This is a genomic window from Stenotrophomonas sp. 05L414_2 (genome assembly GCF_056397905.1).
This window is the reverse complement of sequence record NZ_JBFTOJ010000011.1, coordinates 1-40451: the sequence shown is the minus strand read 5'-3', so window position 1 is coordinate 40451 and position 40451 is coordinate 1. Positions and strand designations below refer to the sequence as shown.

General features: G+C 66.5%; 38 protein-coding genes and 2 pseudogenes. 32 read left to right on the top strand and 8 right to left on the bottom strand.

Translation table 11 applies throughout. From position 1 onward, the window contains the following. Positions 1-289, top strand: a 289-nt coding sequence (locus AC1DJN_RS03005; RefSeq protein ID WP_478038819.1) for a helix-turn-helix domain-containing protein, incomplete at its 5' end; no start/stop codon positions are given. 120 nt (positions 290-409) lie between these two features. Here the strand turns inward: AC1DJN_RS03005 and AC1DJN_RS03000 are convergent. Beyond that, positions 410-553 (bottom strand): annotated as a pseudogene (locus AC1DJN_RS03000) (nuclear transport factor 2 family protein); the annotation flags it as partial. Between the two features lie 38 nt (positions 554-591). Beyond that, entirely contained in the window at positions 592-1023 is a 432-nt protein-coding gene (locus AC1DJN_RS02995; protein ID WP_442251374.1) for a YbbD-related protein, read from the bottom strand. Between the two features lie 336 nt (positions 1024-1359). On the opposite strand from AC1DJN_RS02995, the gene AC1DJN_RS02990 reads away from it, so the two are divergent. The 5 genes and pseudogenes from AC1DJN_RS02990 to AC1DJN_RS02970 all read left to right on the top strand — a co-directional run bounded on the left by AC1DJN_RS02990 (position 1360) and on the right by AC1DJN_RS02970 (position 7886). Further along, positions 1360-6072: an RHS repeat-associated core domain-containing protein gene (locus AC1DJN_RS02990; protein ID WP_032974532.1), complete on the top strand. Its 4713-nt coding sequence runs from the start codon at positions 1360-1362 to the stop codon at positions 6070-6072. Then, complete coding sequence (locus AC1DJN_RS02985) at positions 6069-6296, top strand: hypothetical protein (protein WP_032974533.1); 228 nt, start codon at positions 6069-6071, stop codon at positions 6294-6296. Before AC1DJN_RS02990 ends, AC1DJN_RS02985 begins: the two co-directional genes overlap by 4 nt. 253 nt (positions 6297-6549) lie before the next feature. Continuing rightward, a pseudogene (locus AC1DJN_RS02980) lies at positions 6550-6977 on the top strand (RHS repeat protein); the annotation flags it as partial. After that, positions 6964-7266: a hypothetical protein gene (locus tag AC1DJN_RS02975; protein WP_152543251.1), complete on the top strand. Its 303-nt coding sequence runs from the start codon at positions 6964-6966 to the stop codon at positions 7264-7266. The pseudogene AC1DJN_RS02980 and the gene AC1DJN_RS02975, both read left to right, overlap by 14 nt. 308 nt (positions 7267-7574) lie before the next feature. After that, entirely contained in the window at positions 7575-7886 is a 312-nt protein-coding gene (locus AC1DJN_RS02970) for a hypothetical protein (protein WP_032974534.1), read from the top strand. Positions 7887-8019: 133 nt separating this feature from the next. Here AC1DJN_RS02970 and AC1DJN_RS02965 read toward each other — a convergent pair whose 3' ends face one another. Then, complete coding sequence (locus tag AC1DJN_RS02965; protein WP_032974535.1) at positions 8020-8391, bottom strand: hypothetical protein; 372 nt, start codon at positions 8389-8391, stop codon at positions 8020-8022. 575 nt (positions 8392-8966) lie between these two features. Between AC1DJN_RS02965 and moaA the strand changes: the two genes are divergently transcribed. From moaA to AC1DJN_RS02910, 11 genes are all read left to right on the top strand, one after another. Beyond that, positions 8967-9947: a GTP 3',8-cyclase MoaA gene (gene moaA, locus AC1DJN_RS02960; RefSeq protein ID WP_478038817.1), complete on the top strand. Its 981-nt coding sequence runs from the start codon at positions 8967-8969 to the stop codon at positions 9945-9947. An 8-nt stretch (positions 9948-9955) separates the two neighbouring features. Continuing rightward, positions 9956-10954, top strand: coding sequence for a bifunctional molybdenum cofactor biosynthesis protein MoaC/MoaB (gene moaCB, locus AC1DJN_RS02955; protein WP_478038821.1), 999 nt, complete (start codon positions 9956-9958; stop codon positions 10952-10954). After that, a complete protein-coding gene (locus AC1DJN_RS02950) occupies positions 10951-12201 on the top strand; it encodes a molybdopterin molybdotransferase MoeA (protein ID WP_032974539.1) in 1251 nt (416 codons plus the stop codon). The genes moaCB and AC1DJN_RS02950 overlap by 4 nt, the downstream gene beginning before the upstream one ends. A 2-nt stretch (positions 12202-12203) precedes the next feature. Then, a complete protein-coding gene (locus tag AC1DJN_RS02945; protein WP_025874341.1) occupies positions 12204-12464 on the top strand; it encodes a MoaD/ThiS family protein in 261 nt (86 codons plus the stop codon). A gap of 3 nt (positions 12465-12467) precedes the next feature. Beyond that, complete coding sequence (locus tag AC1DJN_RS02940) at positions 12468-12947, top strand: molybdenum cofactor biosynthesis protein MoaE (protein ID WP_032974540.1); 480 nt, start codon at positions 12468-12470, stop codon at positions 12945-12947. 261 nt (positions 12948-13208) lie between these two features. Continuing rightward, entirely contained in the window at positions 13209-13757 is a 549-nt protein-coding gene (gene mobA, locus AC1DJN_RS02935; protein ID WP_032974541.1) for a molybdenum cofactor guanylyltransferase, read from the top strand. After that, positions 13754-14119, top strand: coding sequence for a hypothetical protein (locus AC1DJN_RS02930; protein ID WP_032974542.1), 366 nt, complete (start codon positions 13754-13756; stop codon positions 14117-14119). Before mobA ends, AC1DJN_RS02930 begins: the two co-directional genes overlap by 4 nt. 69 nt (positions 14120-14188) lie before the next feature. Continuing rightward, positions 14189-14965: a helix-turn-helix domain-containing protein gene (locus AC1DJN_RS02925; protein WP_032974543.1), complete on the top strand. Its 777-nt coding sequence runs from the start codon at positions 14189-14191 to the stop codon at positions 14963-14965. Positions 14966-14984: 19 nt separating this feature from the next. Then, positions 14985-15728 carry a molybdate ABC transporter substrate-binding protein gene (gene modA / locus AC1DJN_RS02920; protein ID WP_478038815.1) on the top strand — a complete coding sequence of 248 codons (744 nt, stop codon included), beginning with the start codon at positions 14985-14987 and terminating at the stop codon, positions 15726-15728. 3 nt (positions 15729-15731) lie between these two features. Then, positions 15732-16415, top strand: coding sequence for a molybdate ABC transporter permease subunit (gene modB, locus AC1DJN_RS02915; RefSeq protein ID WP_025874355.1), 684 nt, complete (start codon positions 15732-15734; stop codon positions 16413-16415). Next, complete coding sequence (locus AC1DJN_RS02910) at positions 16405-17073, top strand: sulfate/molybdate ABC transporter ATP-binding protein (RefSeq protein ID WP_478038813.1); 669 nt, start codon at positions 16405-16407, stop codon at positions 17071-17073. Before modB ends, AC1DJN_RS02910 begins: the two co-directional genes overlap by 11 nt. Positions 17074-17163: 90 nt before the next feature. Here AC1DJN_RS02910 and AC1DJN_RS02905 read toward each other — a convergent pair whose 3' ends face one another. From AC1DJN_RS02905 to AC1DJN_RS02885, 5 genes are all read right to left on the bottom strand, one after another. Beyond that, positions 17164-18699 carry a diflavin oxidoreductase gene (locus AC1DJN_RS02905; protein WP_442251376.1) on the bottom strand — a complete coding sequence of 512 codons (1536 nt, stop codon included), beginning with the start codon at positions 18697-18699 and terminating at the stop codon, positions 17164-17166. Further along, positions 18696-19124, bottom strand: a complete 429-nt coding sequence (locus AC1DJN_RS02900) for a PAS domain-containing protein (protein ID WP_005409905.1) — start codon at positions 19122-19124, stop codon at positions 18696-18698. Before AC1DJN_RS02900 ends, AC1DJN_RS02905 begins: the two co-directional genes overlap by 4 nt. A gap of 140 nt (positions 19125-19264) precedes the next feature. Further along, positions 19265-20092 (bottom strand): hypothetical protein, encoded by an 828-nt coding sequence (locus AC1DJN_RS02895; RefSeq protein ID WP_032974549.1) that lies wholly within the window; start codon positions 20090-20092, stop codon positions 19265-19267. A gap of 117 nt (positions 20093-20209) precedes the next feature. Further along, positions 20210-20524 carry an AzlD family protein gene (locus tag AC1DJN_RS02890; RefSeq protein WP_032951659.1) on the bottom strand — a complete coding sequence of 105 codons (315 nt, stop codon included), beginning with the start codon at positions 20522-20524 and terminating at the stop codon, positions 20210-20212. Continuing rightward, entirely contained in the window at positions 20521-21255 is a 735-nt protein-coding gene (locus AC1DJN_RS02885; protein WP_478038811.1) for an AzlC family ABC transporter permease, read from the bottom strand. The genes AC1DJN_RS02890 and AC1DJN_RS02885 overlap by 4 nt, the downstream gene beginning before the upstream one ends. Positions 21256-21379: 124 nt before the next feature. Here AC1DJN_RS02885 and AC1DJN_RS02880 point away from each other — a divergent pair, with 124 nt between their 5' ends. The 15 genes from AC1DJN_RS02880 to AC1DJN_RS02810 form a co-directional block, all read left to right on the top strand. Beyond that, positions 21380-21844 (top strand): Lrp/AsnC family transcriptional regulator, encoded by a 465-nt coding sequence (locus AC1DJN_RS02880; RefSeq protein WP_025874361.1) that lies wholly within the window; start codon positions 21380-21382, stop codon positions 21842-21844. A gap of 148 nt (positions 21845-21992) precedes the next feature. Continuing rightward, positions 21993-22673, top strand: a complete 681-nt coding sequence (locus AC1DJN_RS02875; RefSeq protein ID WP_032974850.1) for an STN domain-containing protein — start codon at positions 21993-21995, stop codon at positions 22671-22673. A 16-nt stretch (positions 22674-22689) separates the two neighbouring features. Continuing rightward, positions 22690-23220 carry an RNA polymerase sigma factor gene (locus AC1DJN_RS02870; RefSeq protein ID WP_478038809.1) on the top strand — a complete coding sequence of 177 codons (531 nt, stop codon included), beginning with the start codon at positions 22690-22692 and terminating at the stop codon, positions 23218-23220. Positions 23221-23289: 69 nt separating this feature from the next. Beyond that, complete coding sequence (locus AC1DJN_RS02865; RefSeq protein ID WP_478038806.1) at positions 23290-24270, top strand: FecR family protein; 981 nt, start codon at positions 23290-23292, stop codon at positions 24268-24270. 53 nt (positions 24271-24323) lie between these two features. Next, complete coding sequence (locus tag AC1DJN_RS02860; protein WP_032974553.1) at positions 24324-24875, top strand: hypothetical protein; 552 nt, start codon at positions 24324-24326, stop codon at positions 24873-24875. Between the two features lie 119 nt (positions 24876-24994). After that, complete coding sequence (locus tag AC1DJN_RS02855; protein WP_478038804.1) at positions 24995-25579, top strand: hypothetical protein; 585 nt, start codon at positions 24995-24997, stop codon at positions 25577-25579. 57 nt (positions 25580-25636) lie between these two features. After that, complete coding sequence (gspG, locus tag AC1DJN_RS02850; RefSeq protein WP_442251378.1) at positions 25637-26074, top strand: type II secretion system major pseudopilin GspG; 438 nt, start codon at positions 25637-25639, stop codon at positions 26072-26074. A gap of 54 nt (positions 26075-26128) precedes the next feature. Then, positions 26129-26989 carry a type II secretion system minor pseudopilin GspK gene (gene gspK, locus AC1DJN_RS02845; RefSeq protein WP_152543261.1) on the top strand — a complete coding sequence of 287 codons (861 nt, stop codon included), beginning with the start codon at positions 26129-26131 and terminating at the stop codon, positions 26987-26989. Next, positions 26986-28152, top strand: a complete 1167-nt coding sequence (gene gspL / locus AC1DJN_RS02840) for a type II secretion system protein GspL (protein WP_032974560.1) — start codon at positions 26986-26988, stop codon at positions 28150-28152. The genes gspK and gspL overlap by 4 nt, the downstream gene beginning before the upstream one ends. Continuing rightward, positions 28149-28676 carry a type II secretion system protein GspM gene (gspM, locus tag AC1DJN_RS02835; protein ID WP_032974561.1) on the top strand — a complete coding sequence of 176 codons (528 nt, stop codon included), beginning with the start codon at positions 28149-28151 and terminating at the stop codon, positions 28674-28676. The genes gspL and gspM overlap by 4 nt, the downstream gene beginning before the upstream one ends. After that, positions 28673-31048, top strand: coding sequence for a type II secretion system secretin GspD (gspD, locus tag AC1DJN_RS02830; RefSeq protein WP_478038801.1), 2376 nt, complete (start codon positions 28673-28675; stop codon positions 31046-31048). Before gspM ends, gspD begins: the two co-directional genes overlap by 4 nt. Next, complete coding sequence (gene gspE / locus AC1DJN_RS02825) at positions 31045-32487, top strand: type II secretion system ATPase GspE (RefSeq protein ID WP_478038799.1); 1443 nt, start codon at positions 31045-31047, stop codon at positions 32485-32487. The genes gspD and gspE overlap by 4 nt, the downstream gene beginning before the upstream one ends. A gap of 7 nt (positions 32488-32494) precedes the next feature. Then, the gene (gene gspF, locus AC1DJN_RS02820) at positions 32495-33694 is read left to right on the top strand and encodes a type II secretion system inner membrane protein GspF (protein ID WP_442251380.1); all 1200 of its coding nucleotides are present in this window, start codon (positions 32495-32497) and stop codon (positions 33692-33694) included. A gap of 255 nt (positions 33695-33949) precedes the next feature. Continuing rightward, positions 33950-35143, top strand: a complete 1194-nt coding sequence (locus tag AC1DJN_RS02815; protein WP_025874374.1) for a substrate-binding domain-containing protein — start codon at positions 33950-33952, stop codon at positions 35141-35143. 196 nt (positions 35144-35339) lie between these two features. Continuing rightward, on the top strand, positions 35340-40451 hold a 5112-nt coding region (locus AC1DJN_RS02810; protein WP_478038797.1), incomplete at its 3' end, for a two-partner secretion domain-containing protein.

Genomic DNA, 40451 nt, shown 5'->3' with positions numbered 1-40451 from the left:
CACCATCAGCGAGTGGGCCAAACGCCTGGCGTTGGGTGAGCGCACGTTGACGCGGCTGATTGATCGGGAAACCGGACTGTCGTTCGGGCGCTGGCGGCAGCAGCTGCATCTGCTGGTTGCCATTCGCGAGCTTGCAGGCGGCGCGGCGGTGCAGCGGGTTTCTGAAACCCTGGGCTATGAATCGGTGACGGCGTTCATCACGATGTTCAAGAAGGCGCTGGGGCAATCGCCCACGCGGTATTTTGCGGCGCGGTTGCGGGATCAGGATTCAGCTGCGCGTGGTGGTTGATGGTGACTGGCTGACGTTGATTTGCTGAAAGGGCGCATCAGCTCTCTGCGGAACTGCGTTTGTCACGTATCGAATAGATCACCGAAAAGATCTTCCAGCCCCGCTCGGTGCGGACCAGCCCTTGTTGATCAGCGAGGTGCGGAAGGACTCGATCACCTGTTCGATCGCTTCCACATCGGCAGGCGTGCGTTGCTCTGCGTAGACCGGAAGGCTGGGCAACAGGCAAAGGGCGAGGGTGGTGAGGACCGTTCCTGGAGTGTGCATCTGTAGTGTCGGGTTGCAGGGGAGGGCGGGCATGCGCATCAGCGAGCGTACGTGCGCCAGAAGAGCACATGATCGCCGGTTCCGCTTGTTGCGACGAAGATCGACTTGCCGAATTCGGGCTCGCAACGAAAGAAGATATAGGAGCGCTTCAGAGCGGTCTCACTCGGCCACCAGCTTCGATTGAACAGCGCCGGCTGGGTAGCGCTGTGGTTGAGGGGCCGGCAACCGGGCGGCAACAGCAACTGCTTGCTGCGTGGTTTGCTGAAGGCAAGCGCGCTCACGTTTGAATCGAGGTCGTGCACCTCACGCAGGTCGGTCGCCTCCTCGGGCACCCACGCGGGAATCCAGCCCTTGGCAATCATCTCGGCGTCGACGGCTTCCTGCTTCGTGGCGTAGGAGCTGTCCATCACCAGATCCAGATCGCAGGAGATGAGTATCAAGCAGAGCGCGAAGAGGAGGAACAGCCTCATGCGGTCTGAAAATGGAGGTAATGTCGGCGTCATAGACGATCCTGCAGCGCATCCTTGCATCACTGGCTTGACGGTGCACGCTAGCACCAATGAAGACTGGAAGCAGTTTGGGGGAGTACTCTGATCACCAGGGAGGGGCGTTGCCGATATCGATAATCGTGACCGACATCCCACGGCTTGACTTGATTATGTAATGGGCTTGCGCGATAACTGCCCCGTGCGGCGTTGCCGCATTCCGGAACAGGGACGATCCGAAGCAGGGCGCGATAGGGCGGTGAACCGCCCGTGCGCCTTCGTCCCTCCCGGCGCGGTATTCGCCCAGGAAGGAGAACACGGATGTTCGAACGGACAATGAAGCTGGTGTGTGTGGCGCTGACGATGGCCGCGCTTGGCTGCGCGGCCCCCCTTGCCGCGCAGGCGCAGGAGAGCAAGACAACCTGGCGCATCTCCCAGCCAAGCGGGAATTCGACCCAGTACAAGACTCAGCAGGAGGCAGTGCAGGCGATCAAGAGCCTGCCCGCGCCGAGTCCGTTCCCGCCTGAGCTCCAGTTCGGTTGGCAGTCCGTCAATTCGATCAAGTCGAAGGTCGTGGACCTGGAGGGAAATACCTCAATCACGTACTGGATGGGCAAGTCCCAGCCCTCCGACCCTGATTGGTCGTATCTGAGTACCGCTATATTCCCGACAGAAGAGGCGATGGTTGCTTCCTATCTCGCCGATATCAAGGCGTTCAATCCTGTATGCCCGGGTGCAGCCGTTACGCCTACAAGCGAGTGGTATGCGCTCAGCCCGGACATGGAAGGAACCATCGAGACACGTGATTTTGAAGTGATATACATGACCGGCGACAACACAGCCGAGTCGCCGTGCACGCCCTACCCAAGCGATGCCCATATGACGCGGACCCGGCGTCTGAACTGCCCGGTCCCCCTCACCCAGTGGTCCAACAAGCACGAAGCCTGCGTCAGCGAAGAGTTCGTAGCAACCATCACCTCCAAGACGACGCAGTGCGACAAGGATGGCGGGAACGGCAATTGCCCGACCTCGGGTAACAGCGCCATGAGTGGCATGAGCCCGAACCCCTCCAGCACTCCGGCATCGCAGGAGCCTCCGTGCACTGGCACCGTAGGCAACCCCTGCGACGTGAAGACCGGTGAGAAGTACGAGATCGCGCAGGACTTCGATCTGGGCTGGGTTGCACTGACGCGCTACTACCATTCGGGAATATCCACCTCGTCCGGAGGCTTCGGCTACGGTTGGACACACTCGCTAGGTGCCCAGCTCGCACTGGATGGGGCGGGCGGCGCAGGCATCGTTGAAGCCACCGGTTTCCAGCGCGCCTTCAAGAAGATCGGCCAGGTCTACGAGGCCGCCGACAGCAGTGGCGATCGCCTGGTCCAGAATGGAAACTGGACGCTGTACGCGTCCGACGCCATTTCGACATTCGACGATGCGGGCCGGCTCGCCGTGAAGCGCTTTGTGGACGGCACGTCGCTCACCTTCATCTATGACGATAGCCAGCGCCTCGCTGCCGTCGTGCACAGCAGCGGCCGTACGCTTGAATTCGTCTATCAGTCCAACGACTACGAAGCATTGATCAGCTCCGTTCTGGTCGCGGGCGTACCGCAGGCGAGCTATACCTATACCGCGCACGGGCAGGTCGCTACCGTCACGTACGCGGGCGGCGGGGTGCGCACCTATCACTACGAGAATCTGGATTTCCCCCAGCACCTGACCGGCATTACCGCCGAGGATGGGCGCCGCTACAGCACCTTCACCTATGACACCATCGGTCGCGTCATTTCGAGCCAGCACGCGGGTGGCGCTGATGGCGTAACCCTTGCCTACAGCCCCAATGGCGGTGCGGTGGTCACTGATGCATTGGGCCATCAGACCGATTACACGCTGACAGCCGGTGGCGACAGCGCACCTCCCCGCAAGGTGTCGGGCACGACCGATGCCCAGGGTTCGGTCAGCCGCACCTACTATGACGGCGCGGTCGATTTCCGCCGGCGTCTGGATACCTATACGGACCGGCGCGGCGTCCAGACCAAGCACACATATAGCGAAGGCGTCGACGCGGTGACGGGCCGACCGGTCAACACCCATACCATCACCGATGCGGTGGGCCTGCCTGAACAGCGTGTTGTGCAGGCCGTGCGCGACAGTGTGACCAACGCGGTGCTGGCGACGACCATCGGTCAGCGTGAGACGCGTACCGCCTACAACCCGCGCCGACAACCGGTGAGCGTGACCCTGAAGGATCTGGCATCCGGGCAGACGCGTACGACCACATATACCTATTGCGAGGCTGCGGATGTGGCCGCGGCGGGCAGTTGCCCCGTGGAGGGGCTGCTGAAGAGCGTGGATGGCGCGCGCACCGACGTGGCCGACGTCAGCACCTATGCCTACTACGCCGCAGACGACGCAGGGTGCGCGACCAATGGGGCCTGCACCTATCGCAAGGGCGACCTGCGCAGCGTCACCAATGCACTTGGTCAGACGGTGGAGACGTTGGCCTACGACGCCTACGGGCGACCRTTGTCGGTGAAGGATGCCAATGGCGTGGTCACCGACTACGCCTACCATGCCCGGGGCTGGCCCACCTCGGTGACCGTACGCGGAGCCACTACCGCCGATGATCGATCCACCCACATCAGCTACTGGCCCACCGGCCAGGTGCAGCAGATCACCGAGCCCGATGGCAACAGCGTGACCTACGTGTATGACGCTGCACAACGACTGACCGACATCGAGGACAACGCCGGCAACACCGTCCACTACACGCTGGACAATGCCGGCAATCGCCTGAAGGAGGACACTCTGGATGCAGGCGGCACCCTGCGCCGCACCCTGGCACGCACCTTCAACACGATTGGCCAGCTTACGGCGCTGAAAGACGCCGGCAACCACGCCACTGGCTTCACCTACGATGCAAACGGCAACCCGCAGACGGTAACCGACGCCCTGCAGCGCGTCTCCAGCCAGCAGTACGATCCCCTGAACCGGCTGGCGCGGACCCTGCAGGACGTGGGAGGAGTTGCTGCGGAAATCCGCAGCCAGTACAACGCGCTGGACCAGGTCACCCAGGTGACTGACCCGAAGGGCCTGCACACTACCTATGCCTATAACGGTTTCGGTGATCTGACTGGACAGGTCAGTCCGGACAGTGGCGCCAGCAGCTTCACCGTTGATGTGGCTGGCAACCGCAAGACCGCCACCGATGCGCGGGGCCTCACCGCTACCTACAGCTACGACGCGCTCAACCGCCTGATCGGCATCGCCTATCCGGACCCCAATCTGGACGTGGGCTACAGCTATGACGTGGCACCGGCTGCCTGCGCCGCCGACGAGCGCTTTGCCAAGGGGCGCCTGGGGCAGGTGTTGCACGCGAATGGCAGCACCCAGTACTGCCATGACCGCTTCGGCCAGGTCACCCGCAAGGTGCAGACCGTCAACGGCGTCGTCAGCACGCTGCGTTATGCCTACAGCAAGTCCGGCCGCCTGACCGCGTTGACCTACCCGGACGGCAGCGTGGCCGACTACGTGCGAGATACCCAGGGGCGCGTCAGTGAGATCGGCCTGACCCGCCCTGGGCAGTCGCGGCAGATCGTGGTGAACAACGTGACCTACGCGGCCTTCGGCCCGGCGTCAGGGTGGACCTACGGCAACGGGCGTCAATTGCAGCGGCCACTGGACCTGGATTACCGCCAGCAGGCCGTGCATGACCCGGCAACAGGCGGGCTATCGCTGAGCTATGGCTATGATCCGGTCGGTTCGATCATCGAGCTGAAGAATGGAGCAGGGTCCGAAGTGCTGGCCAAGTACGCCTATGACGCGCTCGGCCGCCTGACCCAGACCCAGGACGGTACGACCGGCACGCCGATTGAAACCTACGGCTACGACGCAACCGGCAACCGCATCTCGCTGACCACTTCGGCAGGAACCGCCAATTACACCTATCCGGCCACCAGCCACCGGCTGACTGCGGTGGATGGCGAGGTGCGGAATCACGACGCATCGGGCAACACCACCAGCATTGGCAGCAAGGCTTTCACCTACAACGATGCCAACCGCATGAACGCAGTGAAGCAGGGCAACGCCACATTGGAGAGCTACGCCTACAACCATCGCGGTGAGCGCGTGCTGCGTACCCCGGCCGGTGGTGCGGCTCAGATTACCCTGTATGACGAGGCAGGGCAGTGGGTGGGCAACTACTCGGCCACGGGGCAGGCGCAGCAGCAGGCGATCTGGCTGGACAACTATCCGGTGGCGTTGATCAATGTGCCGAGCGCCGGCGTACCGGAGCTGGCCTACGTCCAGCCGGATCATCTGGGTACGCCGCGCGTGGTGATCGACCCGGTACGGAACGTCTCGATCTGGGAGTGGAGCAACAAGAGCGAAGTGTTCGGCAACCAGATTACGAGTGCCGACCCGGATGGCGACGGTGTGGCGTTCGAGCTGGCGCTGCGCTTCCCGGGCCAGCAGGCGACGGATGCGAGTGGGTTGTTCTACAACTACCAACGGGAGTACGACCCGGCAGTGGGGCGGTATTCGCAGAGTGATCCGATTGGGTTACGAGGCGGAATCAGCACCTACGGATACGCTGGCGGAAACTCACTTAGCTTGATAGACCCGTTGGGATTAAGGAACGTGCACAAGACAGCCGTCGCAATTGGGAATGCCATCAACGCTGGGCGCTTGCTTGCTTCAGGTACGCTGAGGATCGCTGGAGGACTTGGCATGGAGGGTGCAGTAGTGACCGCCGCACCGGGCTCCGCAAGTATTGGGTTGGGCGTCTGGAACATCACTAGTGGCCAGAAGGCGTGGGCTCGCGCCGAGCAGCAGTGGGCGGAGGCAGCCTGTGAAGACAGTAGCAATTATTCAAGGGGCGACGTCCTGAAGACATACTCGGGTTTGTTGCCTTGGGGAACTGAGTCAGATGACCCTGGTGAGCCTTTTTGGATTGATATTATGGAGAAGCACGTTAAGGAGGCTGTCCATAAGCCAAGTGAATTCTTGCAGGAAGTAGGAACCATAGGACTATGAAAACTGGATTGCTGCTCCGCTATGTTGCTTTGATGATCCTGATCCTCCTGGGCTGGTGGTTTTATAGGCACATAAGCCCCGCGCTGATGACGTTGATTGGGCTAATCATCATGGGCGGAAGCACCATTTGGGTCATTTTGGCTCTCACAAGAAAGCCAAGTGAAGTGGCCCGAACAACCAAATCTTGGTGGCGCTTGATCTGGGATGGCTTCTGGGGACTTTGAGCTATCAGGGCTGGTATCGGCGTAGGCGGCGGGTTCTCATTCGATCCTATGGGTGGAAGCCCCGATCAGAAAGCTGCCGACTCATGTGAGTCTGCCAACGGAGTAGGAGTCTACGCAGAGGCATCGGGAACTCTCGGTATCATCGGCGCAGGCGTTGGAGCCAATTACGGTGCGACGCAGTCGTTCGACTCGAAGGGCCGTGTTCAGCACTCTGAATATAAGTGCGTGTCCCCTGCGGAGTGTCAGCCGCTAGCAGTTCGACCCGCTGAACAGGCTGGCTCAGACCCTGCAGGACGTGGGCGGCGTGAAGGCGGAAATTCACAGCCAGTACGACCAGTACGGCGCATGGGACCAGATCATCTAGGTCACCGTCCCGAAGGGGTTGCGCGCCACCTGAACTTCCAGCGGTTTCGGTGATCTGACTGGCCGGGTCAGCCCGGGCAGTGGTGCGAACAGCTTTGCCGTCGACGCCGTCGGGAATAGCAAGATCGCCACCGACCCGCGCAGTGTTACTAATCGCTACGATGCGCTTACCCGCTTGGTCCGAATCGCCTAGCCATGCCCTAATCTTAGTGTGGGCTACAGCTATGACGCGAGGGTCGCCTCGGCCAAGTGTGTCACGCCAAAGGAAACCCCCAGCACTGCCACGACCGCATTGGAGCCGTTGATGTCGAAATCAAAGCGAGCTTGGCGCCCCCTCGTCTTCTTTCCGGGCTTGGTATTCTGCAGTCTGGCTGCCTTCATGGGCGTCTTGGTTCTGAAGTTTGGAATCAACAATAGCGGCACGCTGTGCGGTCGACTTTGTGGTTTTGGATTTGCGATTCAGCAGTACTTTGGCCAATTGGCCTATGAGAGGTCCGTCGCGGCGATGTGCTTCGTCGCGGCGGCAGTAGCGTTGGATATCGCGATCCGACAAGGGCTGCGCGAAAGTCCATCAGCCCAGTCAGGAAAGAAACGGCGTCAACGATGAAGGCTTTTCGGTTCCACGGACGCCGGCGTAGTGCTGCAAGCCATCGTGCATCAAGGAGTACGAGCAGCGCTGCTCAACGTGCGGCCGGCTCAGCTGTCGATCCCGGAAATGACCAAGCCCCCCAAGGCTGACAGGTTGGGCGTTCCCAGCTGCGGGGCGGCGTGCAGCGGTTCATGCCAGAAGCGGAAGGGAGCAGACCGGCGTTTGCCAAGGCGAGGCACATTAGCTTCCGCGTACCAAGGAAGGCCTGATGAAGGCCCAGCGAGCACGGGTTGCATGAGGGCGGAGAATTCCGAACGGAAGCGGTGATGACTTGGATGTTGGTTGTTTTCTATGCGGCGCTCTCGGTGCTCGCGTATGTCGCAATGGTCGGCAGAACTCCTACCAGACGGCTGTTCTCCGCGATTGGAATCGCTGTTGTTCAAATAGCTTCGCTTGTGTGGATTCAGATCACTGCAAGAGCGCTAGGCTCGCAGTCCAATCATGGTTCTTATTCTGTGGGAGTTGGTGAGCTCTACCTCGCCATACGCCCCATCCTCTTGTTCAACCTGGCGGTATGCATCGTCCTTGTTCTGATCTTTCTGGTTGCTCTATCCGGAAAGAGAGCAACAGGCGAGTGAGCGTGGGGCAATGCTGTTGTTGAGACGGAGTAACACGCGAGACAAAGGGGGGGGGGGGGCTGCAGTACCGGTGGGCTTTTTCCCGTTCGCTGGTGAACCTGGAGGCGCAAGGTGCATTCCAAGCGAGTCCCGTTCACCCCTCCACCTGCAACCGCCCCACAGCCTGCGCACTCAACGCCAGGCACGCCAGCATCAGCCCCTCCATCACCCGGTCGCCCACGTAGTCCTCGGGCTCGCCGTTCTGCCGGGTTCGCTCCGCCGCCAGCAGTACCTCCTGCACCACCCGCAAGCCGGCCAATGCGCAATCGGCATCGGCCAGCGCCATGCAGCGCCCGGGCAGCTGGTGTCGCTCTGGCCAGGGCTGCCCGTCGGCGGCGGCGCCTTTGCCGATGCGTCTCAGGTTGGCACTCAAGGTGTTCGCATCCGGGTGCACGGCCTCTGCCAGGTCATCGGCGTTGGCCGGGTCGCTGTAGGCGTGCAGATGGGGCAGGTCAGATCCGTTCATGGCATGGCTCCGTGCAAGGCAATCGGTAGCCGCCACACAGAGGTGGCGGACGGTACGTGGTTCGAATCCGGGTTGACCTCAAGCCGGCGGGCGCGAACGCCCCCACGCACCGCCCGCCATAGCCGGCAGACGGATTGCCAGCCGGCGCCACGGAATGTGGACGCCGACTGGCAAGCGCAATCACTCAAGGTCAACACGGGATTCGAAACCCGGCCACCCGTTTTCGGTGGCACGCCATCTGAGCCCGCGTCGCTGTGCAATGCCAATCAGAAGAGTTGCAAATAGCTCACGATTGGAGACGCTTTCGGCATTGAACCACGCTGTTAAGTACCGGCACTGCTGGCTGCCGCGATGACCCACCGCGACCAGGCAATCTGCGACAGGTGTCGTGGTTGGGTGAAGAAGCGGGACGTAGCGGCCGGTTCGAAAACGACAGGGTTGAAGGCTGTACCCTTCAGCGCCACCGCAGTCGAGCTCCGGGTTGACGCTTTCAGCGCCCCGGCGCACTCTGAGGGCTCGGGTCGACAACYTGTTCAGGCGCCCAGCGGCATGGTGGGCTCAGGAGTGAAACAGCCATGAGCCAACTCACCGACGGGTTCGGACGCCGCTTCCCGTATCTGCGCCTGTCATTGACCGAGGCCTGCAACTTCCGTTGCAGTTATTGCCTGCCCGATGGCTACCAGGCCGACGGCCGTCCGCGCTTCCTGGCGGTGGACGAGATCGCGCGCCTGGTGCGCGCCTTTGCCATGCTGGGGATGAGCAAGATCCGCCTTACCGGGGGTGAGCCCAGCCTGCGCAAGGACCTGGACGAGATCATCGCTGCGGTGGCGGCCGTGCCGGGCATCCGCAAGGTGGCCRTCACCACCAATGGCACGCTGCTGCCGCGGCGCCTTCCCGGCTGGCACCGGGCCGGCCTGACCGCGCTGAACGTAAGCATGGACAGCCTGCAGCGCGAGCGCTTCAGGACCATCACCGGCCACGACCGCCTGCCGGAAATCCAGCAGGGGCTGGCGATGGCACAGGCATTGGGCCTGCCGGCCATCAAGCTCAACGCGGTGCTGCTGCGCGGCCTGAACGACGATGAGTTGCCGCAGTGGATGAACTTCCTGCGCGACCGTCCTTTCAGCGTGCGCTTCATCGAACTGATGCGTACCGGCGACAACGAAGCCTATTTCCAGCGCCACCATCTGCGCGCCGACGTGGTGATCGAGCAGCTGCTGGCCGCTGGCTGGCACGAGCGCCCGCGCGCGGACGATGCCGGCCCCGCGCGCGAGTTCAGCCACCCGCAGCATCGCGGCACGGTGGGCATCATCGCCCCGTACTCGCGTGACTTCTGCAAGGGCTGCAACCGCCTGCGGGTGACCGCCAAGGGCGATCTGCGGCTGTGCCTGTTCGGCGAATTCGGCGTGCCGCTGCGCCCGCTGCTGCAGAGCGACGACGACCAGGACGCGCTGCTGGCACGCATCACCACACAGCTTGGCCTGAAAGCGGCCGGGCACGGATTGCACCAGGGCCAGACCGGATTGATTCCGCACCTGGCTTCGATTGGAGGATGAGGAACACGATGCCGGGTGATCTGAAGGCGGCCTTCCACATGGCCGATGTGCGCGACAAACGTATTACCCGCCGCCGCGCGGTGGCGGTGGGCGAGCTGCATGCCGGGCCAGTGGCCTACCCGCTGATTGTCGAGCGCCGGTTGCCAAAGGGCGATGCGCTGGTGATGGCCGAGATTGCTGGGCTGCAGGGCGCCAAGATGGCCTCGATGCTGATGCCGCTGTGCCACCCGTTGCCGCTGGAACTGGTGCAGGTGTACTGCGCGCCGGTGCCGGAGCGGCAGGCGATACGCGTGTGGTGCGAGTGCGCCAGCGAGGCCCGCACCGGTGTGGAGATGGAGGCGCTTGCCGGCGTCAACGCGGCACTGCTGACCCTGTACGACCTGAGCAAGCCGGTGGAGCCGGCGCTGCGCATCGAGGGCATCCGCCTGTTGTTCAAGGAGGGCRGCAAGCGCGGCCTGTGGCTGCATCCCGACGGCATGGACGAGGGCGAGCGCGCGCGCTTCAGGCCGCGCCCGCCGAAGGGCCTGAACGGCGCGGCCTGCGCGGTGATCACCCTGAGCGATCGCGCCAGCGAGGGTAGCTATGCCGACGAGTCCGGCCCGAAGCTGGTGAGCGGGTTGCAGTCGCTCGGTGGCGAGGTGGTGGCTGCCGAGGTATTGCCCGATGGCATCGAGCCGCTGGCGGGCCGCCTGCGTGCGCTGGCGGGCGAGGGCGTGCGCTTGTGCCTGTGTACCGGCGGCACCGGGCTTGGCCCGCGCGACCTGACCCCGGAGGCGCTGCGTTCGTTGAATGCGCGACCGGTGCACGGCTTGGCGCAGATGGTGCGCGCGTTGAGTGCGCAGCACACGCCGATGGCCTGGCTGAGCCGGGCCGAGGTGGTGCAGCTGGATGACATGCTGGTGTTTGCGCTGCCGGGCAGCCCGCGTGCGGCCGCGCAGTGCCTGGACATCCTGGCGCCGGTGCTGGGCCACGCATTGGCGATGGTCGATGGCGGTGGCCACGCATGATTGCCTACAGCGAAGCGCTGCAGCACCTGATGGAAGCGGCTGCACCGCTGCCGGCCGAGCGGCTGGCATTGCATGAGGCTGCGGGTCGCATCCTGGCCACGGACATCATCAGCGGGCAGTCGTTGCCGCCGTTCGACAACTCGGCGATGGACGGCTTCGCGCTGCGCGCCAATGGCACGCCGTTCGAAAGCGATACCGAATTTGTGGTGCAGGGCTGGCAGGCGGCGGGCGACGCCGGTGCCGAGGGCGGCGACGGTGCATGGGAAATCATGACTGGCGCGCGCATGCCGGTTGGGCTGGATACGGTGGTGCCGATCGAGAACGTGGAGATCCTTGCCAGCGAGCAGGGTCGCCCGACCCGCATTGCGTTGAAGAGCGGGGTGAAACCTGGCCAGAACGTGCGCCTGCGCGGACAGGACGTGGAAGAAGGCGAGCGCGTGCTGCAGGCCGGGCAGGCCTTGGACATCAATGCACGCACCCTGCTGCACGCCATCGGTGTGGCCGAGGTGGCGGTGGTGGCACGGCCGAAGGTCGCTGTCATTGCCACTGGCAAGGAGCTGGTGACCGAAGCGGCGCAGGCGCTGGACTCCGGACAGATCCGTGACAGCAACCGGCCCTACCTGATCGCCCGCCTGCAGGCCGCCGGTGCCGAGGTGGTGTGGCAGGGCACGGTGGGCGATGACGTGGCTGCCTTCGATGCGGTGCTGGACGACGCGCTGGCTGCGGGTGCGAAGGTGCTGATCAGCACCGGCGCGGTGTCGGCCGGCCGCTACGACTTCATTCCCGATGCGTTGCGCGCCCGCGGCGCCCGCATCGTGTTCCACAAGGTGGCGATCCGCCCGGGCAAGCCACTGCTGTTTGCAGTGCTGCCCGATGGCGCGCTGTATTTCGGCCTGCCGGGCAACCCGGTGTCGGCGGCGGTGGGGCAGCGTTTCTTCGTTGAACCAGTGCTGCGCCGCCTGCTGGGCCTGGCCGCAGAGCCGCTGCTGCAGCTGCCGTTGCAGGCCGATGTGCGCAAACCGCCGGGCCTGCGCTTCCACGCGCGTGCGCGGGTGGACGTGGACGCGCAGGGGCGCTTGAGCGCGCGCGTGCTGTCTGGGCAGGAATCGTTCCGTTTGAAATCCATGCTGCAGGCCAACGCCTGGGTGGTGCTGGAGGGCGAGGGGGACCTCGTCGCGGCCGGCACACCGGTGCGTGTGCAGGGCTGGGGCCATCAGGACCCGCTGCAGCTGGCAACCCAGGAGTGACGATGAAACAGGTGAATCTGCAGTTGTTCGGTGCGTTTTCCGATCTGGATGACAGCCGCGAGATTGCGCTGGAGGTGGCCGGTGGCACGGTGGCCGATCTGCGCCAGGCGCTGCGTGAGCTGTTGCCGGTGCGCTTTCCCGGTTTCCGCGCCGGGTTGCTGGACTATTCTGCCTTTGCCGACCAGCAGCGCGTGCTGCGTGACCACGAGGCGCTGCCTGCCGATGGCAAGGTGGCGATCCTGCCGCCGGTGAGCGGGGGCTGAGCCATGAGCAGCAACGTGACGGCAAAGGTGGTGGACCGTGCGCAGCACGCCATCGACCCGGCCGAAGGCATCGCGGCGGTGTCCGACCCGGCATTCGGCGGCATAGATGTGTTCATCGGCAAGGTGCGCGACTTCAATGTGGGGCGGCCGGTGACCGGCATCACCTATGACCTGTTCGARCCGCTGGTGCTGAACGAGATCCAGCGCTTTGCGGCGGAGATCGAAGCGACGTTCGGGCCGAAGCTGAAGCTGTATGTGGCGCATGCCAAGGGCCGCTTGGGCATTGGCGATGTTGCGGTGGTGGTGGCTGCGGGCAGCCCGCACCGTGATGAGGCGTTCCGCGCGTGCCGGCAGTTGATCGAGGCGGTGAAACACCAGTGCCCGATCTGGAAGCAGGAACATTACGAGGACGGYGACAGCGAGTGGAGCGAAGGYTGCACGCTGTGCCACGCCGATGGTGAACCGGCGCATGATCACCACTGACGGCAGTAGATCCACGCCATGCGTGGATGGCGCCTTCCCCTCGCGCTTGGCAGAAGCAGCCACGCATGGCGTGGCTCTACTGAGGCGTACCTGCACGGTTGCTCCATGCGTGGATGGCGCCTTCCCCTCGCGCTTGGCAGAAGCAGCCACGCATGGCGTGGATCTATTGAGGCGTACCTGCACGGTTGCTCCATGCGTGGATGGGGCCTTCCCCTCGCGCCCGACAGGAGCGGCCACGTATGGCGTGGTCGGGTTTCCCGCGTGAAAACGCCCATTGCCGGCATCGTGCTGGCCGGCGGCCTGTCCAGCCGGATGGGCCGCGACAAGGCAATGCTGCCCTGGCAGGGGCGCACCCTGCTGGAGCACATGCGCGGCACCTTGCGGCTGGCCGGGGCAGACCGGGTCTGGGTGAGCGGACGCTATCCGGCGTTCGGCGGCGTGCCGGACCAGATCACGCGCTGCGGGCCACTGGGTGGCCTGTACAGCGTGGCGATGCAGATGCCCGATGGCCCTGCCTGGGTGGTGCCGGTGGATACACCCCGGTTGACCCCGGAGCTATTGCAGCAGCTGCGTGACCGGCACAGCGGCGCTTGCACGATCTTTGACGGGCATCCGCTTCCGATGCTGTTTAATGTAGCCAATGAAAGCCGCACGATCCTCGAAAACATGATCCACGATCCCCTCGGCCCGCGCTCCCTGCAGGCCCTGCAACACCGGCTGGACGCGCAGACCCTGCGCCTGGCCCATGCCGATGAAGGCGCCCTGGTCAACTGCAATACCCCCACCCAATGGGAGGACGTTGCCTCATGAAGGTGCAGTTGCAGGAACAGACAATGCGCTTGCGCCTGGACGAGGCCGARCTGGCCACGCTGCTGGCCGGTGAAACGGTGGAGAACCTGACCCGGTTCGGTGGCAGCGGCGGTTGGGGCACGGCCGTTTCGTTGCACGGCGGCGAAAGCGCGGTGCTGCTCGACAGCGGCACCGATTGCCGCCTGGTATTGCCCCGGTCTTCCGTGGAGGACCTGGCTGGGCGCCTGCCATGCCGCGATGGACTGGCCTTTGCGCTGTATCTGGACGACGGCACCACGCTGCAACTGCAGTTCGATGTGGATGTGCGCGACAGCGTGCGCCAGCGCGGCGCAGGCCGGCGCGGCACGTCACCAGCGGCGTGACCCGTGCAGTGCACGGAAGGCGATGGGGCCGTGCCGTATGATGGATGCTTCCGTTCGAGCGTTGCCGTAATGTCTTCGATTCCGTCCCCTCAGCCGCGCCCCGGCCGGGCCACGCCGAATCCTGCCGCCGCCGATGATGGCGACGCGCTGCATTTCTGCAGCACTTGTGCCTTCTCCGATGCTTGCATGTCGCAGGGCTATGACAAGACGGCGCTGGGCGAACTGCATGTGCTGGTAGACCACGTGGGGCCGTTCCATGCGGGGGAATACATCTTCCGTGCGGGTGAGGCCTTCGATTCCATCGCCGCTGTGCGCGCAGGCATGGTCAAGACCTTCGTCGACGACAGCCAGGGCAACGAGCAGGTGCTGGGTTTTGCTCTGCCGGGCGAGGTGATCGGGCTCAACGCGATTCACGGTTCGCGCTTCCCCTGCAATGCGGTGGCACTGGATACGGTGCACCTGTGCCGCATTTCGTTCCCCAAGCTGAGCCTGCTGGCCACCCGCATGCCGGGGTTGCAGGCCAAGCTGTTCAGCCTGCTCAGCGCGGAGATCGGCAAGGTCGCCACGCTGGCGGCCAACCACCGCACCGAGGAGCGGATGGCGGCGTTCCTGCTGGATATGTCGGCGCGTTATGCGCGGCGTGGTTTTTCCGCGACCCGCTTCAACCTGACCATGGCCCGCACCGAGATCGCCAATTATCTGCGGATGGCGCCGGAGACGGTCAGCCGGGTGCTGCGGCGGCTGAGCGATGAGGGTGTCATCGCAGTCAACCAACGTGAGATGCTGCTGCTGCAACCCGAGCGGCTGGCGGCGCTGGCCGTGGCCAGGGATTCCGAAACGGATTGAACACGGACAAGGAGCCGATATGAAGACGCTGGGCGTGTTGTTGCTGGGGATGGTGGCTGCGCTGCCGGCGTGGTCGGCCGAACTTACAGTGTCGGCGGCATCCAGCCTTACCGAAAGCTTCCGCGAGCTGGGCGCAGCCTATGAGAAGGCGAACCCGGGCAGCAGGGTCGACTTCAACTTTGCCGCTTCCGGCGTACTGCTGCAGCAGATCGCGCGCGGCGCGCCGGTGGATGTGTTCGCTTCGGCCGATGAAGCAACGATGGACCAGGCTGCGCAGCAGAAGCTGCTGGCGGCCGGTACGCGTGAGGTTTTTGCGGTGAACGCGTTGTGGGTGGTCGTGCCACCGCAGGCGAAGGCGCCGCCGCGCGCACTGGCCGATCTGGCGGGTGCCGGCGTGCAGCGCATCGCAGTGGGCAACCCGGACAGCGTGCCGGTGGGCCGCTACGCGCAGGGCGCGCTGCAGGCTGCCAAGCTGTGGCCGGCCGTGCAGGGCAAKGTGATCAGTACGCAGAATGTGCGGCAGTCGCTGGATTACGTGGCGCGGGGCGAGGTGGATGCGGGGTTTGTCTACGCCACCGACGCGCAGGCAATGCCTGATCGCGTGCGGCGCGCGTTCCAGGTTCCGGTTGCCGGACGCATCGCCTATCCGCTGGCGGTTGTGCAGGCCAGCACGCAGCCGGTGGAAGCCAGGCGCTTCGCGGCGTTCGTGCGCTCGGCGCAGGGCCAGGCGATCCTGCACAAGCACGGGTTCGGCAAGCCCTGACGGATGGACCTGGACTGGAGCGCACTGGGATTGTCGTTGAAGGTGGCCGGCTGGGCCACGGCGATCAATCTTGTTGCCGGCGTGGCGCTTGGCGCGCTGCTGGCGCGGCGGCGCTTTCCCGGTCGGGAACTGCTGGATTCGATACTGACCCTGCCGATGGTGCTGCCGCCGACGGTGCTGGGCTATTACCTGCTGGTGCTGATCGGGCGCAATGGCCCGATCGGCGCCTGGTTGCAGTCGTGGTTCGGCATCAACCTGGTGTTTACCTGGCAGGCGGCGGTGATCGCTGCTGCGGTGGCGTCGTTTCCGCTGGTGTTCAAACCGGCACGCGCTGCATTCGAGGAAGTGGACGGCCAGTTGGAGCAGGCCGCGCGCACGCTGGGCGTGTCCGAAGCGGCGGTGTTCTTCCGCATCACCCTGCCGCTGGCATGGCGCGGGATCCTGGCGGGCCTGCTGCTGGCGTTCGCACGGGCGATGGGTGAGTTCGGCGCCACGCTGATGGTGGCCGGCAGCATTCCGGGCCGCACGCAGACCTTGTCGATCGCCATCTATGAAGCGGTGCAGGCGGGGCAGGATGGCAAGGCCAATGCGCTGGTGATCCTGACGTCGGTGGTGTGCATCGTGATCCTGCTGCTGGCCGCGCGGCTGGTGGGTGGGCGCCGTCGGGAGCTGCGCGATGTGGCTTGACCTGCAGGTGCAGCGGCGATTGCAGGCGTCCGGCCAGACGTTCGAGCTGGACGTAGCACTGCAGTGCACGCAGCGGCAGGTGGTGCTGTTCGGGCCTTCCGGTGCCGGCAAGAGCCTGACGCTGAAAGCGGTGGCCGGCCTGCTGCGCCCGGAGCATGGTCATGTGCGCCTGCACGGGCAGACACTGTTCGATGCGGGAGCAGGGGTCGATCTGCCACCGCAGCGTCGTCGCCTGGGATATGTGTTCCAGGACTACGCGCTGTTTCCGCACCTGAGCGTGCGCCAGAACGTGGCGTTCGGGCTGCAGCGGGGCTGGTTGAATCCACCGCGCGGCACCCGTATCGAGGCAGTGGAGCAGTGGCTGCAGGCATTCCGGATCGAGCATGTGGCGGATCTGCTGCCGTCACAGGTATCCGGCGGACAGCGCCAGCGCACGGCGTTGGCGCGTGCACTGGTGACCCGGCCACAGGCGTTGCTGCTGGACGAACCGTTCGCAGCGCTCGACCACGACCTGCGCCAGCACCTGCGCCAGGAGCTGGAAACCGTGCTGGATGAAACCGGTATTCCGCTGCTGCTGATCAGCCACGATCCGCAGGATGTGGCGGTGTTCGGCCAGCAGGTRGCGCGSGTGGTGGACGGGCGCGTCGTCGRYGGWTGAYRCGCGGCGKTSKTGSCGRGCCATATCCTGGCGCGCYGTGYATCCACGCGGGTAGTGCCGGCCGCTGGCCGGCAGCGYCGTAGGGACGGTTCAATACAGCTCGCAGTGGGTGCGGCCCTCACCGCGCAGGGCATCCCAATGGCCTTCGCCGCCGATCGCGTCGATGGCTTCGCGCATCGCACCTTCCAGGTGGCTCTTGTTGCCACACAGGTAGATGTGGCCGCCACGGGCCAGCACTTCCCGCATCTGCGTGGCCTGCTGCTGCAACACATGCTGCACATAGACCTTCTGCGCAGCATCGCGCGAGAACGCCGTGTGCAGGCTGGCCAGTACGCCACGCGCCTGCCAGTCCTGCAACTGCTCGCGGTACAGGAAGTCATGCTCGCGGTGCTTCTCGCCGAACACCAGATGGACCTCCCGCGCATCGCCGGTTGCCTGCAGTTCCTGCATCAGGCCCATCAGCGGCGCGATGCCGGTACCGGTGCCCACCAGCAGCAGAGGTGCGTTGTCGCCTTCGGGCAGGTGGAAGCCCGGATTGGAGCGGCAGTACACACGCGCCGTGTCGCCGCCTTGCAGCAGGCTGCCGGTGGCGGTGCCGAAGCGTTCGCGGCCACGCAGGGTGTAGCGCACTTCGCGTACACACAGGCTCAGCTGGTCATCGCGCGGATGCGAGGCAATCGAGTAGGCGCGCGGCAGGCAGGGTGATAGCAGCTCGCGCAATCGCGCCAGCGGAACCGACTGCGGGGTGGCGTGGTCCTGCAGCACGTCCAGCAGGTCCAAGCCATGCAGGTAGGCGTCGAGTTCGCGTTTCTGGCTGATCTTCAGCAGGCTTTTCAGTACGTCGCTACCCCCCAGCCTGGCCAGTTCGCGCAGTACGCCCTTGCTGAGCAGGCGCAGTTCGCGGTCGCGCAGCGCGTCGACGGCGCTGGAATCGCCATACCAGCTGGCCAGAGCCTGCAGCAGCGCAGGATCGTTTTCTGCAATCAGATGCAGGGTGTCGCCGGCCCGGTAGGCCATGCCGCTGCCCGCGATGTCCAGCTGCAGGTGCCAGGCGGCGGGGGTGCTGTGATTCAGTCGGCGCCGTTCGACAATGCCGGCGGCGAACGCGTTGTCTTCGCCGTAAGCCGTCACCTGCAGGCGCAGATCCTGGCCGGCGGTCGCATCACCGTCCAGTACCTGGCCCAGCACCGGCCGCCACTGCTGGAAGAACTGTTCGTAGCCGAGGTCGGCGTCGACACGGTGCAGTAGTGGCTGCGCCTGACGATCACTCAACGCTGCATCCAGCGCCTTGGTGAAACCGCAGAAGCTGGGGTAGCCGGTATCCCCCAGGCCGAACACCGCGTAGCGCAGTCCGGGCAGGGCGGGCGCCTGTCGCAGCGACTCGAAGAAGCGCTCGCCATTGGCCGGTGGCTCGCCGTCGCCGAACGAGCTGGAGATGGCCAGCAGCACATCGCCGTGGCCGAGGCCGGCCACATCGATGTCATTGAACGGCAGGACCTGCGGTCCATGCGGCTGCAGTTCCGGGTCCGCGCCCAGGCGTTGGGCCAGGGCGCGGGCGTTGCCCGACTCGGAGGCGAAACCCACCAGCAGCCGGCTGATGGGCCTGCGTGTGGGGATGGCGTTCACGCAGCCTCGTAGAAGTCGTCGAACTTTTCCTTGCTGAACTCGACAAGGTCGTAGTTCTGCATCAGGTCGTTCACCACGCGGCGGATGCTGATGTACGAGGTGATGTTGCCATCGGCGTCGAACAGTGGCTGCACGGTGGTGTCGACCACGTAGAGCACGCCGCCCTTGCCAAGGTTGGGGACGATGCCGGTCCAGGTCTTGCCGGCCTTGATGGTGTCCCACATGTCCTTGTAGACGGCCTTGGGTACGTCAGGATGGCGGACGATGCTGTGCGGCTGGCCGATCAGTTCCTCGCGCGCGAACCCGGTGAGCGTGCAGAACAGGTCGTTGGCATAGGTGATGTTGCCCTGCAGGTCGGTGGTGGAAATCACCATCACGTTCTGCATGGCGTTGAGCAGCTGGGCGTTGTCGGGGGTGTAGCTCATCGCAGGTCCTTTGGATGCCGGTGACGCCGGCGTATTGGGTTCCTGCATAGAGATACGCGCCCGTGGCGTGGGGCGGATTGATATAGGTCAAGCGTGTGCCCGGAGGGGGCTGCGACCGGCTGTCGCAGGGAGGGGCGGCGCTAGTGGGCGATGGCGGGGAATCCGATGGTGTGGTGGCAGTGCCGTAGCAGTGCGCGCCCTTCTTCGTCATCGCGTTGGATACGATCCCCGCTGAAGAATGCCTGCAACGACTGGCCCATCGCGTTGCCGGCATTTCCAGAGCGCTGTGCAGCCGCCGGCAGCAGGCTGTCAGCGCGGGGATCATGGCGGCCAGGTAGCTGCTCGCGCCGAAGCTCACGTTCAATCGCCAGCAGCGCGCATGCCCCGGCGAGGTAGGCCTCCGGTTCCCGGTGCGCTCCCCATCGGCGCTGGCCTGCCATCGCGGTGGCGATATGGTGGAACTCGTGCGCGGTGGTGGAGATTACGCGCGCACGCAGTGCAGCAGCGTCGTCGCCAGCGGGAAACCAGAACGCCACCACCAGTTCTGGTCGGACTGGTCTGGCAGGTTGTTGCCAGATGCCGCCGCCGTCGCTGACGATCGTGACCTGGTAGCGGACCGGTGTATCGTTCAGGCCTGCGGCATGGAGCGGTTGTCTCGCGGCGTGCGCGGCGGCAGTGCATAGAATCACGGCCTGGTCAGTGGATAGGCTGGGTTCGACCCAGCGCACCATCACTTCGATTGTTTCCCGTTGGCAAGTGTGCGAGTGCGTCGTCTGCTCGGAACTCTCCTGGCCGCGCAGTACCGATGCGGTGCCAACGCTCAGCTGCAAGGGCGCTCCGCGCAGGCGCGTGGCAAACCCTCCGTCCGCGCCGACACTATCTCGCGGGGGAATATCGAGGGTATTGCACGCACTGGCGCAGAGCAGCAGCGCTGCTGCGCCCGTGGCGTGCCGCAACCAGGATTCCATCTGCAGGAGATCACCCTTCCAAGGCGGTGGATGCATCCTTGCAGACGCCCCGGCGCACGCACAATCAGACGTGTTGCATAGGGAAGCCGATGGTCGGCGCCGGTTGTCCTCTGGCGCTCACCCCATCACATACCGCAGCACACCCGCCGATACCACGCCGATCAGCACCGTCGGCAGCATCGACAGCCGCGTGGCCGCAAGCAACGTGATCGCCAGTGCAGCCAGGTCGGCCGGCTTGTCGGCCACGAAGTCCGGGGCGATCACCGAGATCAGCACGCAGCCCGGGGCGGCTTCCATCACCGTCACCGCGCGCTTGCCCAGGGTGCGGTTGCGCAGCGCGAGGAAACCGATGATGCGGGTGAGATAGGTGGCGGCGGCCATCAGGATGATGGTCAGCACCGAGGTCCAGTGGATCAGGCCGTTGAAGATCATGCGGCGTCCTCGGCCAGCAGCCACGCAGCGGCCAGACCGGCCAGCGCGCCGCTGGCGACGTACCAGGCGCCGGGCACCAGCAGGTAGGTGCCCGCTGCCACCACCAGGCTGACCAGCCATGGCCGGGCGGCGCGCATGCCTTGCCACATGCCACGCAGCAACACCAGGAACACGGCGGGGAAGGCCATGTCGAAGCCATAGGCGTGGATGTCACCGAGCAGTGGGCCGACGATCGCGCCCAGCGCGGTGCACAGTACCCACACGGTGTACAGGCCGGCCGACACGCCGAGGTAGTAGGACAGGCTGAAGCCCAGTGCGCGACGGCGCGCATCGGCCACGCCCAGTGCCCAGCTTTCATCGCACATGAAGAACAGCGCCGGCAGCACGCGACGGYGCGGCAGGTGCTGCAGCAACGGCGCCAGGCTGGCACCCATCAACAGGTGGCGGCTGTTGACCAGCGCGGTGATCGCTACGATCAGCGCGATGTGTGGCGGCGAAGTCCACAGTTCGACCGCGGCGAATTCAGAGCCACCGGCAAAGTTGAGGCCGGTCATCAGCGGCACTTCCAGCACCGACAGGCCCTTCTGGGCGGCCTGGGCACCGAGCACCAGGGCGAAAGGAATGAAGCCGATCATCACCGGCACGGCGGCGCGCAGGCCGCGCAGGAATTCGGCGCGCGGTGCGGTGTCGCACGCGGGATCAGGCAGGGGCAGGGTGGTTCGGGCGTCCATGGATCAACAACGGGTGGGGGTGGCCCATGCTAACGGTCCGATCACGAAATCGGGTTGCGTTGATGCCATTGAGCCGACGGAATGTGGAATATCATGCGGCCATCAGCCTGATGGGTGAAATTTCATGCAGTACCAGCTCGACAACCTGGATCGCCGCATCCTCGACGCCCTGCAGCGCGATGGTCGCCTGCAGAACCTGGAGCTTTCGCGACAGGTGGGGCTGTCGCCGTCCGCCTGTCTGCGCCGGGTCCGCCTGCTGGAAGAGGGCGGCTACATCGATCGCTACGTGGCCCTGCTCAACGCGGCGAGGATCGGGCGTGGGTTCACGGTGTTCGTCCGCGTGTGGCTGCGTGGCCAGGACGAAGACACCACCAACCACTTCATCAACAGCATCAAGTCCTTCCCGGAAGTGCTTGAATGCCATCTGATGGCGGGCGACTGCGACTTCCTGCTGCGGGTGGCGGTGGCCGACCTTGATGCGTACCGGCAGTTCCAGATACAGCACCTCAACCGGATCGCCGGGGTGCAGAACACCAAGACCGAAATCCCCATGCAGCGGATCAAGCAGACCACTGAACTGCCGGTCTGAACGGCCCGGCGCGTCCCCTGCGCGCCGCCGTCATCGCAATGACACGTGACGCCGCTACGGTTTGACCCGCTTGCCGGCCGTGCGCAGGTCGACCCGCCTGGTCGCACCGCGCTTCGCCGCTGCAGCTGATGTCGCTGCCGAGGGTCATGTGTTCTACGTCAGGGGGCTGAATGGACAGCATGCGATCAGACGTTGGAGGGTGGCGGCCGCCGCCGGGTTGCTGTTCGCCTTCGCTGCCGCCGCACAGGACGACATCCGCGCCTATGACATTCCCGCGCAGCCGCTGGAACAGGCGGTCGAGCGCTTCAGCGTCGTCAGCGGCTGGTCGGTGATGTATCCCGGCGACCTCGGCACGGGCCGCAGCAGCCATCCGCTGCAGGCCAGCCTGCCGCCACTGCAGGCGCTGCAGGTGGTGCTGCAGGATACGGGTGTCGAGGCCGAGCTGATCGGCGCGCAGCGCGTGGTCCTGCGCCGCGCCGCACGCGCCGCTGCCGAGGCCTCTGCGACCGGTGTGGCCAACGACCTCGGGCAGCGTCGCCGCTTCGGCGACCTGCAGCAGCGGCTGCGCACTGCGTTCTGTGGCGACCCTGACCTTGCACCGGGCGCCTATGCGGCGACGCTGCGCTTCCGCATTGCCAACGACGGCCAGGTGCAGGAACCCGAACTGCTTGCCGGCAGCGGCAGCACCCGCCGCGATGCGCGTCTTCTGCAGGCGATGCAGGCGCTGCGGCTGGACGCCGATGCTGCCGCGCTGCCGCAGCCGGTGACCCTGCAGATCCGTCCTTCCAGCGCGGGCCACGACTGTGGCCGGCGCCCGCCCCAACCATGACGTCAAGGAATCGAACATGAGCAACAGCACGGCTGGGGCGGTAGACCTGATGGACCATCTGCTGGGCGCGTACGACGAACTGAAGCGCCGCCTGGTGCGCAAGCTGGGCTCGGAAGAGCTGGCCGGCGACGCGCTGCAGGACACCTGGATGCGCCTGAGCACGCGTCGCGATCGCCTGGACCCGGTACAGAACCCAGCGGYGTACCTGCTGCGCATGGCGATGAACACCGTGATCGACCGCCAGCGCGCCGACCATCGCCTGCTGAGCCTGGAAGAAGTGGATACGTTGATGGACATGGCCGATCCCGGCCCGGGGCCGGCACAGGCGGCCGAGCAGGAGATGGCGCTGGAAGACATGGTCGGCCTGCTGCAGCGGATGCCCGAGCGCCGCCGCCGGATACTGCTGGCGATCCGCGTGGACGGCCTGCAGCAGCGCGATGTGGCCGAGCACCTGGGCGTGTCGTTGCGGCTGGTGCAGCGTGAGCTGAAAGCCGCACAGGATTATCTGGCCGAACGCAGCGGGCAGGGACGGCAGGTGCGGTTCTGAGGCACGGCATCCGTCTACACTTTGACGCCGAGCAGAACCCCGCAGCGTGCGGGGACGGCAAGAGCCCTCATGGACGCTGACGACCAACCGCACCGCCCGCTCGACGCCGTGGAGCGCCAGGCCCACGCGTGGGTGGTACGGTTGACCTCGGGCGAAGCCACTGCGGCCGATGCCAGGAAATTCCGCCAATGGTGCGAGGCCGATCCCGGCCATCGGCACGCCTTTGCGCGCGCGAAACGGCAATGGGAGCAGGTACGCCTGGCCGGTGAGCAGCTGCCTGCCGCCGCACGACAGCCGCAAGCGGCAACCCCGGCACAACGCTGGAGCCGGCGTGCATTCCTGGGTGYGGCTGTGGCAGCGCCGGCGAGCCTGGCCGTGGTGGCTGCGCTGCACCCGCCACTGGGCCTGTGGCCTTCGGTGACGGCGATGACCGCCGATTTCCATACCGGTACCGGCGAGCGGCTGCAGATTGCGCCGACGCCGCACGTGAAGATCGAGCTGGATACGCAGAGCAGCCTGCGCCGGCGCAGTGATGCCGAGGGTGAAGGCTTCGAGCTGGTGCAGGGACAGGCGGCGATCGAGGCCGCTGCGGGAGCGCGCCTGGCGCTGTTCGCCGGGCCGGGTTGCCTGGTGGCCGACGAGGGCGCAGCACGCCTGGATGTGCGCAACACCGACGGCCAGGTGCGCGTGACCTGCCTGCGCGGCAGCGTGCGCATCGAGCATCCGCAAGGTCGCCTGCAGCTGCAGGCCGGCCAGCAGACGGTGTATGACGAGCGCCTCAGTGGCGTGGTGGCCGAAGCCGTGGCGGCCGAAGTCAGCGCCTGGACCGAAGGCATGCTGGTGTTCCGCCGCGCGCCACTGCGTGAGGTGGTGGCCGAGATCAACCGCTACCGGCGCGGCAAGGTGCTGCTGGGCGAATCCGCATTGGCGCGGGCGCCGGTCAGTGGTCGCTTCCGCATTGATGATCCGGATGCCGCACTGGAGCAGCTCGGGCAGACGCTGTCACTCGGCCTGCGTCGCTTTCCCGGTGGAATTGCCGTCTTGGGGTAAGACCCTGGCTGCGCGCGACGCGCACGCCCGCTGCATGCATGGAGAGGCCAAGGATGCGCAACGAGACCATCGGTGTGTTGGATCTGCGCCGCAATCTGTCGGCGCTGCTGGAAACCACCCAGCGGCGGCCGCTGATGGTGCACCGCTATGGCGCGCCGTGGGTATGCGTGGTGTCCGACCCGCAGTGGCGGCAGCAGGCGGTGCTGCTGGAGTTCGAGCCACAGGACCATCCGTTGGCGATGCTGCTGCGGTTGCAGCGGCAGGCGCTGCCACTTTCGGAATCGGGAATGCTGCCTGCTGCTGCACTGGCACGTGCCTTGTTGCTGATGGCCATGCACGGCATCGAGGGTCTGGCGGCACTTCACGATCACGTGCGCTACCACCGGTTGTGGCACTGGTTCGTGGCCGCCAGCGATGCACAGATGGAGGGATGGCAGCTGCCACTGCTGCCGGCGGCGACGGCGGCGCTGCTGGATGACGCGGACGCGATGCACGCGCTGGCGGCATTCGCGCAGCGCAGCGACGTTGTCGTGCTGGCCCGGCGGTGTGGCGGAGAGGCGCCGCGCCTGGACCTGCAAGCCTGCAGGAGGATGACGTTGCGGTGACATTCCCGCGATGCTGCCACGCACTGCTCAACATCGCATTCGTGCTGTCGCTTCGGCTGCCTTGCTGACGTCTTCTGCAGAGTACGACGCTCCCGCGTCGCGGAGCGCAGGCGACGCCGATGAACGACAGTCGCAGGATCAGCATGCTGGAGCTGGACCGCCACCTGAGCCAGTCGCTGGAGCAGGCGCGGCACGCCCCAGTGAATGTGCAGCGCTATGGGCAGCCGTGGGTGTGGATGCTGTCCAGCGATGCCTGGGCCGATGCGGCAAGGTGGTCAGCGCTGGATGTCAGCGGCCATCCGTTGATGCTGCTGCGGCAGGCGCTGGACGCATGCCTGCAGCCGTGGCCTGAAGCGGCCTTGGCCACGCTTGCGCAGGRGAGCGCGGAGATGCGCATGGTGCAACGTGCGGTGCTGCTGATCGCGCTGTGCGCCCCTGGCAGCGTGCAGCGCCTGCACGACGATCTTCGCTATCACCAGGTGTACCGGCAGTTCATCGGCTTCGATCATGGCATGGCCTGGTCGCCCCTGCAGTGCATGCGCCTGCTGCAGGCGTGTGCCGCGCCAGTGCTGCAGCGCTGCGTGGAGGAAACGCTTGCGCGCGTTCCGTCGTCGCTGGTGGACGCTGCCTGCGTGGGGAATGCGCGCCGTGTGGGTGATCGGCTGCAGGAACGGCCGATTTCCGCAGGATGTTTATCGTACTGACACATGCGCCGCTGACCATGGGGCGGCGGTCTCTTCCAGGATGATGAGGGCGGAACAATGGCAATGCAGATGGGTGGTCGCAGGGCTCGGCAGCAGGGCTTCAGCCTGATCGAGATCATGGTGGTGGTGGTCATCATCGGCATTCTGGCTGCACTGATCGTGCCCCGCCTGATGGATCGCCCCGACCAGGCCCGCGTGGTGGCGGCACGCCAGGACATCGCCGCACTGATGCAGGCCATGAAGCTGTACCGGCTGGACAATGGGCGTTACCCCAGTGCCGGGCAGGGGCTGCAGGCGCTGCTGAGACCGCCGCAGGGCAGCGGCGCGATGCCGGTCACGCCGTACCTCGACCGCCTGCCGGATGACCCGTGGGGGCACCCCTACCAGTACCAGAACCCCGGCACGCACGGCGATATCGACGTGTTCTCGCTGGGGGCCGACAGCAAGCCCGGCGGTGAGGCCGGCAACGCGGACATCGGCTCCTGGCAGTTGTGAGGCCGGACAATGGCACGCCGGAACATTCCAGGTGCGTTTACCCGCCAGCAGGGCATGGCGGTGATCGTGGCGATGCTGGTGGTGGCACTGGTGGCGGTGATCGCCACTGCGCTGCTGACCCGGCAGGCCGCACAGCTGCGTGCGGTACGCAGCGACCAGCTGCGCATGCAGGTACGCATGGCAGTGGACGTCACGCTGGAACGCGCGGCGCAGCAGTTGCGTGACGACGCGCGCGAGCAGTTGACTACCGTTGGCAACGGGCGCTGGGCGCGGCCGGTGCAGCTGCAGGCGCCGCTGCCGGTGCACCTGCAGCTGGTGGACGCGCAGTCGAGGTTCAACCTGCGCACGCTGCTGGCTGACGGCCAGCCTGCCGCAGAGGCACTGCGTGCGTTCACTTCGCTGTGTGTGGGGCAGGGGCTGCCCCGCGCGGCCTGTGCCAGCGCCGCAACGCAGGTCCAGTCGCGCCTGCGCGATGGCGATCGGCAGGCGCGGGCACCGTTGCCGCGTGAGTCGCTGATTGAACAGGTGCTGGCAGGCGCTGATCCGGTGGCGATACAGGCACTGGCGCGGCGTACGGTGGTGCTGCCAGCGCAGACCCTGGTCAACGCCAATACAGGTGATATCGCCGTACTGCAGGCGGTTGCACCGGGGGTGGATGCCGGGCGCCTGCAGGCGCTGCTGGGCGAGCGCGATCGTGGCCACTGGCTGCTCAACCGCGGGGACATCGCCAACCGGCTGCAGCTGAGCAACGAACAGATGGCGCTGATGCCGCTGGGTATCCACAGCGAGTGGTTCCTGGCGGTAGGCCAGGTACAGGCAGACGGCGCATCGGTGGATTTCCGCGCATTGATCTGGCGCGAGTACCGTGACGACAGCGTGCGTGTGCAACGGGTATGGACAAGGATCGGTGCATGAGCCTGCAGCTGAGAGTGCGCCTGCCGGCGCTGGAACGATTGGATGGGGACAGCGCGGTGGAGTGGTCGCAGCTGCACAAGGACCGCGTGCTGGCCACGGGAAGCGACCCTCTGTCGACGCTGGGCCAGCGCTTTCCGCAGGCGAGGGTGCATGCGAGCCTTGATCCGCAGGACCTGATCCTRCTTGAGCTGCAGCTGCCGCCGCTGCCCGGGCGACGCCTGCAGGCGGCCCTGCAGGGTGAAGTGGAAGCGATGCTGCTGGATGATCTGCAGGAGGTGGCGCTGGGCCATGGCACCCAGGCGGCCGATGGCACGGTGGCGGTGGCGTGGCTTGGCCTGCAGGCGATTGCGCGCGTACAGCAGCAGCTGCAGGAGTGCGGGCTGCAGTTGCAGGCGCTGCACCCAACGCCCTTGCTGCTGCCGTGGGCGGTCGGGCAGGCCACCCTGCAGCTGTGTGGTGATCAGGTGCTGGTCCGCTGTGGCCGTGATCGTGGCTTCGTGCAGTGGTGCGGTGGGCGTGACCTGGCCTCGGTGATGCAGGTGCTGGCCGTGCGCCTGCAGCAGGCCGGGGTGCAGGCAGTGCAGTGGATCGATGCCGTGCCGCCCGCTTGGGCCGAGCGTCTGCCGGCCAGCGTGCTGACGCAGGCGGTGCAGTGCAGCGGTCCGCTGCCTGGCTGGTCACTGCCGTTGCCGGCCTCGGGTGCAGGTGCGCCACGCCTGGCTATCGGTCTTGCGCTGGCGGCGGCGGTGCTGGCTGCACTGGGCCTGCAACTGCAGGTGTCGCGCTGGCACAGCGAGGGTGAAGCCCTGCAGCATGACATGGCGCGGCAGTTCAGCACGCACTTCCCCGAGATCCACGATGTGGTCGATCCGGTGGTGCAGGCGCGGCGGGCACTGGCGGTGCCGGCAGTGCCACGGGCACTTCCCGCCGTGCAGCAGCAGGTTGCCAGCGTGCTGCAGGCCATCCCCGAGTTGGCTGGCCAGGTCCGCAGCCTGCGCTATCAGCCGGGCCAGCTGGAGATGGAGCTGGATGCCGACGCGCAAGCCTTGGCCGAGGACGCGCAACGGCTGGAGCGCTGGCAGCAGGCGATGCAGGCACAGGGGTTGCAGCTTGCGCACGAAGCCGGTGGCCGCTTGCGGATCAGCAGCGGGACTGCTCCGTGACCGCATCGGAACTACGGCCGGCGGGCGTCGTGCGCGGACTGTCGCAGCGTTGGCAGCGGCTGGCGGCGCGCGAGCGCGCGATGCTGCTGTTGATGGCTGTGGCGATAGCGGCGGCCGCACTGTGGCTGGGCTGGCTGCAGCCGCTGCTTAAGCAGCGCAGCCATTGGCAGGCTGAGCTTCCACGGCTGCAGGCGCAGGCGGCAGCACTTGCACCGCTGCTGCGCGCCCGTGAACAACAGCAGCAGGCGCAAGGCCGGCGGCCGACACTTGCAGGCCTGCGCCAACAGATCACCGCTGCCGGCCTGGCGGGCAGCCTGCATATCGAAACGCGCGACGGGCGCTGGCACCTGCAGGTACGCAGTGTGCCCGCCGATGCGCTCTGGAACTGGCTGCTGCCTCTGCTGGCCGACCCGGCCATCGAACTGCAGCAACTGCAACTGCAACGGACAGGGGACGCGAACATGCCGGCGGCACGGATTTCCGGAAACATCGTGATGGCCGCCCAGGGCGGTGGCCATCCATGAAGGCGATGCGCAGCCTGGGCTGCAGCGCGGCATTGGCACTGGTGGTGGGCCTGGCCCATCTTCCGGCGCCGGTGCAGGCGCAGGACGCCAATGGCGAACCGGTGCAGCTGAACCTGGTGGACACCGATATCGGTGGGGTGCTGCGCATGGCGRCACGCTTCACCGGCCGCCAGTTCCTGGTCGACCCCCGGGTGAGCGGCAAGATGACCGTGGTCTCCGATGGGCCGGTCAGCCGTGTGCAGGCTTACCAGCTGCTGCTGGGTGCATTGCGCATGCGCGGTTTTGCCGTGGTTGAAAGCGGGGGTGTCAGCCGGGTGGTGCCGCAGGCGGATGCCAAGCTGCTGGGCGGCCGCGTTGGTGCCGGTGGCGCGGGCGGCGAAATAGCCACGCGCACGTTTTCCCTGCGCTACGAGAGTGCCGCAGCGCTGGTGGCGGTGCTGCGGCCGATGATCACCGCGGACAATCCGATCACCGCGAACCCCGGCAACAACACGCTGGTCATCACCGACTACGCCGACAACCTGGAGCGCATCGCGCGGGTCATCGCCAGCGTGGATACACCGGCCGGCATGGACACCGACGTGGTGAAGCTGCAGCAGGGCATTGCCGTGGACGTGGCGGCGATGGTCGCACCGCTGCTGGATGCGCAGGGCGCGGAGCCGGCGCAGAAGGTGGTGGTGATGGCCGACCCGCGCAGCAACAGCGTGCTGCTGCGTTCCAGCAGCCCGGGCCGCACGCGCCTGGCGCGGCAGCTGGTGGAGAAGCTGGACAAGGCCCAGGACGAGTCCGGCAACCTGCATGTGGTGTACCTGCGCAACGCCCAGGCCACGCAGCTGGCCGGGGTGCTGCGGGGCGTGGTGGCAGGGCAGAGCGATGCGCCGGCAATGGGCAGCAGCGACGGCATCACTGCATTGCCGGGCGAGACCAGCCGCAATGCCAGCCCGCCGCCGCAGCCTGCACAGGGCAAGAACAAAGGGAATGCGCTGGAATCGCCGCGGCTTGATCCCGGCCGTCGCGAACCGACCGATGCCGGCAGCACCGGCTTCAGCCAGAACGGCATTTCGGTGCAGGCCGACATCGCCACCAACACCTTGCTGATCTCTGCCCCGGAGCCGGTGTACCGCAACCTGCGGCGGGTGATCGACCAGCTGGACCAGCGTCGGGCGCAGGTGCTGGTGGAGAGCCTGATCGTGGAGGTCAACCAGACCGACGCTGCCGAACTGGGCGTGCAATGGATGCTGGGCAACGGCCGCACCTTCGGTGGCACCCATTTCGGCGGCACCACCGGTGGTAGTGGGCTGAACACCACCGCGCGCACCACGCTCGACGTGCTGCCGAAGGACGGGCTGAACGTCGGCGTGATCGACGGCACGATCAACCTGCCGGGCGTGGGCCAGATCCTCAACATGAAGGCGCTGGCCAACGCACTGCAGAGCAAAGGCGGCGCCAACATCCTCTCCACGCCGAACCTGATGACGCTGGACAACGAGGCGGCCAGCATCATGGTCGGGCAGACCGTGCCCTTCGTCAGTGGCCGCTATGTGACCGATGGCGGTGGTGGCAGCAACAACCCGTTCCAGACCATCGAACGCGAGGACGTGGGCCTGAAGCTGCGGGTGCGCCCGCAGATTTCCGAGGGCGGCACGGTGAAGCTGGACATCTACCAGGAAGTCAGCAGCATCGATGCGCAGAGCTCGGGCAGCGCCGGCATCATCACCAACAAGCGCGCGCTGGACACCAGCGTGCTGCTCGATGACGGCCAGATCATGGTGCTGGGCGGCCTGCTGGAAGACAGCGTCAGTCATGGCCGTGATGCGGTGCCGGGCCTGGGCAAGATTCCAGTGCTGGGCGCACTGTTCCGCAGTGACACCCGCAAGCGCGCCAAGACCAACCTGATGGTGTTCCTGCGCCCGCACGTGGTGCGTGACCCGGCTGCCGGCCAGCGCCTGACCCGCGACCGCTACGACTACATGCGCAATGCACAGGCCGGCGCGCAGCCGGTGCAGAGCTGGGCATTGCCGGCGCTGTCGGCGCCGCAGCTGCCACCGCAGGACCTGTCTGTGCTCGGCCAGGGCAATGCGCGCGATGGACAGGGCCAGCCGCTGCAGAACGGCAGCCTTGCGGCGTTGTATCCGGCCAGCGAGGGCACTGTGCAGGTGGTGCAGTTCGCGCAGGGGCTGGATGCAGCGCGTGCCACGCAGGCCGTGGCACAGGTGCGCGCGCTTGGCCTGCAGGCCTATGCCGAAACCACGCCGGGCGAAACCGGACAGCGACTGCGGGTGCGGGTGGCACGCGACCCGGCCACGCTCGACCCGGCGCTGCAGCAGCTGCGCGGGCTGGGCTACACCCCGGAACTGGTCATCGGCCCATGAGCATGGCCACGCCGCCGCCAGCGCTGCCGTATGCCTGGGTGCGCAGCCACGGCGTGATGCTGGCCGAAGCAGGCGGCGCGCCGGTTCTGCTGGGAACTGCCGAGACCGCCGCCTGGGCGGTGGCCGAACTGCGCCGCCGGCATGGGCCGCTGCCGTTCCAGGTGCTGGATGCGGCGGCCTGGCAGCAGCGGTTGGGCGAGCAGTATCGTGACGGTGGCGATGCCGCTGCACTGGTCGGCGCGGCCGAAAGTGAAGTCGATCTCGACCGGCTGATGCAGGACATGCCCGAGGTGACCGATCTGCTGGATGCACAGGACGACGCGCCGGTGATCCGCATGATCAACGCCCTGCTGGCACAGGCCGCGCGTGACGGTGCAAGCGATCTGCACATCGAACCTTTCGAAACTCATTCGGTGGTGCGCTACCGCGTCGATGGCACCCTGCGTGACATGGTGCAGCCACGACGTGCGTTGCACGCGGCGCTGGTCTCGCGCATCAAGATCATGGCCCACCTGGATATCGCCGAGAAGCGCCTGCCGCAGGATGGGCGCATTGCGATCCGCGTGGGTGGCCGGCCGCTGGATATCCGCGTCTCCACCGTGCCCACCGGGCACGGCGAACGGGCGGTGCTGCGCCTGCTGGAAAAGGATGCCGGGCGGTTGCAGCTGCAACGCCTCGGCATGGCCGACGATACGCTGGCCACCTTCACCGGGTTGATCCGCCAGCCGCATGGCATCGTGCTGGTGACCGGGCCGACCGGCWGCGGCAAGACCACATCGCTGTATGCGGCACTGGGGCAGCTCGACAGCAGCACCAGCAACATCCTCACGGTGGAAGACCCGGTGGAGTACGACTTCGCCGGCATCGGCCAGATCCAGGTCAACGCGCGCATCGGCATGAGTTTCGGCACGGCGTTGCGCGCGATCCTGCGCCAGGATCCGGACACCATCATGATCGGTGAGATCCGTGACCTGGAAACGGCGCAGATCGCGGTGCAGTCGTCGCTGACCGGCCACGGCGTGCTGGCATCGCTGCATACCAATGATGCGATTTCGGCGGTGACCCGACTGGCGGACATGGGCGTGGAACCTTTCCTGCTGGCCTCATCGTTGCGTGGCGTGCTGGCGCAGCGGCTGGTGCGCAGGCTGTGCCTGCAGTGCCGGCGTGCCGAAGTGGATGCCGAGGGCCGCACCGTGTGGCGGGCCGTAGGCTGCCCCGCCTGTGCGAACAGCGGCTACCGCGGGCGCACCGGTATCCACGAACTGTTCGTGGTGGATGAGCGCGTGCGGGCACTGATCCATGAAGGGCAGGGCGAACCTGCGCTGCGCGAGGCCGCGCGGCGCGCCGGCATGCGCACCCTGCGCCAGGACGGGCAGCGCTGGGTCGACAGCGGGGTGACTACGCTGGAGGAGATCCTGCGCGTGACCGGCGACGACTGAGGCGCGCATGGCACTGTTCGACTACCAGGCCGCCAACGCGCAGGGGCGCATCGAGAAGGGACAGCTGGACGCCGACAACGCGCGCGGCGTGCGCCAGCAACTGCGCGGGCGTGGGCTGACACCGGTACAGGTATCAGCCGCACGCAGTGCTGGCAGTGGCTGGGGCACGCGCAGGCTGTCGGCCAGCGAACTGGCCTGGGCCACGCGGCAACTGGCCAGCCTGCTGGCCGCCAGCCTGCCGCTGGAAAGCGCATTGAGCGCCGTGATCGAACAGGCCGAACGCCCGCACGTTGCGCAGGCACTCACTGCGGTGCGTGCCGATGTGCGCGGCGGCCAACGGTTGACCGTGGCGCTGGCGGCGCGGCCGCGCGACTTTCCCGCGATCTATCGTGCCCTGGTGGGTGCCGGCGAGGATTCCGGCGATCTGGCGCGGGTGATGGAGCGCCTGGCCGACTACATCGAAGAGCGCAACGCGCTGCAGGCGAAGGTGCTGACGGCGTTCATCTACCCGGCGGCGATCAGCCTGGTGTCGGTGGCGATCGTGATCTTCCTGCTCAGCTACGTGGTTCCCCAGGTAGTGACTGCGTTCGTGCAGGCGCGCCAGACGCTGCCGATGCTGACCCAGGTGATGCTGGCTGCCAGTGCGTTCGTACGCGCATGGGGCATATGGACGGGGATCGGTATCGGCGCGCTGGTGGTGGGCTGGCGGCTGGCGCTGCGGCGGCCGGATCTTCGCCTGCGCTGGGACAGCCTGCTGCTGCGCGTACCGATGGTGGGCCGCTTCGTGCTGGGCGTGAACAGCGCACGCTTCGCATCGACACTGGCGATCCTGCTTGATGCCGGTGTGCCCTTGCTGCGCGCACTGGACGCCGCACGACAGACACTGGGCAATGCGCTGCTGGCGCGCTGTGCCGATGATGTGGCCGCACGCGTGCGCGAAGGTACTTCGCTTGGCGCTGCGCTGAAGGTGCAGAAAGTGTATCCGCCGATCCTGGTGCATCTGGTGGCCAGTGGCGAGAAGACCGGTACCTTGGCACCGTTGCTCGACCGCGCTGCACAGACCATCTCACGCGAGATTGAACGCCGCGCGATGGCACTCACTGCATTGCTGGAGCCCACGATGATCCTGGTGATGGGGGGCGTGGTGCTGACCATCGTGCTGGCCGTGCTGATGCCGATCATGGAAATGAACCAGCTGGTGCAGTGATGCGCGAAGCGCATCACGGGTAGCGACGCGCCATGCCCGGCGAGCGCGCAGCGCGGCAGGCTTTCGATTCTCCACACAATCCTCCACACCTTTTCTCGATCTTCCACAGGTTTCTTAAGCGGCCTGTCATCGGCGGCGACCAGCATGTCCCTGTCGCCGCAGAGTGGGCTGGGAGGCCCTCGGCGGCAGCAGGCGTGTAGTGACCGTTCCTCCCTTGGTGTTTCACCTTCGCAGTAAACCCTTCAGGAGAAGATCATGACCAAGTACAAGACCCTGGCCGCGCTGGTTGCTACCGCGCTGCTCGCCACTGCTGGTGCCGCGTCGGCCCAGACCGCTGTCACCGGCGGCGGCGCTTCGCTGCCGGCCGACCTCTACAAGGGCCAGGCCGACAGCATCCTGCCGGCCAACTTCAGCTACGCCGTGACCGGTTCGGGCACCGGCAAGAAGGCCTTCCTGGAAAACAACTCGGCGCTGTTCTCGACCACCGGTACCGTGCATTTCGCCGGCAGCGACTCGGTGCTGAGCAGCACCGAGCTGAGCACCTACAACAGCACCTACAACGTGGCCGGCGATGCCAACCGCTTCGGCGCGCTGGTGCAGATCCCGTCGGTCGCCACCTCGGTCACCATCCCGTTCAACAAGGCCGGTTCGGCGGTTGATCTGTCGGTCACCCAGATCTGCGGCATCTTCTCCGGCAAGATCAATGACTGGAGCCAGCTGGCTGGTTCGGGCCGTACCGGTGCCCTGCAGGTTGTCTACCGTGGCGAGAGCAGCGGTACCAGCGAGCTGCTGGCCCGCTTCCTGACCAGCGCCTGCCAGCCGGCGGACGTCTCCGGCACCACCCTGAAGCTGACCAACGGCGTGCCGGCGTTCTCGGTGCAGTCGACCTTCGCCAACCTGTTCACCACCGTGCCGTCGAACTTCATCGCCGCGCCGGCCACCGGTGGCACCTCGCTGTACAACGCGGTGTACGCCGTTGACGGCCGCATCGGCTACGTTGGCCCGGACGTCATCCCGAGCCTGACCGATGCCACCAAGGTGGCCAAGGTCAAGTCCTTCTCGCCGGATGAAGTGAGCGTGCAGGCGACCCTGGAAACCGCTGCGCCGCCGACCGGCGCCGCTGCTGAAAATCCCGCCAACTGGGTGCCGGTGTTCGGCAACCCGAGCGCGGGCTACCCGATCGCTGGCTACACCAACTTCGTGTTCGGCCAGTGCTACAAGAACGCCACTGTCGGCGCCAACGTGCGTGGCTTCCTGACCCGCCATTACGGCAGTGTCGTGGTCGCCGGCGTCGAGCAGGGCCCGAACGATGCCGCGATCCGCGCGCACAAGTTCATCCCGCTGACCAAGGCCTGGCGTGATGCGGTCCGTGCCCGCTTCGCGACTGCCAGCAATGCTGGCGCCGTGAACAACCCGAGCACCTGCGCCAGCATCGGCCGTCCGCTGTAACTGTCTGCAAGGCAACACCTGCTGATCGAAGCGCCGGCCGAAATGCCGGCGCTTTCCTTCGTGGTGGCACCGCATCCGCGCTGAGCTGTCGTCTTCACGCCGCGGCCACCGTCTATCAGGTGCAGGGCATGCGTTACGCAGGCCCCCTTCGTACTCGCCGCGGCCGACGCGGCCCATCAGGTTGACGAGGTCCCCGATGTCGCACCCGCATTCGCCCGCCGCCCATTTCTCCGCCTCCCTCTGGCGCAGCCACCCGATGGCCTGGGCCGTGGCCGTGGCGCTGGGCAGCGTGGTCGCTCCTGCCAGCCAGGCGCAGCAGGCCTTCAGCCCCGGCTGGTTCGCCGACCGCGGCGCCGCCCAAGGTGCGGCAGCGCAGAGTGGCCGTATGCCCAATGGCGCGCCGATCCAGTTCCAGCTGCCTGCACAACAGCAGGATGCGGCGCGACAGAAGCTGCAGCAGTCGATCGACAACCTCGGCACGGCCGCGCAGGCCATCGCATTGCAGCAGCGCATGCAGGAGCAGGCCAGGCAGGCGCGACGGGAGGCGGGCTTCGTGGTGGCCGATGGGCTGGGCAAGGATGGCCTGAAGGTGGACGAGAATCCGCTGACCCGTGGCTGGATCAATGCCCGCGAAGCGACCCAGTCGCAGGGCGCCGACGGCCGGGTGCAGGTCAGCATCGAGCAGACCGCCGACCAGGCGATCCTGAACTGGGAAACCTTCAACATCGGTGGCAACACCACGCTGAATTTCCTGCAGAACGCTGACTGGGCCGTGTTGAACCGGGTCAATGATCCGGCCGCAAGGCCCAGTCAGATTCTCGGCCAGCTGAAGGCCAATGGCACGGTGTTCGTTGCCAACCGCAACGGCGTGGTGTTCGGCAACAACAGCCAGGTCAATGTCCGCAACCTGGTTGCTGCTGCAGCACGTATCAGCGACGCGCAGTTCCGTGACAACGGTCTGTACAGCGTTGATGCGAACACGTCCGCCCTGACCGATGCGGTGGGCAAGATCATGGTTGAACGTGGTGCGCGCATCACCACGCATGAGCCCACCAGCGCAACGCGCGGCGGTGGCTATGTGCTGCTGGCCGGCCACAGCGTGGAGAATGCGGGCCAGATCGAAACCCGGAGGGGCCAGACCCAGCTGGCGGCCGGCGACAGCTTCGTGATCCGCCGCGGCGTGGGCACGGCGCAGAACACGGCTTCGACCACGCGGGGCAATGAGATCGCGCCGCGCTTCGTCACCGACAGCACGGCCGGCAGCGTTCGCAACAGCGGTCTGATCCAGGCGCGCGAGGGCGACGTCACTCTTGCCGGCCGCACGGTCGAACAGGCCGGCGTGGCGGTGGCCACAACGACGTTGAACCAGCGCGGCACCGTGCATCTGCTGAGTTCGTCCTCCGACAGCAAGGGCAGCGTGACCCTGGCCACGGGTTCGACGACGGCAGTGCTGATCGAAGATGATGGCAAGACCACCGCGCTTGACAGCCAGCGCGACGCCCTCATCAAGGAATCGGCCGAGCAGGACAAGCTTCGTGCCGCCAGCAACAGTGGCACCTTCGACAATCTCTCGCGGCTGCAGGACCGCCGGGAGCAATCACGCATCGAAGTCGTCTCCGGCGGCGATGTGAACTTCCAGGCCGGCTCGCTGGCGGTGGCCACCGGCGGCCAGGTGATCGCCGACGCCAGCCGGCGCAGCTACCTGGATGATGGCGCGCGCGTGGACGTCTCCGGTGCGGTGGGCGTGCAGGTGGCGATGGAGAGCAACAACGTCAAGGTGAAGGTGCAGGGCAACGAGCTGCGCGATTCGCCGGACAACCGTGACAGCGGCAAGCTGATCAGCAGCGAGGTGTGGATCGACCGCCGCCAGTTGATCGAAGTTGCCGCCGGTACCGGTGGCTATGAAGGTACGCGCTGGTATGCCGGCGGCGGCCTGCTGGAAGTGGGTGGCTACCTGGACAATCAGGGGCATTCGATCAGCGAATGGGCGGCGCAGGGCGGCACCGTCCAGCTGGCAGGCAAGGAAGTGGTCAGCCACGCGGGTTCGCGCATCAATCTGGCCGGTGGCAGCCTGGATGTGCAGTCCGGCGTGGTCCAGCAGAGCTGGCTGCGTGGGCGCGATGGCCAGTTGTACCGGCTTGACGATGCGCCGGCGGAGATGCTGTACGACGGTCTGTACCAGGGCTACGAACTGAAGCAGGAGCGTTGGGGGGTCACCGAATCCTTCCGCAATCCACTGGTTGCCCCTGGCCAGCGCTTCGACAATGGCTACACCGTGGGACGCGACGCCGGCCGCCTGTTGATCTCGGCGCCCACGGCCGTCCTGCAGGGCAAGGTGGATACGGTGGCCTTCCAGGGCGTGCAGCAGACGCGCCGCCCAGACCAGGGGCAGGACGGGTACGCGCAGGCGCAGACGGCGGCGGCCCGCAACGCCCAGCTTTGGCTTGGGCGTTTCGACAACACCGGGCGCAGTGCAGTGTTCGATTCGCAGGTCCGCATCGGAGAGCTCCAGGCCGACACCCGGCCGTGGACGCTGCAGGCGCCGGTCGGGGAAGCACAGCGCAATACCGTGTGGTTGGACAGTGAGGTCCTGAGCGCCCAGCGTTGGGGGCAGGTGGACCTCGCTTCGGCCGGCCGCATCGATCTGGACGGCACGCTCAGGTTRCAGGAGGGCGGCCGGCTTGGCCTTGCCGCAAGCCGCGTCAGCCTCGGCGGAACGGTGCAGATTGCCGGCGGCCAGGTGGAGGCCGGCAACCTGCTTCTGGTGYTCGGCAGGCCGACGGCCCTGCTGTCCTCCGGGCGCGGCGCGCTCGATGTTGCGGCGGGCGCGCGGATCGATCTTGGCGGCGGCTGGAGCAATGCGCTTGCCGCGCCGGAAGGCGGTCCCGCACAGGCGTGGATCGACGGTGGACAGCTGCGCTTCAACGGCAGCCACGACATCAACGTGGGCGAGGGTGCACGGATTTCGGTGGATGCCGGTGGTGTCATCGATGCCAATGGCAAGGGGCGCGTAGGCAAGGGGGGCAGTGTCAGCCTGCTCGCGGCCAGCACCGAGGTCGCCACCGACGGCAGTGGCCGGCTGCGTATCGGCAAGGACGCACGCTTCAGCGCGCTCGGCAATGGCAGCGGCAACTTCACTTTGGCAACAGGCGGTGCGGTGGCCATCGGCGCGCCTGGCACGGACGCATCGGCGGCGTCGCTGCACTTGCAGGAAGCGCTGTTCAAGAGTGGCTTTGCCGGCTATGACATCGCCGGTCACAACGGCTTGACGGTCGAAGAGGGTACCCAGCTGCAGGTGGAACGACCGGCGCTGCGGCTGGCCGAGGGCGCACAGCAGGCACTGGCCCGCGAGCAGGGTGTGCAGGCCTGGACGCCATCGTTGTACGAGGCCGATCCAGCCAGCGGACGCGTGTCGCAGCGTGGCGGCGCCAGCCTGACACTGCGCGCCGGGCATCTGTTGTCCACGGCCGACCTGCGCGTTGGCAAGGGGGCCAGGATCGAGGTCGACCCGGGCCAGTCGATCGAACTGTTCAGCGCCGGCAACCTGACTGTGGCCGGTAGTCTGAAGGCGGCCGGCGGGCGCATCCGCCTGGCCGAGGCATTCGATCCGTCGGGCGTACGCGGCGATGCACGCCGCGAGCGCCAGTGGACGATCGCCGATGGCGCACTGCTTGACGTGAGTGGCGACACCGTTTCCCTGCCCGACGCGCGCAGGGCGTTGCGCGGGCAGGTGCGCAGGGGCGGAACCATCGAGATCGGGGGGGCGCTGGACTGGGAGGACCAGGACAACGTGCGCCACCTGCCGCCCGATACCTTCGTGGTGGTGGAGCGCGGTGCACGGCTGGATGCGTCCGGTGCTTCGGCGCTGCTCGATATCGATGGCAGCGGGCGTACCCGGGTCGACAGCGATGGCGGCAGCATCGTGCTGCGTGCGGGCAATGCCCTGTACCTGCACGGCGAACTGGATGCAGCGGCGGGCGGCGACGGTGCGCGCGGTGGCACCCTTGGTGTTGCCTTCGGTGGCGGCACCTACGGCAGAACGGCAGACGGTAAGGAGGTGCTGGCGCCGCGGGTGATCTCGCTGACCCAGCACGCCGCGCAGACGGCGAGCCTGCCTGCACGCCTTGAATACGGCCATGCGGCACTGTCGGTGCAGCAGGTCGAGGCCGGTGGTTTCGATCATCTGGCCCTGTTCGGCGATATCCGCGCCCAGGGAGATGTCAATCTGCGCATGGACCAGAGCCTGCGCCTGCAGGGCGTGAACGAGCGTTACCTCGGCTTCGTCCCGGGCAACAGCGCGGGCAGCCGCCTGCAACTGGCCGCGCCGTATGTCCGCCTTGCGCAGGGGCGCTGGTGGCAGCCGGCCGGGGAAGGGACGCTGCGCCCGCTGGAGGCACCGTTCGATACCGGCCGGCAGCATCGCCTGGAGGTGGACGCCGATCTGATCGACCTGCGCGACGTCACCTGGCTGGCCGGCTTTGATCAGGTCGGGCTGCGCAGCAGCGGCGACATCCGCATGCTGGCGCCAGTCGCCAGCACTTCACGAATCTCCACGCTGGCAAGCCCGGGTTCGATCGATATCAGCGCCGCACGCCTGTACCCTGCGGCCAGGGCCCAGGGACGCATCGTGGCCGGCGTTCCCGACATCGGTCCCTCGGGGGTGCCGTCCTGGCAGAACCCCGACGCCGTGCTGCGCATCCATGGCATTGCGGGCGGCGCGCAACCGGCACCGGATTCTGCGTTCGGCAGCCTGGAGCTGGTGGCGGCAACGGTGGTGCAGGGCGGCACGGTGCAGGCGCCGTGGGGCCGCGTGCAGCTGGGCGGCAACGAGTTCAACTCGAATCGTGCCAGCCGTGTCGATCTGCTTGCCGGCAGCGTGACCTCCATCAGTGGCGCCGGGCTGGCGCTGCCCTTTGGCGGCACCGTGGACGGTGTGAGCTGGCGCCGCAACGATGCCGACTTCGATGTACTGGGCCCCGGCTCGATCAGCATCCCGATCGGTATCGACATCGTGGCCAATGCCTTCAGTGGCGCGGCGGGCAGCGTGCTGGATGTGTCCGGCGGAGGCGAGCTGTCCGGTGCCGCGTTCGTGGCAGGGCGCGGTGGCTCGGTGGACATCCTGCGGCATGCGCTGGCGGATGCGAACCCGCGCTACCGCTTCAGCGGCAGTGACAATGCGGTCTACGCGATCATGCCGGGACGCTCGGGCACGCAGGCGCCGCTGGGCACCGCTGACGGCAGTGCCGATCCGCGCGTTGGCCAACAGATCATCATAACCGCCGGTGTTCCCGGCCTTCCGGCGGGAACC

Bases quoted from the DNA above. Each gene is read 5' to 3' on its own strand.
- AC1DJN_RS02995 (WP_442251374.1), bottom strand. From the start codon at position 1,023: ATGAGGCTGTTCCTCCTCTTCGCGCTCTGCTTGATACTCATCTCCTGC.
- AC1DJN_RS02985 (WP_032974533.1), top strand. From the start codon at position 6,069: ATGAAAACTGGATTGCTGCTCCGCTATGTTGCTTTGATGATCCTGATC.
- AC1DJN_RS02975 (WP_152543251.1), top strand. From the start codon at position 6,964: ATGTCGAAATCAAAGCGAGCTTGGCGCCCCCTCGTCTTCTTTCCGGGC.
- AC1DJN_RS02970 (WP_032974534.1), top strand. From the start codon at position 7,575: ATGACTTGGATGTTGGTTGTTTTCTATGCGGCGCTCTCGGTGCTCGCG.
- AC1DJN_RS02965 (WP_032974535.1), bottom strand. From the start codon at position 8,391: ATGAACGGATCTGACCTGCCCCATCTGCACGCCTACAGCGACCCGGCC.
- AC1DJN_RS02950 (WP_032974539.1), top strand. From the start codon at position 10,951: ATGATTGCCTACAGCGAAGCGCTGCAGCACCTGATGGAAGCGGCTGCA.
- AC1DJN_RS02945 (WP_025874341.1), top strand. From the start codon at position 12,204: ATGAAACAGGTGAATCTGCAGTTGTTCGGTGCGTTTTCCGATCTGGAT.
- AC1DJN_RS02925 (WP_032974543.1), top strand. From the start codon at position 14,189: ATGTCTTCGATTCCGTCCCCTCAGCCGCGCCCCGGCCGGGCCACGCCG.
- modB (WP_025874355.1), top strand. From the start codon at position 15,732: ATGGACCTGGACTGGAGCGCACTGGGATTGTCGTTGAAGGTGGCCGGC.
- AC1DJN_RS02900 (WP_005409905.1), bottom strand. From the start codon at position 19,124: ATGAGCTACACCCCCGACAACGCCCAGCTGCTCAACGCCATGCAGAAC.
- AC1DJN_RS02895 (WP_032974549.1), bottom strand. From the start codon at position 20,092: ATGGAATCCTGGTTGCGGCACGCCACGGGCGCAGCAGCGCTGCTGCTC.
- AC1DJN_RS02890 (WP_032951659.1), bottom strand. From the start codon at position 20,524: ATGATCTTCAACGGCCTGATCCACTGGACCTCGGTGCTGACCATCATC.
- AC1DJN_RS02880 (WP_025874361.1), top strand. From the start codon at position 21,380: ATGCAGTACCAGCTCGACAACCTGGATCGCCGCATCCTCGACGCCCTG.
- AC1DJN_RS02860 (WP_032974553.1), top strand. From the start codon at position 24,324: ATGCGCAACGAGACCATCGGTGTGTTGGATCTGCGCCGCAATCTGTCG.
- gspG (WP_442251378.1), top strand. From the start codon at position 25,637: ATGGCAATGCAGATGGGTGGTCGCAGGGCTCGGCAGCAGGGCTTCAGC.
- gspK (WP_152543261.1), top strand. From the start codon at position 26,129: ATGGCGGTGATCGTGGCGATGCTGGTGGTGGCACTGGTGGCGGTGATC.
- gspF (WP_442251380.1), top strand. From the start codon at position 32,495: ATGGCACTGTTCGACTACCAGGCCGCCAACGCGCAGGGGCGCATCGAG.
- AC1DJN_RS02815 (WP_025874374.1), top strand. From the start codon at position 33,950: ATGACCAAGTACAAGACCCTGGCCGCGCTGGTTGCTACCGCGCTGCTC.